Annotated in this window: 39 protein-coding genes (1 of these 39 running past the window's edge); 19 read left to right on the forward strand and 20 right to left on the reverse strand. The window is 65.8% G+C overall.

Features of this window, described 5'->3' with window-relative positions; genetic code table 11:
* The 4 genes from E1832_RS07710 to E1832_RS07725 form a co-directional block, all read left to right on the forward strand.
* On the forward strand, window positions 1–284 hold the 3' portion of the coding sequence (locus E1832_RS07710; RefSeq protein ID WP_133359159.1) for an ABC transporter ATP-binding protein. 817 nt of this gene lie to the left of the window's left edge; 284 of the gene's 1,101 nt are visible here — the last part of the coding sequence; its start codon lies beyond the left edge, outside the window; it ends in the stop codon at window positions 282–284.
* Window positions 285–379: 95 nt separating this feature from the next.
* Window positions 380–1,486: an extracellular solute-binding protein gene (locus E1832_RS07715; RefSeq protein ID WP_133359160.1), complete on the forward strand. Its 1,107-nt coding sequence runs from the start codon at window positions 380–382 to the stop codon at window positions 1,484–1,486.
* A gap of 186 nt (window positions 1,487–1,672) precedes the next feature.
* A complete protein-coding gene (locus E1832_RS07720) occupies window positions 1,673–3,325 on the forward strand; it encodes an ABC transporter permease (protein WP_133359161.1) in 1,653 nt (550 codons plus the stop codon).
* A gap of 76 nt (window positions 3,326–3,401) precedes the next feature.
* Window positions 3,402–4,580, forward strand: coding sequence for an ABC transporter permease (locus E1832_RS07725; protein ID WP_133359162.1), 1,179 nt, complete (start codon window positions 3,402–3,404; stop codon window positions 4,578–4,580).
* A 351-nt stretch (window positions 4,581–4,931) separates the two neighbouring features.
* Here E1832_RS07725 and E1832_RS07730 read toward each other — a convergent pair whose 3' ends face one another.
* From E1832_RS07730 to dapE, 4 genes are all read right to left on the reverse strand, one after another.
* Window positions 4,932–6,266 carry a lytic murein transglycosylase gene (locus E1832_RS07730; RefSeq protein WP_133359163.1) on the reverse strand — a complete coding sequence of 445 codons (1,335 nt, stop codon included), beginning with the start codon at window positions 6,264–6,266 and terminating at the stop codon, window positions 4,932–4,934.
* A 108-nt stretch (window positions 6,267–6,374) separates the two neighbouring features.
* On the reverse strand, window positions 6,375–8,630 hold the full coding sequence (gene rnr / locus E1832_RS07735; RefSeq protein WP_133359164.1) for a ribonuclease R: 2,256 nt from the start codon (window positions 8,628–8,630) through the stop codon (window positions 6,375–6,377).
* A 175-nt stretch (window positions 8,631–8,805) separates the two neighbouring features.
* Window positions 8,806–9,375, reverse strand: coding sequence for a TIGR04282 family arsenosugar biosynthesis glycosyltransferase (locus E1832_RS07740; protein WP_133359165.1), 570 nt, complete (start codon window positions 9,373–9,375; stop codon window positions 8,806–8,808).
* Window positions 9,376–9,385: 10 nt separating this feature from the next.
* Window positions 9,386–10,531, reverse strand: coding sequence for a succinyl-diaminopimelate desuccinylase (dapE, locus tag E1832_RS07745; RefSeq protein ID WP_133359166.1), 1,146 nt, complete (start codon window positions 10,529–10,531; stop codon window positions 9,386–9,388).
* A 143-nt stretch (window positions 10,532–10,674) separates the two neighbouring features.
* Here dapE and E1832_RS07750 point away from each other — a divergent pair, with 143 nt between their 5' ends.
* Window positions 10,675–11,730 carry a transporter substrate-binding domain-containing protein gene (locus E1832_RS07750; RefSeq protein ID WP_133359167.1) on the forward strand — a complete coding sequence of 352 codons (1,056 nt, stop codon included), beginning with the start codon at window positions 10,675–10,677 and terminating at the stop codon, window positions 11,728–11,730.
* A gap of 30 nt (window positions 11,731–11,760) precedes the next feature.
* On the opposite strand, the gene E1832_RS07755 is transcribed toward E1832_RS07750, so the two are convergent.
* Window positions 11,761–12,120, reverse strand: coding sequence for a hypothetical protein (locus tag E1832_RS07755; RefSeq protein ID WP_133359168.1), 360 nt, complete (start codon window positions 12,118–12,120; stop codon window positions 11,761–11,763).
* Window positions 12,121–12,299: 179 nt separating this feature from the next.
* Between E1832_RS07755 and E1832_RS07760 the strand changes: the two genes are divergently transcribed.
* Window positions 12,300–13,868 carry a choice-of-anchor L domain-containing protein gene (locus E1832_RS07760; RefSeq protein WP_133359169.1) on the forward strand — a complete coding sequence of 523 codons (1,569 nt, stop codon included), beginning with the start codon at window positions 12,300–12,302 and terminating at the stop codon, window positions 13,866–13,868.
* 120 nt (window positions 13,869–13,988) lie between these two features.
* Here the strand turns inward: E1832_RS07760 and dapD are convergent, their stop codons facing one another.
* The gene (dapD, locus tag E1832_RS07765; protein WP_133359170.1) at window positions 13,989–14,816 is read right to left on the reverse strand and encodes a 2,3,4,5-tetrahydropyridine-2,6-dicarboxylate N-succinyltransferase; all 828 of its coding nucleotides are present in this window, start codon (window positions 14,814–14,816) and stop codon (window positions 13,989–13,991) included.
* A gap of 91 nt (window positions 14,817–14,907) precedes the next feature.
* Here dapD and E1832_RS07770 point away from each other — a divergent pair, with 91 nt between their 5' ends.
* On the forward strand, window positions 14,908–15,303 hold the full coding sequence (locus E1832_RS07770) for a VOC family protein (protein WP_133359171.1): 396 nt from the start codon (window positions 14,908–14,910) through the stop codon (window positions 15,301–15,303).
* A gap of 47 nt (window positions 15,304–15,350) precedes the next feature.
* On the opposite strand, the gene E1832_RS07775 is transcribed toward E1832_RS07770, so the two are convergent.
* On the reverse strand, window positions 15,351–16,268 hold the full coding sequence (locus E1832_RS07775) for a threonine/serine dehydratase (RefSeq protein ID WP_133359172.1): 918 nt from the start codon (window positions 16,266–16,268) through the stop codon (window positions 15,351–15,353).
* A gap of 222 nt (window positions 16,269–16,490) precedes the next feature.
* On the opposite strand from E1832_RS07775, the gene E1832_RS23105 reads away from it, so the two are divergent.
* Both E1832_RS23105 and E1832_RS07785 read left to right on the forward strand, forming a co-directional pair.
* Window positions 16,491–17,462: a calcium-binding protein gene (locus E1832_RS23105; RefSeq protein ID WP_280960204.1), complete on the forward strand. Its 972-nt coding sequence runs from the start codon at window positions 16,491–16,493 to the stop codon at window positions 17,460–17,462.
* A 97-nt stretch (window positions 17,463–17,559) separates the two neighbouring features.
* A complete protein-coding gene (locus E1832_RS07785) occupies window positions 17,560–18,405 on the forward strand; it encodes an LOG family protein (protein ID WP_133359174.1) in 846 nt (281 codons plus the stop codon).
* Between the two features lie 78 nt (window positions 18,406–18,483).
* Here E1832_RS07785 and E1832_RS07790 read toward each other — a convergent pair whose 3' ends face one another.
* From E1832_RS07790 to E1832_RS07800, 3 genes are all read right to left on the reverse strand, one after another.
* Window positions 18,484–18,690, reverse strand: a complete 207-nt coding sequence (locus tag E1832_RS07790) for a hypothetical protein (protein ID WP_133359175.1) — start codon at window positions 18,688–18,690, stop codon at window positions 18,484–18,486.
* A 137-nt stretch (window positions 18,691–18,827) separates the two neighbouring features.
* On the reverse strand, window positions 18,828–20,027 hold the full coding sequence (rlmN, locus tag E1832_RS07795; RefSeq protein ID WP_133359176.1) for a dual-specificity RNA methyltransferase RlmN: 1,200 nt from the start codon (window positions 20,025–20,027) through the stop codon (window positions 18,828–18,830).
* A gap of 135 nt (window positions 20,028–20,162) precedes the next feature.
* Window positions 20,163–20,708 carry an invasion associated locus B family protein gene (locus tag E1832_RS07800; protein WP_133359177.1) on the reverse strand — a complete coding sequence of 182 codons (546 nt, stop codon included), beginning with the start codon at window positions 20,706–20,708 and terminating at the stop codon, window positions 20,163–20,165.
* A 173-nt stretch (window positions 20,709–20,881) separates the two neighbouring features.
* Between E1832_RS07800 and E1832_RS07805 the strand changes: the two genes are divergently transcribed.
* Window positions 20,882–21,883, forward strand: coding sequence for an asparaginase (locus tag E1832_RS07805; RefSeq protein ID WP_133359178.1), 1,002 nt, complete (start codon window positions 20,882–20,884; stop codon window positions 21,881–21,883).
* Here the strand turns inward: E1832_RS07805 and E1832_RS07810 are convergent.
* A complete protein-coding gene (locus E1832_RS07810; RefSeq protein WP_206021020.1) occupies window positions 21,873–22,760 on the reverse strand; it encodes a LysR family transcriptional regulator in 888 nt (295 codons plus the stop codon). The genes E1832_RS07805 and E1832_RS07810 overlap by 11 nt on opposite strands.
* 93 nt (window positions 22,761–22,853) lie before the next feature.
* Here E1832_RS07810 and E1832_RS07815 point away from each other — a divergent pair, with 93 nt between their 5' ends.
* Entirely contained in the window at window positions 22,854–23,480 is a 627-nt protein-coding gene (locus E1832_RS07815) for a class I SAM-dependent DNA methyltransferase (RefSeq protein WP_133359179.1), read from the forward strand.
* On the opposite strand, the gene serB is transcribed toward E1832_RS07815, so the two are convergent.
* Both serB and E1832_RS07825 read right to left on the reverse strand, forming a co-directional pair.
* Window positions 23,477–24,355, reverse strand: coding sequence for a phosphoserine phosphatase SerB (gene serB / locus E1832_RS07820; RefSeq protein ID WP_133359180.1), 879 nt, complete (start codon window positions 24,353–24,355; stop codon window positions 23,477–23,479). The two genes, E1832_RS07815 and serB, sit on opposite strands and share 4 nt — an antisense overlap.
* 85 nt (window positions 24,356–24,440) lie before the next feature.
* A complete protein-coding gene (locus E1832_RS07825) occupies window positions 24,441–25,496 on the reverse strand; it encodes an AI-2E family transporter (protein ID WP_133359181.1) in 1,056 nt (351 codons plus the stop codon).
* A gap of 261 nt (window positions 25,497–25,757) precedes the next feature.
* Here E1832_RS07825 and E1832_RS07830 point away from each other — a divergent pair, with 261 nt between their 5' ends.
* Window positions 25,758–26,903 (forward strand): phosphoserine transaminase, encoded by a 1,146-nt coding sequence (locus E1832_RS07830; RefSeq protein WP_133359182.1) that lies wholly within the window; start codon window positions 25,758–25,760, stop codon window positions 26,901–26,903.
* An 88-nt stretch (window positions 26,904–26,991) separates the two neighbouring features.
* Window positions 26,992–28,590: a phosphoglycerate dehydrogenase gene (gene serA / locus E1832_RS07835; RefSeq protein WP_133359183.1), complete on the forward strand. Its 1,599-nt coding sequence runs from the start codon at window positions 26,992–26,994 to the stop codon at window positions 28,588–28,590.
* An 87-nt stretch (window positions 28,591–28,677) separates the two neighbouring features.
* Here serA and E1832_RS07840 read toward each other — a convergent pair whose 3' ends face one another.
* Window positions 28,678–29,067: a heme-copper oxidase family protein gene (locus E1832_RS07840; protein ID WP_133359184.1), complete on the reverse strand. Its 390-nt coding sequence runs from the start codon at window positions 29,065–29,067 to the stop codon at window positions 28,678–28,680.
* 298 nt (window positions 29,068–29,365) lie between these two features.
* Here E1832_RS07840 and E1832_RS07845 point away from each other — a divergent pair, with 298 nt between their 5' ends.
* The gene (locus E1832_RS07845) at window positions 29,366–30,094 is read left to right on the forward strand and encodes a metallophosphoesterase family protein (RefSeq protein WP_133359185.1); all 729 of its coding nucleotides are present in this window, start codon (window positions 29,366–29,368) and stop codon (window positions 30,092–30,094) included.
* Here the strand turns inward: E1832_RS07845 and E1832_RS07850 are convergent.
* The 4 genes from E1832_RS07850 to E1832_RS07865 form a co-directional block, all read right to left on the reverse strand.
* Entirely contained in the window at window positions 30,091–31,047 is a 957-nt protein-coding gene (locus E1832_RS07850; RefSeq protein WP_133359186.1) for a PLP-dependent cysteine synthase family protein, read from the reverse strand. The two genes, E1832_RS07845 and E1832_RS07850, sit on opposite strands and share 4 nt — an antisense overlap.
* Window positions 31,048–31,069: 22 nt before the next feature.
* On the reverse strand, window positions 31,070–32,110 hold the full coding sequence (tdh, locus tag E1832_RS07855; protein ID WP_133359187.1) for an L-threonine 3-dehydrogenase: 1,041 nt from the start codon (window positions 32,108–32,110) through the stop codon (window positions 31,070–31,072).
* Window positions 32,107–33,294, reverse strand: a complete 1,188-nt coding sequence (locus tag E1832_RS07860) for a glycine C-acetyltransferase (protein ID WP_133359188.1) — start codon at window positions 33,292–33,294, stop codon at window positions 32,107–32,109. The genes tdh and E1832_RS07860 overlap by 4 nt, the downstream gene beginning before the upstream one ends.
* Window positions 33,295–33,404: 110 nt before the next feature.
* Window positions 33,405–33,971 (reverse strand): helix-turn-helix domain-containing protein, encoded by a 567-nt coding sequence (locus E1832_RS07865; RefSeq protein WP_133359189.1) that lies wholly within the window; start codon window positions 33,969–33,971, stop codon window positions 33,405–33,407.
* Between the two features lie 172 nt (window positions 33,972–34,143).
* On the opposite strand from E1832_RS07865, the gene E1832_RS07870 reads away from it, so the two are divergent.
* The gene (locus E1832_RS07870; RefSeq protein ID WP_133359190.1) at window positions 34,144–35,319 is read left to right on the forward strand and encodes an acetyl-CoA C-acyltransferase family protein; all 1,176 of its coding nucleotides are present in this window, start codon (window positions 34,144–34,146) and stop codon (window positions 35,317–35,319) included.
* 82 nt (window positions 35,320–35,401) lie between these two features.
* Here E1832_RS07870 and ubiB read toward each other — a convergent pair whose 3' ends face one another.
* Entirely contained in the window at window positions 35,402–36,937 is a 1,536-nt protein-coding gene (gene ubiB, locus E1832_RS07875) for a 2-polyprenylphenol 6-hydroxylase (protein WP_133359191.1), read from the reverse strand.
* Window positions 36,934–37,686: a bifunctional demethylmenaquinone methyltransferase/2-methoxy-6-polyprenyl-1,4-benzoquinol methylase UbiE gene (gene ubiE, locus E1832_RS07880; protein WP_133359192.1), complete on the reverse strand. Its 753-nt coding sequence runs from the start codon at window positions 37,684–37,686 to the stop codon at window positions 36,934–36,936. The genes ubiB and ubiE overlap by 4 nt, the downstream gene beginning before the upstream one ends.
* Window positions 37,687–37,773: 87 nt before the next feature.
* Between ubiE and mutM the strand changes: the two genes are divergently transcribed.
* The 4 genes from mutM to dnaA all read left to right on the forward strand — a co-directional run bounded on the left by mutM (window position 37,774) and on the right by dnaA (window position 41,946).
* A complete protein-coding gene (gene mutM / locus E1832_RS07885) occupies window positions 37,774–38,625 on the forward strand; it encodes a bifunctional DNA-formamidopyrimidine glycosylase/DNA-(apurinic or apyrimidinic site) lyase (protein WP_133359193.1) in 852 nt (283 codons plus the stop codon).
* A 65-nt stretch (window positions 38,626–38,690) separates the two neighbouring features.
* Window positions 38,691–39,467, forward strand: a complete 777-nt coding sequence (locus tag E1832_RS07890; protein WP_133359194.1) for an enoyl-CoA hydratase — start codon at window positions 38,691–38,693, stop codon at window positions 39,465–39,467.
* Between the two features lie 256 nt (window positions 39,468–39,723).
* Window positions 39,724–39,987: a 30S ribosomal protein S20 gene (gene rpsT / locus E1832_RS07895; protein WP_133359195.1), complete on the forward strand. Its 264-nt coding sequence runs from the start codon at window positions 39,724–39,726 to the stop codon at window positions 39,985–39,987.
* Between the two features lie 543 nt (window positions 39,988–40,530).
* The gene (gene dnaA / locus E1832_RS07900) at window positions 40,531–41,946 is read left to right on the forward strand and encodes a chromosomal replication initiator protein DnaA (RefSeq protein ID WP_133359196.1); all 1,416 of its coding nucleotides are present in this window, start codon (window positions 40,531–40,533) and stop codon (window positions 41,944–41,946) included.
* The last annotated feature ends 59 nt before the right edge of the window (window positions 41,947–42,005 follow it).

The following is a 42,005-nucleotide window of genomic DNA, read 5'->3' on the forward strand; positions in this document are numbered from 1 at the left end:
TGCCGGTCAACGTCAACAAGGTGGGTGACCGAACCAAGGTTTCGATCCGCCCCGAGCGCGTCGAATTCCAGAAGGACCGCCTGCAGGAAGGGGCGCATCTGCTCAAGGCGACGGTCAAGGAATTCATCTATATGGGCGACGTGTTCCGCACACGTCTGAGCGTTGCCGGCAATGATGATTTCATTATCAAGTCGCGCAATGCCCCGGACCAGGTCCGGCTGAAGCCGGGCGAACAGATCGAGATCGGCTGGCTTCCGCAGGATTGCCGGGCGCTCGACGCCTAGCGGCACGGATGTGCCGCAACCCCGGCAGACAGACCGGGGAGGAACAAGGAAACGCGAAAACCACAACGCGAAAACCACAAGGAGAGTCTTATATCATGAAAACCAAGTTTATTGCTGCGCTGGCTGCCAGCACGGCGCTGCTCGCCCCGATGGCGATGGCCGAGGAAATGGCCAATGACATGACCCTGGTCAGCTGGGGCGGTGCCTACCAGAAATCCCAGGTCAACGCCTATTCCGCGCCCTACATGGAAATGCACCCCGACGTTAAGGTCGTGTGGGACGAAAGCTCGAACGAGGCGGTGGCCAAGCTGCGCGCCATGAACGAGGCCGGCAACGTCACCTGGGATCTGGTCGATGTGGTCGCCGCCGATGCCATCCGCCTGTGCGACGAAGGCCTGGCGATGGAAATCGACCCCGACAAGGATCTGGCCGCGGCACCCGACGGCACCTCGGCCGCGGATGATTTCGGCGACCTGCTGGTGTCCGACTGCTTCATCCCGCAGATCGTCTATTCGACCACCTTCGGCTATCGCACCGACCTGGTCGGCGACACCCCGCCGGATGACATCTGCGACGTGTTCGACCTCGAGGCCTACCCGGGCAAGCGCGCCCTGGAAAAGCGTCCGATCAACAACATGGAGTGGGCACTGCTCTGCGATGGCGTCGCCAAGGACGAGGTCTATGACGTGCTGGCCACCCCCGAGGGGCAGGAAAAGGCCCTCGCCAAGCTCGGCACCATCAAGGACAACGTGATCTGGTGGTCCGCCGGCGCCGACACGCCGCAGCTGCTCGCCGATGGCGAAGTGGTGATGGGCTCGACCTACAACGGTCGTCTGTTCTCGGTCATCGAAGAGCAGAAGCAGCCGGTCGCCATGCTGTGGGACGCGCAGGTGTTCGACCTGGACGGCTGGATCATTCCCGCCGGTCTGCCGGCCGACCGTCTGGCCAGGGTCAAGGACTTCCTGATGTTCGCCACCGACACCCAGCGTCTGGCGGATCAGGCCAAGTATATCTCCTACGGCCCGGCCCGTGCCTCCTCGGCGCCGCTGGTTGGCCAACATGCCGATCTGGGCATCGAGATGGCGCCGCACATGCCGACCGACCCCAACAACGCCAAGAACACGTTCCTCTATAACTACGAGTTCTGGGCAGACTACCGCGACGACATCGACGCCAAGTTCCAGGCGTGGCTGGCCAAGTAAGGCCCTGTCGTAACGATTGACGGATGGGCCCGGACGCCGGGCCCATCCCCCCGCTCTGCCGGGGGGCTCTGCCCAGAGTGGCGGCACTGATCCCCGCAGGACAATCGCCCCGACCGAATACTCCGGGGCACGGAACTTGAACGCCGCGCGGCCGGCAGCGCCATCATCGTGGCGGAGGGCACAGACATGAGCGATCTCAAGAGCACCGGTCCCCAGACGGCCGACGCACCCACCCCCGAAGACGCGCTGCACGAGGCCGCCGCATACGCCGCGCGGGAGCAGGTGCACGCTCCCGGCGGTCCGGCCGACGGCCCGGTTCTGGCCGCCGACGGCACCCCGCTCAAACGCAGCCTGAACCGCGCCCTCAGGCGGCAGAAAATGCGCGCCCTGGCTCTGATCGCGCCGCTGCTGATCTTTGTGCTGCTGACCTTCATCGCGCCGATCGCCGACATGCTGTTCCGCTCGGTCGAGAACCAGATCGTGTCCGAAACGCTGCCCGAAACCGTCGTCGCACTGGCCGACTGGGATTCCGAGGCGGGCGCGCCGCCCGCCGAACCGGTGTTCGCGGCACTCTACGTCGATCTCTTCTTCGCCGAGGCGCAAAAACTGCACACCCGACTCGGCACTCGCCTGAACTACGAGAAAACCGGCGTGTCGTCGCTGTTCCGCAAGACCGGCCGCCGCGTCGGCCGCTTCGACACCGATACCTATACCGACCAGATCACCGCGCTCGACCCGGGCTGGGCGGAACCGGCGACTTGGGTGGCGATGATGCAAAACAACGGCAACCGCGCCGCGCTGCCGCTGACCGCCCGCGCCTGGGATCGCTGGACCGCCTACCTCGCGTCCGAGGGTGACGATCCCGCGAAAGAGGATATCGAGGATGTCCTCTTCACCACGCTCTACCTCGACCTGGTTGCAACCGGCGGCAGCGGCGCCGCCGACGCCCGCATCGCCCAGGCCGCCGCCGCGGTTGGCGGGTTTGAAACCGTCACCCTGTCGGAACAGTTCGCCGCTGCCGACAAGGACTGGCTGGACCCCGAGGTCTGGGGCACGATCAAGGCCTTTGCGCCGAATTATACCGCCGGCTATTTCCTGAACTCCGTGGACATGCAGAAAACCCCCCACGGCATCGAGGCGCGGCCCGAGAACCAGCAGATCTACATGATGCTGTTCAAGCGGACCATCTTCATGTCGATCATGATCACGCTGTCCTGCATCCTGCTGGGCTATCCCGTGGCCTGGATCCTGGCCAACCTGCCGACGCGCACGGCCAACCTGCTGATGATCCTGGTGCTGCTGCCGTTCTGGACCTCGCTGCTGGTGCGGACCTCGGCCTGGAAGGTGATGCTGCAACAACAGGGCGTGATCAACGACACGCTGGTCTGGCTCGGCATCGTGGCCGACGATTCGCGCCTGGTGATGATCAACAACCAGTTCGGCACCATCGTGGCGATGACGCATATCCTGCTGCCGTTCATGATCCTGCCGCTCTATTCGGTGATGCAGACGATCCAGCCGACCTATCTGCGGGCGGCAAAATCGCTGGGCGCGACCAACTGGACCGCCTTCTGGCGGGTCTATTTCCCGCAAAGCGTGCCGGGGATCGGCGCGGGCTCGATCCTCGTCTTCATCCTGTCGATCGGCTATTACATCACGCCCGAGATTGTCGGCGGCACCACCGGGACATTCATCTCGAACCGGATCGCCTATCACATCTCGTCCTCGCTCAACTGGGGGCTGGCCGCCGCGCTCGGCTCGATCCTGCTGGCGGTCGTGATGCTGCTCTACTGGGTCTACGACAAGATCGTCGGCATCGATAACGTGAAGCTGGGGTAGCGCGATGAATACCAAGATCGAAACCTGCCCCCGCCCCGCCGCCTCGGCCGGCGCCTTCGGAAAGGGAGACTGAGACGTGGCTGCACTGACCCCGATATACCGCACACCCGTCACCTTCTACGTGCCGGTGGTCGCCGCCGCCGGCGCCCTTGCCGGGCTCTTCGTCGGCACCGCCCAGGGCAGTGGCCTGCTGGGCATCGTTGCCGGCGCGGCGCTGATGGCGGCGCTGGCACTGGCCGTCACCCGTGTGATCGAAAGCGAAAAGGCGACGCGCTGGGGGATGGCCGCGCTGTTCGTGGCCGGCGGCTGGCTGATCGGCGGCGCGCCCGGGCTGATCCTGGGCGCGGGCTTCGGCTGGTTCTTCGGCTGGTTCACCTTCTGGCTCTACGAGGGGCGCTACCGGGCCAAGCTGCCGACCTATCTGACCCCGGGTCAGGTGCTGTGGCACTTCACGTTCCGGGTGATCTGCGGTGCGATCCTGGTGTTCCTCATCACCCCGATCCTGGTGGTGATGCCGCTCAGCTTCAACGCCGAGAACTTCTTCACCTTCACCCCCGAGATGCTGCGGCTCGACCCGGCCGGCTACTCGCTCAAGCACTACCGCGATTTCTTCACCAATGACGATTGGCAGCAGGCGCTGCGCAACTCGGTGATGATCGCGCCGGTGGCGACCCTGCTGTCGGTCAGCTTCGGAACCCTGGCCGCGATCGGGCTCAGCGCCGAACATGTGCCGTTCCGTCGTCCGATCATGGCGATCCTGATCTCGCCGATGATCGTGCCGCTGATCATCTCGGCGGCGGGGATGTATTTCTTCTATTCGCGCATCGGGCTTCAGGGCACCTATTTCGGCGTGGTGCTGGCCCATGCGGCGCTCGGAATTCCCTTTGTCATCATCACCGTGACCGCGACGCTGGTGGGCTTCGACCGTTCGCTGACCCGGGCGGCGGCCAACATGGGCGCGGATCCGGTCACCACCTTCTTCCGGGTGCAGATGCCGCTGATCCTGCCCGGCGTGATCTCCGGCGGGCTCTTCGCCTTCATCACCTCCTTCGACGAGGTGGTCGTGGTGCTCTTCGTCGGCTCGGCCGGGCAAAAGACGCTGCCCTGGCAGATGTTCACGGGCCTGCGCGAACAGATCAGCCCGACGATCCTCGCGGTGGCGACGATCCTGGTGGGCATCTCGATCTGCCTGCTCACCGTGGTCGAGATGCTGCGCCGCCGCTCCGAACGCCTGCGCGGGATGTCCCCGGGCTGACGCCGGATACACGGACAAAGAAGGGCGCGCGCTGGTCCGGCAGGGAGCGGCGCGCGCTTTTCCATTCACCGCAAATATCCTCGCCCGAGGCCGCACCCCGCAGAGGCCGGCAAGCGACCGGTGGGCGGGTCACGATCGCGTGTGGATTAACCCTTTGGTGCGGCGATCTCGGGGCGCATGGCCGGTTTCGTACATTCGGGCGGAAAAACCCCCCATTCCGCTGCGCCAAAGGCCGGGCGGGGGTGGGTAGAGTGTACACAATCGCCGCGAAACACCCCAACCCGGCGGCGCGAGTGGCGCAGATGCAGCCCCGACTCGGGCCGGATCCCGGGGTAAATGCCCCGCGCGCGCCTACCGCAACCGCTTCAGCAGGTCGAGCGAGGCATAGCCGTCCGGCAGCAACCCGCTCGCCGTCTGATAGGCGCGCACCGCCGCCATCGTCTTCGGTCCGATCCGCCCGTCGATCCCGGCGGTCTGATACCCCTTCGCGGTCAGCAGCCGCTGCATCTCCTTGCGCTCGGCAAGGGTCAGCACCCGGTCGCCGCGCGGCCACTCGGCCTGCACCGGCGCGCCACCCCTGATCCGGTCGGCCAGATGGCCCACCCCGATCACATAGGCATCCGCCGGGTTGTAGCGTTCGATCACCCGGAAATTGTCGAACACCATGAACGCCGCGCCATGCCCCCCGGCGGGCAGCAGGATCGCGGCCGCGCCATGGTCGGGGACCGACCGTCCCTCGACGTCCCGAACCCCCAGCCTCGCCCAGTCCGCGGCGGGCTTCTTGATCTGCCGCTGCGCCAGTTTGAAATCAAAATCTGGTGGCAGGCGCACCTCGATCCCCCAGGGCTGCCCCTTGATCCAGCCGAACCGCTTGAGATAGGCGGCGGTCGAGGCCAGTGCGTCGGTGGGGTCATCCGACCAGATGTCGCGCCGCCCGTCGCCGGTGAAATCCACCGCATACTCCAGATAAGAGGTCGGCATGAACTGGGTATGACCCATCGCGCCGGCCCAGCTTCCGGTCATGTTCTGCGGCGTGGTGTCGCCGCTTTGCAGGATGCGCAGCGCGGCGATGAGCTGGCTCTCGAAAAACCTGGCCCGCCGCCCGTCAAAGGACAGCGTCGCCAGCGAGCGCACCAGGTTGTCCTTGCCGCGATGACTGCCATAGGCGGACTCCAGCCCCCAGATCGCCAGCACGACCTCCTTGTCCACACCATAGCGTCGTTCGATCGCCTCCAGTGTCGCGCGGTTGTCCTCCAGGGCCTTGCGACCATTGGCAATTCTGCTGTCCGAGGCGGCGCTTTCCAGATACTCCCAGATCGGTTTGGTGAACTCCGACTGGTTGCGGTCGCGGCGGATCACCTCGGCGTCGTATTGCACCCCGGCAAAGGCCCGGTCGAGCACGTGGCGGCGGATGCCCTGCGCCGCCGCGCGATCCTTGAACGCGCCGATCCAGTTCTGAAAGCGGACGTTCGCGGCATGCTCGTTCACGGTGGGCATAACGGCCTCCCTGCGGACGGGGCGCGGGCTGGGCCGCAGCGATACCAGCACCGAGGAACTGGCCCGCTGCACGGTGTCCGATGCCACAGGGGGCCGGATCTCGGGGTGGGAGGATCGCATAACTGCCTCGGCCAAAACGGAATCCGCCCCAAACAGGGCCAGCCCCGCGGCACATAACCAAACACGCATTTTTATTGTCCTGTTCGACTGCTCGACGCCGATTCTAGCGCGAAAACGGGTTTCGCGAAAGCTGGCTGTGGCGGTGGGGGCGGCGACGGCAGGTTTGAGCCGGTCGCCTCAGCGCGGCCGCCGCAGCTTGCGTTTGAGCTTGTCGGATTTCTTCCGGGCCTGCCCCGCCTTGCGTTTCGGGGTGGTGCGGCCACGTCCGGCGGTCGGGCCACGCGGCAGCGCCTTGTCCTCGAGCGACAGAAGCTCCAGCTCAAGCCCGCCCGAGACCGGGGCGGCCTCGACCAGGCGGACGGTGACCCGCTGGCCGATGGCAATGGTCAGCCCGGTGTCCGAGCCCATCAGCGTGCCGGCCTCGCGGTCGAAATGGAAATACTCCCGCCCCAGCGTGCGGATCGGGATCAGCCCGTCGGCGCCGGTCTCGTCCAGTTTCACAAAGGCGCCAAAGCGGGCGATTCCGCTGATGCGCCCGGTGAACTCATTGCCCACCCGCTCGCTGAGATAGGCCGCCAGATAGCGGTCGGTGGTGTCGCGCTCGGCCATCATCGAACGGCGCTCGGTCTCGGAGATATGTTCGGCGGTCTGTTGCAGCCGCTCGATCTCGTCCGCGGTCAGCCCGTCGTCGCCCCAGCGATGCGCGGCGATCAGCGCCCGGTGCACGATCAGGTCGGCATAACGCCGGATCGGCGAGGTGAAATGCGCGTAATGCGCCAGCGCCAGCCCGAAATGGCCAAAGTTCTCGGGGCTGTAATAGGCCTGCGTCATCGACCGCAGGGTCGACAGGTTGATCAGTTCCGCGTCGTCGCTGCCGGCGGCCTGGTCCAGCAGCGCGTTCAGGTGCCGGGTTTGCAGCACCTGCCCCTTGGCCAGCGTATAGCCTGCCGCCTGCGCGGTCTCTCGCAGCGCCTCGAGCTTCTCGGGGCTGGGTTCCTCGTGCACCCGGAACAACAGCGGCGAGCGCTTGGCGTTGAGCGTTTCCGCAGCGGCCACGTTGGCGAGGATCATGAATTCCTCGATCAGCCGGTGTGCGTCCAGCCGGTCGCGGAAATTGACCGACTCCACCTTGCCGTCCTCGGACAGCACGATGCGCCGTTCGGGCAGGTCCAGGTCGAGCGGCTGGCGGTGCTCGCGCGCCTTCCGCAGCGCGTGATAGGCGGCGTAGAGCGGTTTCAGAACCGGCTCGACCAGCGCCTCGGTGCGCTCATTGGGGTTGCCGTCGACGGCCTCCTGCACCTCGGCATAGGTCAACGCGGCGGCGGAACGCATCAGCCCGCGCACGAACTTGTGGCCGATCTCGCGCCCCTCGGGGGTGATCTGCATCCGCACGGCGACGCAGGCGCGCGGCACGTTCTCGTGCAGCGAGCACAGATCGCCCGACAGCCGGTCGGGCAGCATCGGCACCACACGGTCGGGGAAATAGGAGGAGTTGCCGCGCTTGCGCGCCTCGCGGTCCAGCGCGCTGCCGGGGCGCACAAAGGCGGCCACATCGGCGATGGCGACCCAGATCACAAAGCCGCCGGGATTCTTGGGGTCGTCATCGGGCAGGGCAAGACAGGCATCGTCGCGGTCGCGCGCATCGACCGGGTCGATGGTGATCAGCGGCAGATCGCGCAGATCCTCGCGCCCGTTCAGCCCGACCGGCTTGCAGGCGTCGGCCTCGGCGATCACCTCGTCGGGAAAGGCATCGGGAATGCCGTGCTGGTGGATTGCGATCAGCGACACCGCCTTGGGCGCGCTGGGGTCGCCCAGCCGCTCGACGATGCGGGCGCGCGGCAGGCCCATGCGGCCCTTGGGCCCGGATTGCTCGGCCTCGACCAGCTCGCCGTCCTTCGCCCCATGGCGGGCGTCTTCGGGGACGTTCCATTCGGTGCTGGTGCCCTTGTCGATCGGCACGATCCGGCCGCCCTCGGCCCCCTTGCGGAAAATTCCCAGGACGCGCTTGGGATTGGTGCCGATGCGGCGGATCAGCCGCGCCTCGTAATTGTGATCCTCTTCATGCACCAGGGTCATGCGGGCCAGGATGCGGTCCCCCTCGCCCAGAGCCGGGTCAGAGGCGCGGGGCACGACCAGAACGATCGGCTCCACCCCCTCGCCGTGCCATTCCAGCGGGCGCGCGAAAAGGTCGCCATCGGCATTCGGTGCTTTGACCTGAAGCACGGTGACGGGCGGCAGGCTGTCCGCGTCGCGGTAGGTCTTCTTGCGCTTTTCCAGATGCCCCTCGGATTCGAGCTCTTTCAGAACCCGTTTCAGGTCGATCCGGTCGGCCCCCTTGATCCCGAACGCCTTGGCGATATCGCGTTTCGACGATTGGGTGGGGTGGGCGGAAATCCAGTCGAGGATTTCCTGTCTGGAGGGAATGCGCGTCATGGTTTTGCCCTAGCACGCCACGGGGGCGGCGTCATGGCGAAAAGCGACCGGATCCCGACGGGCCGCCGGCGGATCCCGGCACAAAATCGGACCGAAGCTCCAGACCGGAGTCCGGCGGTCCGGGCGGGCTGTTCCCGGTGCCCGGACATGCGCCATTTGCGGGCCGGAGAACGGCCTACCGGCGCAGATCGGCGGCGGTATCCACGTCATGAAGCGTATCGGCCAGCGCGATGCGGTATCCGGACAGGGTGGCGATACTGTCGCCAAGCGCGTGTTCGGTGGACCAGCGCGCGCCGTCAAAGAGCGTCCGGGGCAGGCGGCCGGGATGGGTGGCGCCGACCAGCCAGAAACCGCCGTCCGCGGCCGGGGCGAAAACCGCGTCGTGCGAGCCCAGAAGCGCGAAGGCGCGGGCGATATGGGCGGGGGTGACGCCGGGAATGTCGGAGCCGATCAGGCAAACCGGGCCGCCGGGCCGTTGCAGCAGCCGCAGCATCCGCCGGCCCAGATCGCCGCTGCCCTGCGAAACCCGCGGCAGGTCCGATGGCCACAGGGCCGAGCGCACCGCCCGGTCCGGCGCCACCGCCAGCAGAATTTGCCAGCGCGGGTCGTGCAAACGCCTGAGCAGCCGCGCGCATTGATGCCGGTACCACCAGGCGGCCGGAACCGCCCCGATCTCGCGCCCCAGCCGGGTTTTCACCCGTCCCGGGCGCGGTTCCTTGACCATCACGATCAGCGTGCGGCGCATGGGCCCGGCCTCAGGCGAAATAGTCCCTGAGGATGCGGGTATAGATCGCCTTGAGCTGGTGGATCTGATCGACCGGCACGTTCTCATCGACCTGGTGCATGGTCTTGCCGACCAACCCGAATTCCACCACCGGGCAGTGATCCTTGATGAACCGCGCGTCCGAGGTGCCCCCCGTTGTCGACAGCACCGGTGTCACGCCGGTCTCGGCCTGCACCGCCGCCGAGACCAGATCGGACAGCGGCCCCGGCGGGGTGAGGAAGCTTTCGCCGGAGATCTTCACCCGCATTTCCACCGCCACGCCAAAGTCTTCGGCCACCCGGTCGGCCTCGGCGCGCAGCCAGTCGGTCAGCGCGGCGCCGGTATGGGTATCGTTGAAGCGGATGTTCACCGCGCCGCTGCACTGGGCGGGGATCACGTTGGTCGCGGTGTTGCCGGTGTCGATGGTCACCACCGCCAGCGTCGAGGGATCGAAGTGCGCGGTGCCCCGGTCCAGCTCATGGCTGGCCAGCCGGTCCATCAGCCGCGCCATCGCCGGCAGTGGGTTGCGCGCCCGGTGCGGATAGGCCGAATGCCCCTGCACCCCCACCACCGTGAACCATGCGGTCATCGAGCCGCGCCGGCCGATCTTGATCATCTCGCCCATGGTCTCGGGGCAGGTGGGTTCGCCCACCAGACAGACCGACATCGCCTCGCCCGCCTGCGCCATGTAATCGAGCAGCGCCACGGTGCCGTCGACCGCATCGCCCTCCTCGTCGCCGGTGATGGCCAGGACCACCGCGCCGTCGGGCGGGGTGTCGGTGACCAGGTCGATGGCGGCGGCGGCAAAGGCGGCGACGCCGGATTTCATGTCGGTGGCGCCGCGTCCGTAGAGCACACCGTCCTTCTCGACCGCGCCGAAGGGCGGCACCGTCCAGGCGGCCGCGTCGCCCACCGGCACCACATCGGTATGACCGTTGAAGCCGAATGTCCGCACATGCCCCTTGTCGCCCCAGCGGGCAAAAAGGTTGGCCACCCCGCCGCGATCGGCGCGGGCACAGGTGAAACCGGCCGCGCTCAGCCGCTCCTCCAGCAGCACCAGCGCGCCGCCCTCCTCGGGCGTAACCGAGGGGCAGCGGATCAGGTCGGCGGTCAGGCGGGCGGGGTCGGTCTTGGGCATGGTTTTATCCTTTGCAGGTCTGTCGCGGGCGGCGTCAAATTGGGCTGAAACGCCGGCAAAGCCAACCCCGGGCGGATTCCGGGCCACCGACGGCTTGCCGCACCGCCGGTTTGTGCTTAAGCAACGGGAAAAACCGGGGACAGATGACAAGATTTATTGCTGCTTTCTTGGTGGGATTGGGGCTGTGGGCGCATTGTGCCGCGGCCCAGACCCTGACCGTGGCCACGGTCACCCGCCCGCCGTTCTCGATGGTCGAGGGCGGCAAGGAGAACGGTTTCTCGATGGATCTGCTGGCCGCCCTGTCCGAGGCGTTGCAGTGGGACCACCGCGTCGAGCGGGTGGACCAGTTCTCCGACATGCTGAGCGCTGTGACCGATGGCAGGGCCGATCTGGCGATGGCCAATATCTCGATCACCGCCGCGCGCGAAGGTATCATGGATTTCAGCCAGCCGATTTTCGAGGCCGGGTTGCAGATGATGGTGCATGCCGACTCGGCCCGGGGGGCGTCGATATGGCGCTCGGTGCTGTCGCGCGACCTGCTGCTCGCGATCGTCGCGGCGTTTGTGATGCTGCTGGGCGGCGGCATGCTGATGTGGCTGTTCGAACGCCGCGCGCAGCCCTATTTCGACCGCCCCGTGCACGAGGCCTGGTTCCCCTCGTTCTGGTGGGCGCTGAACCTGGTGGTCAACGGCGGCTTCGAGGAGAGGGTGCCGCGCACCATCCTGGGGCGTCTTTTCGGCGTGATCCTGGTGATTTCCTCGCTGTTCATAGTCTCTGTGTTTGTCGCCAAGATCACCTCGGTGATGACGGTTCAGGCGATCAGCGGGTCGGTCAACTCGGTCAATGACCTTTACGGCAAGCGGGTGGTGACCATCGCGGGATCCACGGCCGCCGGGTTCCTGGACCGGCGCGAGGTGGGGTATGACGCCTATGACGGGTTGCAGCCGATGCTGCGCGCGTTCGAGGAGGGGAGGGCCGATGTGGTCGTCTTCGACGCGCCGATCCTGTCCTACTATGCCAATCACGGCGGGCGCGAGGTGGCGCGCCTGGCCGGGCCGGTATTCCTGCGCGAGAATTACGGCATCGCCTTTCCCACCGGCAGCGCATTGGTCGAAGATGTCAATCAGGCGCTTCTGGCCCTGCGCGAGGACGGCACCTATGACCGGATCTACCGCAAGTGGTTCGGGGTTCGGAACTGAGGCGCGGCCGGCGGCACGGGTCGCCGCGCGTTAGTGCAGGATGTCCTCGGGCTCAGGGGCGTCACCGAAAAAGGGCGTCATCTGCGCCACGATCACGGCGTTCTCGTCCAGCGCCCGCTGCATCAGCCCGCGTTCCTCGCCGTCGATTTCATGGCCGGCCTCGAGCCGCTCTTCCAGCGTGCCGTAGCCGGTGACATCGAGCGGGGCGGTATCGGCCTGTTTCAGGATCGCCACGGTCTCACGCACCGCCTCGGCCTCGTCCACGCCGGAGGCAAAGCACATCAGCGCGGCACCGGTGGCGCCTTCGGGCAGGCCGTCGCCGGATTTGCGGCCGATCTGGACCAGCAGCGTATAGACCTGCTGACGGGAGGGTTTGTCCTTGCGTGTCATCCTTCGGGCCATATCCGCAATGTCCCGGCGTGGTCAAGCGTGGCCGTTCGGGTGCAACAATTTTGAAAAAAGCTGCAAATTCGGGAAAAACTGCACATTTTCGCCCAATTCTTTTTTCATGACTTCAGCATAAGAAAAGGCAGCGAAAAGTTGCCGCCAATAGATTTTGAGGCACAGTAATGGCTACAGCGTCCGAACTTTCTATCGACACGTCCGCCTCCGCGATGGACATGGCAGAGGCCATGTTCGGCAGCGGGATCAGCATCACCTCGGCCAGCTATACCGGCGATTCGGATGCCTCGGGTATCTACACGAACGGCGATACGGTCGCGCCGGACCTGACGCCCTCGGACTCCGGTGTCATCCTCTCCACCGGCGAGGCCCGGGATGTGACGAATTCGTCCGGTGATCCCAACACGTCGAACTCCACCTCGACCAACAACTACGATCCGGGCGATTCCGATCTCACCGATCTGGCCGGGTATCAGACCTATGACGCCGCGGTGTTCGAGGCGACCTTTGTGCCGGACGGCGATACGCTGACCATGCAGGTGACCTTTTCGTCCGAGGAATATCTGGAATATGTCGATTCCGGCTTCAACGACGCGGTCGGGATCTGGGTGAACGGGGTACAGGCCGAACTGACGGTCGGCTCCGGCGACATCACGATCGACAACATCAACGACGAGAGCAATTCGAACCTCTATATCGACAACCCGAAATCGCTCGACCTCTACAATACCGAGATGGACGGGCTGACGGTGACCCTGACGCTGAAGGCGCCGGTCAACGCGGGCGAAGAAAACACGATCAAGATCGGCATCGCCGACGCGGGCGATGCGATCTACGACAGCAACCTGCTGATTGCCGGCGACTCGATCCAGACCGCGCTGATCGCCGGCGATGACGAGCTCGAGGTGCTGGGCGAATCCGGCACGTTCGACCTGCTCGCAAACGATTCAAGCTCGGTCGGCGGGACGCTGACCATCACCAAGATCAACGGCCAGGATGTCGTGGCAGGCGAGACCATCATCCTGCCCTCGGGCGAGCAGGTGATGCTGAACGCGGATGGCACGGTCACCGTCTTTACCGACGACGATGCCGAGACCAACGTTTTCACCTATGAGGTCGAGGACGACGACGGGAACACCGACACCGCCTTTGTCGAGATGACCACGGTTCCCTGCCTGGTGGCCGGCACGCTGGTCGAGACGCCCGGCGGCATGGTCGCGGTCGAGGATCTGCAACCCGGTGACATGGTGATGACCCGCGACGACGGCCCGCAGCCGGTGCGGTGGAGCGGTCGGACGACACGGCAGGCCAGCGGGTGCGACGCGCCGGTGGTAATCGAAGCGGGCGCGCTGGGCGATCACGGAACCGCCGAGCTGTCGCAGAACCACCGGGTGCTGATGTGCTCGCCCCGGGCCGAGCTGCTGTTCGGCGAGGGCGAGGTTCTGGTCAAGGCCAAGGATCTGGTGAACGGCGCCTCGATCCGCCTGCGCGGCGACGGCGCCCCGGTCACCTACGTCCATGTGATGTTCGACCGGCACCAGATCATTCGCGGCAACGGGCTGGACAGCGAAAGCTATCATCCCGGTCAGGAGACCATCGGCAGTTTCGATGCCGAAACGCAGGACGAAATTCTGCGCCTGATGCCGGATGCGGGCATGGCCGCGGATTTCGGATATGGCCCGGCGGCCCGCCCCTCGCTGAAGGGCTTTGAAAGCCGCGCACTGCTGGAGGCCTGAGGTCCGGGCGTATCGGGTGGGGAAGCACCCGCGTGGCGGCGCCGCGCGCCTTGTTCCGGGCAGGAAAGAAAAGGGCGGCCTCATCGTCGAGGCCGCCCTTTTCTTTGGCTCCAAGCAGGATCAGTCGCGCAGCAACTCGTTGATGCCGGTCTTGGACCGGGTCTGCGCGTCCACCCGCTTCACGATCACCGCGCAATAGAGGTTGATGCCGTTCTTTGACGGCATCGAGCCGGCGACCACCACCGAATAGGGCGGCACCTCGCCATACATCACCTCGCCGGTGTCACGGTCGACGATCTTGGTCGATTTGCCGATGAAGACACCCATGCCCAGCACCGAGCCCTCGCGCACGATGCAGCCCTCGACCACCTCGGACCGCGCGCCGATGAAGCAGTTGTCCTCGATGATCGTCGGGCCGGCCTGCATCGGCTCCAGCACGCCGCCGATGCCGACGCCGCCCGACAGGTGCACGCCCTTGCCGATCTGCGCGCAGCTGCCGACGGTGGCCCAGGTATCCACCATGGTGCCCTCGTCGACATGGGCGCCGAGGTTGACGAAGGAGGGCATCAGCACCACGCCGGGCGCGATATAGGCCGATTTGCGCACCACGCAGTTCGGCACCGCGCGGAACCCGGCGGATTTCCATTCGGCCTCGCCCCAGCCCTTGAACTTGCTGTCGACCTTGTCCCACCAGCCCGAGCCCTGCGGGCCGTTGTCGTGCACTTCCATGTCCTTGATGCGAAAGCCCAGCAGCACGGCCTTTTTCGCCCACTGGTTCACGTGCCACGACCCGTCGGCCTGTTTCTCGGCCACGCGGAGCGTGCCGCTGTCGAGTGCGTTCAGCGTGTCTTCGATGGCTTCGCGGGTTTCGCCGCCGGTCGAGGGGGTGATGGTATCGCGGTTTTCCCACGCGGATTCGATGGCGGCTTCCAGTTGGGCGTTGGACATCTTTCTCTCCTCGTCCGATCGGGTTTCATGCCCTATAGCGGGCGCGCCGCCTGGCGACAATCCATCAGACCCCCGGCAAGGAGAGATACCCATGGCCAAAGCCATCCACAGCATGATCCGCGTATTGGACGAGGCGCGTTCGGTCGCCTTCTACGAGACCGCCTTTGGTCTCAAGATCACCGACCGCCTGGATTTTCCCGGCTTCACGCTGGTCTACCTCAGCAACGAGGAGACCGGGTTCGAGCTGGAGCTGACGGTAAACAAGGACCGGACCGAACCCTACGATCTGGGCGACGGATATGGCCATCTGGCGGTGTCGGTCGCGGATCTGGCGGCAGAGCACGCGCGGCTCAAATCCGCAGGGCTCGCGCCGCGCGACATCGTGGCCTTTGCCCCCGCGGGTGAGGTGATTGCCGAGTTTTTCTTTATCGCCGACCCCGACGGCTATCAGATCGAGGTTCTCAAGCGCGGCGGGCGGTATCTGTAACGGGCGGTCCGCCTGCTCCATTGCGCCCGGCCGCGAGGCCGGGCCAATCACCCCAGCGGATCGGGCGCGATATTGCCGCCGCAGACCAGCACGGCCACCCGTTCCCCCGGCGCCGGAACATAGGCGCCCGACATCAGCGCGGCCAGCGCCGCCGCGCCGGCCGGCTCCACCAGCTGCCGCCGTTCCTGCCACAGGGCGCGCTGGGCGGTGGCGATGGCGTCGTCGGTCACCAGAACCGATTGCACCTCGAACTCCCGCGCCAGGTCAAAGCAGATCCGGCCGATCCGCCGCGCCCCCAGCGCGTTTGCGGCGATGCCGGAAACCTCCACATCCACCGGCTCGCCGGCCATGAGCGCCGCGTTCAGCGCGCAGGAGGTTTCCGGCTCCACCGCCACCACCTTGCGCGCGCCGCGCAGCCAGGCCAGCGCACCGGCGATCAGTCCGCCTCCGCCCACCGCGATCAACACGGTATCGGCGGTCAGCCCCTGCTCCTCCCACTCGCGCAGGCAGGTGCCCTGACCGGCCACCGTGGCGGGCGAATCATAGGCATGGATCTGCATCGCCCCGGTCTCGGCCTCATAGGCCTGCGCGGCCTGGAGCGCGTTGGCGTATTCGCCGGCCACCACATGCAGGTCGGCGCCGGTGCGTTCGATCAGCGCGATCTTGGCCGGACCGGCGATCTCGGGAACGAAGATCGCCGCGCGATGTCCCAGCGCGCGGGCGGCATGGGCCACCGCCGCGCCGTGGTTGCCGCCCGAGGCCGCGACCAGCCCCGCGTCGGGCACCTTGCCGGAAAGCATCGTGTTGAACGCGCCGCGCGCCTTGAAGCTGCCGGTGTGCTGGATCTGCTCCAGTTTCATCTCGACAGGCCATGGCAGGCCAAAGCCCGCGACCTCCATCACCGGGGTGCGCACCACATGGGGGGCGATCCGCGCCGCCGCCGCGTCGATATCCTGACGATCCACCACTGCCTGTCCTTCCGAATTCAAGATGGCTCCAGATAACCGGCCTTGACCGGGAAGGGCAACGGCCGGGTCGGAAGGCCGCGACACCTACAGGAGATATCGTTTGATTTTTTCGCGCGGAGGGGGTTCATTTGCGGCATTCAAAGACCGTCATGCTTTTAGGAATCAGGGGGCTCCATGGCCAGGGCAAGACTTATTAACTTTAACGCCGGAGACGGCGGATTGCGGGAAAACCCGATTCATCAGGTCACGTCGAACCGGCTGCCGATCGACGCGACCACCTGGAGCGACGCGGATCCGGGCGGCAAGACGGCGACCACATTCACGCTGGAAACCATCTATACCGAGCCGGTCTTCGGTTCCGATGATTTCGAGATGTCAGTGGACATCACCTTTACCGGGACGTTCAGCAAGACCGCGAGCGGGTGGAAAGGCAAGATCGAGCAGACCGACATCTTCAAGGACGGCGAGCTGGCTGCGACCATCCTGTCCAAGGGCAAGGTCAACCTGTCCGATTTTTTCGGTCAGACCTATTCCGGCGTGATCTGGGACGAACTGGCCCTGAAGGGGCTGAAAGGGTCGCTGTCGAGCGATGACAACTATTTCGCGTCGTCGAGCGGCAATGACGTGATCAAGGCCGGCCGTGGCATCGACTATGTCGCCGGCTACGATGGCAACGACAAGTTGTTCGGGCAAGGCGGCGATGACACGCTGGTGGGCTTCAACGGCGATGACAAGCTGTTCGGCGGCAACGGCGATGACGACCTCAAGGGACTTGCGGGCGACGATGTTATTGTCGGGGGCCGCGGCCGCGACGTGTTTCGCGCCGAGGATACCCTGGGCACCGATACCTGGACCGGCGGCGCCGGCAAGGACAAGTTCGAGGTGGGCTATTTCGACGAGGGCCGCTATGGCGCCACGGTGACGGACTTCGACCGCAAGGGGGGCGACAAGGTCGATCTGACCTCGGATCAGGCGTTCTTCTTTTTCGAGTTCGACGAGATCCGCTATATCCGCGATGCCGCCTTCAGCGGTGAGGCGGGCGTTTACGAGGTGCGGATGGAAAACGGCATCGTCGAGGTCGACAACAACGGCGACGGCGTGGCCGATCTGGGCATCGCGCTGGAGGGTATGGACACCTTTGGCGGCAAGCCGACCTGGCTGATCCTGCCCGACGGGTTCGATTTCGCCTAGCCCGGAACGGCGTGCCCTGGCGATTGCGCCGGGGCGTCTGGCCACGACCGTGCGAACGCGATAAGGCTGGCCCGAAGAATTGTTCAGGGCCAGTTTCATGACAGACGAGCGTCTTAGCGTTTTCCGCGATGCCCAATTCGACCAGACCACCGCGCGGGGGGTTCCCGACACCCCGCAAAGCCGGTCGCCCTCGTACCGGCTGGCCTTTTCCGACGAAGAATTCATGTGCCGCGATGAGCTGCGCCCGGTGCGTCTGCAGCTCGAACTGCTGAAACCGCAGCTCTTGCTGGAAGATCGCCGGATCGAGAGCACCATCGTTCTGTTCGGCGGCGCGCGCATCCCCGATCCGGTGCACAAGCACAACGCGCGCACCGAAACCCTGGCGGAGCTGTCCTCTTTCTACGAGGTGGCGCGCGAGTTTTCGCGGCTGATGACCGTCAAGGCGCTGGCGTGCGGGAACCGCGAATATGTGATCGCCACCGGCGGCGGCCCGGGGGTGATGGAGGCGGGCAATCGCGGCGCGCATGAGGCGGGGGGCATCTCGCTCGGCCTCAGCATCGTGCTGCCGCATGAGCAGGCGCCGAACAAGTATGTGACGCCCGAACTCAGCTTCAACTTCCACTATTTTGCGATCCGCAAGATGCATTTCCTGATGCGCGCCCGCGCCATCGGGGTCTTCCCCGGCGGCTTCGGCACCATGGACGAGATGTTCGAATCGCTGACCCTGATCCAGACCGGGCGGATGAAGCGGGTGCCATTCCTGCTGTTCGGTCGGGCGTTCTGGGAGAAGGTGATCAACTGGCAGGCGCTGGCCGATGCCGGAACCATCTCGGACGAGGATCTGACGCTGTTTCGGTTCGTCGACAGCGCCGAAGAGGCGGTGGAGATCATCGAAAACTGGGAACCGGCACCGCCGCGCGACGTGGTCCCCGGACGGGAGTAGGTCCGGAACTGATCAACCAACTGTCTGCGGAAATGTCTACTGAACGCGACAACGCCCCCCTGCGGGGGGCGGTCTGTTTCAGTGGATCTGCACCGGAAGCACACCAAGTTCGGTGTTCTGCGGCAGTTTCGTCACCACCTGCGCGCCGGCCACATCCTTGATCGCGTAGCCATAACCGGCCAGCCGGAAATGCCATTCCCGGGCGCTGACCGCCATCGCACGCTCACGCATCAGCAAATTCAAAATCGGGGCCTCGACCGCGTTGCGGCAAATCACCTGTGCCATCGTTGTTTCCTTCTGCACTCGTTATGTTGTCTACAGATTGGAAACTGATTGTTGATGGCGGCTTATTTGCACCGGAATTGTGGAAATTTGGCGGCAGAGCGCGGAATTGTCGCCGTTGCGTCAACGATCGCCGTTGCTCAGCCCCCGAGCCCGGCCTCGGCCTGGATCTGTTTGCGCGACTTGCGGGCGCGCTCGGTCGCCGATTTCAACTGGCCGCAGGCGGCCATGATGTCCTCGCCGCGCGGGGTGCGGATCGGGCTGGCATAGCCGGCCTTGTAGATGATGTCGGCAAAGGCGCGGATGCGGTTGTTCGACGACCGCTTGTAGGGGGCGCCGGGCCATTCGTTGAACGGGATCAGGTTGATCTTGGCCGGAATGTTGTGGTCGCGGATCAGTTTGATCAGCCGATGGGCATCTGCGTCGCTGTCGTTCACCCCGTTCAGCATCACGTATTCAAAGGTGATGCGCTCGGAATTCGACACCTTGGGATAGCTGGCCAGTGCCGCCAGCAGCGCCTCGATGTTCCAGCGTTTGTTGATCGGCACCAGAACGTCGCGCACCTCATCGGTGGTGGCGTGAAAGGAAATTGCCAGCTGACAACCGATCTCTTCGGCGGTGCGGGCGATCTCGGGCACCACGCCGGAGGTGGACAGGGTGATCCGCCGGCGCGACAGCTGGATGCCCTCGGGGTCCATAGCGATCTTCATCGCGTCGCGCACGTTCTCGAAATTATACAGCGGTTCGCCCATGCCCATCAGCACGATGTTGGACAAGAGGCGGGTTTCGTCCTTTGGCGCGCCGGGCACCGGCCATTCGCCCAGATCGTCGCGCGCCATCATCACCTGGCCGATGATCTCGCCCGCAGTCAGGTTGCGCACCAGCTTCTGGGTGCCGGTGTGGCAGAACGAACAGGTCAACGTGCAGCCCACCTGCGACGAAACGCAGAGCGTGCCGCGATCCTCTTCGGGGATATAGACCACCTCGACCTCATGGCCGCCGGCGATGCGGACAAGGTATTTGCGGGTGCCGTCGCTGCTGACCTGGCGGCTCACCACCTCGGGGATCTCGATGATGAAATGATCCGCCAGCAGCGCGCGATAGGGTTTGGCCAGATTGGTCATCTGCGCGAAGTCGCGCACACCCCATTGATAGATCCACTGCCAGATCTGCCCGGCCCGCATCCTGGCCTGTTTCTCGGGCGTGCCCGCCGCGATCAGCGCCGCGCGCATCTGCTCGCGGGTCAGTCCGACAAGGTTCACCGGCCCCTCCGGCAGCTTGCGGGGGATCGTCATGACATCCTGGGTGATCGGTGCGGACGCGGGGTCGGGGGCGGACATGGGCGGCGGCTTTCGCGGTTTTCGGTGCAGAATGGCCCCTATATAGGCTTTTGCGCCGATTTCAAAAGGATTCAGCCGCACCCGGGTGGGGTGCGGCCTGTCTCGGAACCCGCATCGAAGGCCCGGCGCGCCGGATCAGTTGGCGCAGCGTTTCTCCGCATCCTCGAGCGCGGCGGTAAAGCCCAGCAGCGAGAAGGTATCCTTGGTCTGGGTGCCACGGGAGGACCGCGCGGACAGGATCGCCGAGGCGCCCCGTTTCATAGAGGTGATGATCTTGGCATCGTCGGCCTCTGTCGCCGGCCAGGCCCATTCGCCCTCGGTGAACAGCTCGAACTCGGTGTCGCCGATCGCGAGGTTCACGGTCGAGCCGTCGGCAAAGGGATAGCCGCCGGTAAAGGTGACCTGTCCCGCCACTCCGGCGCCCGGCCGGAAGAACACAAAGAGCAGGATGTCGCCACGCCGCACCGCCACAACGCGCCCGTCGCGGGTGTTCACCGTCTCCTTGGGGGCCGAGACGCTCCAGCACTCCTTGGGGTCGTTCTCGACAAAGACGCTCCAATCGGTCTCAGCGGCGACGCGATTGGTGCTTTCTTCCTGCGCGAATGCGGTGGGTGCTGCGGTGGTTACGGCCATCCCGGCCATGCACAGGCCCGCCAGCGCGCGGACGTGTTTCAATCCCATCTGTCCAGCCTCCTAGACTGTCCTCTACCTCAATTTCTCAGGGGCGCACGCGGCCTTGTCTGGCCGTCTGTCCCGTCGCGCACCCGTCGCTTGCCGACATAGCCACAGTAACGTAACTTGCGCCACAGACGAAAGGGCGATTGGCGGGAAATCGCCAAAATCCGGAGCATTTCATGACCCAACCTGTACCGATGGCCGAGCTGTGGCGCGCCGATCTGCTGGAAAGCCGGCATCTGGGCCATGCGGTGATCTGCGATGACAGCGGTCAGATCGTGCAGGCCTGGGGCGATCCCGAGGCGCTGATCTATCCGCGCAGTTCGTGCAAGATGATCCAGGCGCTGCCGCTGATCACATCGGGGGCGGCGGCGAAATACGGGCTGACTTCGGAACGGCTGGCGCTGGCCTGCGCCTCGCACAACGGGGCCGAGATCCACACCTCTCGCGTGCGGGCCTGGCTGCAGGATCTGGGCATGGGCGACAGCGATTTCCGCTGCGGTCCGCAGATGCCCGACGACCGCGATGCGCGCTATGCGCTGATCCGCGGGTACGAGGCGCCGTGCCAGTATCACAACAACTGTTCGGGCAAGCATTGCGGTTTTCTAACGCTGGCGCAGCATATGGGCGCGGGCCCCGAATATGTCGAGATCGACCACCCGGTGCAACGCGCCGTGCGCGAGGCCTTCGAGGAGGTCACCGGCGAGGCGAGCCCCGGCTATGGCATCGACGGCTGCTCGGCGCCGAATTTCCAGACCACGCTGCACGGGCTGGCTCGCGCCATGGCCTGGTTCGCCAGTGCCGGCGACCGCAGCGACCGCCAGAGCATGGCGGCGCAGCAACTGACCGCCGCGATGGTGGCGCATCCCGATCTGGTCGCCGGCGAGGGGCGGGCCTGCACCGAGCTGATGCGCGCGATGGAGGGCCGCGTCGCGGTCAAGACCGGCGCCGAGGCGGTGTTCGTGGCAATCATTCCGGAAAAGCGGATGGGCATTGCGGTCAAGATCGCCGACGGCGCGACGCGGGCCAGCGAGTGCGCCATCGCCACGATCCTGAGCGGGCTGGGCGTGCTCGACCCGGACCACCCCGCGACGGTCAGGCGGATTACCGCGCCGCAACTCAACCGCCGCGATGTCGAGGTCGGGCAGATCCGCCCGGCGGCGGCGCTGCTCAGCCGCTGAGTTCCCTGGCCAGAAGGTCAAAGACCAGCCGAATCCGCCGGTTGGTGCGCAGTTCGCGGTGGCTGACCAGCCAGGAGGGAACCGGGATCGGCGAAAAACCCGGCAGGATCGGCCGCGCATCGGGGATCAAGGCGGCGATCTCTCGGCCCAGCACCCCGATCGCCTCGCCGCGCCGGATCATCTCCATCAGCACCACGCCGTTGCCCGAGGACACGCGGACATTCTCGCGCCGCATCGCCAGTCCGCGCGCGCGAACCTCGGACAGGAACCAGTCCAGCGGCTCATAGGCGGCGAACACCGCGCCGCGCAAATCCCCGGGGCCGGCCGGTTCGCCATACCGCTCGAGATAGGCGCCGGTGGCATAGCAGCGCGCCTCGTCCTCGCCCAGCTTGCGCGCGATCAGGTCGGGCTGGTCGGGGCGCACGTGGCGGATGGCGATATCCGCCTCGCGCCGGCGCAGGTTCTGTACCGCGTTCGAGGCCACCACCTCGACCGTGATCCCCGGGGCCTCCCGCGCCAACCGGGTCAGCGCCGGCGGCAGCAGATAGGCGGCAAAGATGTCCCCGGCGGTGATCGTCACATGGCCCTCGACCGCCTCGCTCTGCCCGGTGGCGACCAGCGAGAACTCTCCGGCCGCGTCGCCCATGCGGCGCACCTGCTCGAGCAGTTCCAGACCCGCCCGGGTCAGTTGCAGCGCCCGCCCGGTGCGGTCGAACAACTGCACGCCGAGCGTCTCCTCCAGTGCCGCGACCTGGCGGCCGAGCGTCGGTTGGGTCAGGTCCAGCGCCCGCGCCGCGGCGGAGAGCGAGCCCTCTTCCGCGGTCACAAGAAAGGCGCGCGCCTGGTTCCAGTCGAAACGGATGCTGCTCCAATTCATGCAAATTCGTATACAACGAATACGGATTGGGGCAATTCCAAAAAATTCCTGTATCGTTATCTCGGGGCCATCAGCCAGTGACAGGATTTTCCGATGAGTACCGATGCCGCCTTCTGGAACCGGATTGCCGCGAAATACGCCCGCAGCCCCGTCCGCAACCCCACCGCCTATGCCGAGACCCTGGCCGAGGTCATCGGGCTGCTCAGCCCGCGCGACCGTGTGCTCGAACTGGGCTGTGGCACCGGCACCACCGCGTTGAAGCTGGCGCCGCATGTCCGGACGATAACTGCCACCGACATTTCGCCCGAGATGATCGAGATCGCCGAGCAGAAGCGGCAGGCCGGGGGAATCGTCAATGCCGGGTTCGCCACCGCCGGAATCGCCGCGCCCGACGCCGATGCGCTGCCCTATGACGCCGTGCTGGCCTTCAACCTGCTGCACCTGATCCGGGATCTGGACGCCGCGCTGGCGGCGATCCATGCCCAGATCAAACCGGGCGGCCTGTTCATTTCCAAATCCGGCTGCATTGCCGAGATGAACTGGCTGTTCCGGCCCCTGATCCGGGCGATGCAGATGGTCGGCAAGGCGCCCTATGTCAGCGTGCTGGCAAAACGGGATCTGGAGGCGGCGATCAGCCGCGCCGGATTCGTGCTGGAACAGTCGCGCACCTTTACCGGCGCGCCGGAATCGCTGTTCGTGGTGGCCCGCAAGCCGGGTTAGCCGGTCACGAAATCCGACCGCGCATATCCCTGCAGATAGAGCAGGGCGGTGAGGTCGCCGAAATTCACCCGCACATCGCATTGCGCCGCCACCGCCGGTTTGGCGTGCAGCGCCACGCCGGTTCCGGCAAGATCCAGCATGCCCAGATCGTTGGCGCCGTCGCCCACCGCGATCACCTCGGCCCTGGCAATGCCCAGCCGGGCGCTGACCTGTTCCAGCGCCTCGACCTTGGCAGCCCGGCCCAGGATCGGCTGCTGCACCTGTCCGGTCAGGGTGCCGTTCTCGATCAGCAGCGTGTTGGCGCGGTTCTCGTCAAAGCCCAGTTCGGCTGCGACCGCGGCGGTAAAGGCGGTGAACCCGCCCGAGACCAGCAGCGTATAGGCGCCGTTCGCCCGCATCGTCGCCAGCAGGTCGCGCGCGCCCGGCATCAGCGTGATCCGGTCCTTCAGAACCTGACCGATCACCGCCTCGGGCAGCCCGCGGAGCAGGCCGACGCGCTCGGTCAGGGCCCCCTCGAAATCCAATTCGCCGTTCATCGCGCGCGCGGTGATCTCCTTGACCCGGTCGCCGACACCGGCCATGTCGGCCAGCTCGTCGATGCATTCCTGCTGGATCATGGTGCTGTCCATGTCGGCGATCAGCATCCGCTTGCGGCGCCCCTCGGCGGGCTGGATCACCAGATCGACGCGCATCTTCTGCGCCTCGTCCCAGACCTGCCAGCGGTTGCCCGGGATCGCTGGCAGGGCGAACTCGGCCGCGCGGCCGGGCGCCAGCCAGACCACATCGCCGCCGCCCCAGGCGTTGCGCAGCGAGGACAGCAGCGCGGGGTCGATCTCGGGCCCGGTCGGGGCGGTCAGCAGGGTGGCGATATACATGGGACGCTCCGGTCGCGGGTGCAGATTCGCGCCGGTAATAACGCCAGCGGCCCGCATTGTGCCAGCCCCCGCCTGCCCGGGTCGCTCACGGGTCGCCGGTTTGCGACATCAGAACCGCGATGAACCGGGCGCTGGGTAATTCGGCAAGGATGATCATCACCATGGCGGTCAGCGGGATCGCCAGGATCGCCCCCATCATCCCCCAGAGCGCGGTCCAGATCGCCAGCGACAACAGCACGGTGAACGGACTGAGGTTCACCGACCGGCCAAGGAATTTCGGCTCGACGTAATAGGCGACCAGCATCTGCGGCACCATCAACGCCACCAGCGTCAGCGCCGCCTGCCCGAAGGAAGCGTATTGCACCAGCCCCGTGGTCACCGGGAAGGCCACCGCGATGACCGACCCGATGTAGGGGATGTAGTTCAACAGCGCGATCACGATGGCCCAGAACACCGGAAAATCGATGCCGAGCAGCCAAAGCACCCCCAGCGACACCAGCCCGAGAATCACGTTGACCAGCGTTTTCGCCGCCAGATAGCTGCCGATCCTCTCGTTGATCTGATGCACCACCTCGAGCATGCGCTCGGCCTGTTCACTGCGGTCCAGCGCGCGGCGGGTCTTTTCCGGCAGCCCGTCCAGCTCGGCGATGATGAAGGCGGCATAGAGCGCGGCGGCCACCACGACCGAACCGGCATTGGTGATCGTGCTCAGCGCGGCCGGCATCAGCGTGGTGATGTCCAGCAGATCGAGAATCCGTTCGGACAGCCGCGCCCAGTTTGGCAGCTCGTCCACCCCCAGCAGATGCAGGAACCGGGTTTGCAGCGCGTCGAAATTCTCGGCATAGCGCGGGATCGCGGCCGAGATCGCCGCGGCGTTCGAGGTGATGAAGGCGGCAAGGATCAGCACGCCCGCGACCATCCCCGCCAGCACCAGCAACCGCCGCCAGCGCCGCTGCAGCCGTCCGATCAGCGGCAGCCGCACCAGCGCATCCGCAGCGGTGGTCAGGATATAGACCACGATGACCGCCACCAGCACCGGGAGCAGGATCGCCTGCCCGGCCTGGAGCAGCCAGCCGATCATCAGCAGCAGCGCGACCGAGCAGGTTACCGCCAGCAATCTGTTGAGGCCCTGTGTCTGCATGCGCTTGTCCCTTCAAGAAGGCCGGAGTTTGGCAGTCTCAGAAAACCAGTCCGACGGCCCGGCGGCAATGTCGCAATTTCGGCAACCGCGGCGGACGGGGGTTTCCGATCGGAAGCAGGGCGGACCATGCCCCTTTTGAAAGCGACATTTTGACCGCCTGTTGCGACACGCGCCGTATTGCGCCGCCTCCGAATCGCCCGTATATCCGGCAGCGGGACACCCCTCCCCAACGAGGGGCGCTTATCTGGAAGGATAGCATTCATGGCTATGACCAAACCGGCATCGCGGCCGGCCAACCCGCGTTTCTCCTCTGGCCCCTGCGCCAAGATCCCCCATTACAATGCTGAGATGCTTGCCGACGCCGCGCTCGGCCGCTCGCACCGTGCCGCTGTCGGCAAGGAAAAGCTGAAGGCGGCGATCGAGGGCACGCGCGAGATTCTCGGCATTCCGGCCGAGTACAAGATCGGCATCGTGCCGGCCTCGGACACCGGGGCGGTCGAAATGGTGCTGTGGTCCATGCTGGGCGCGCGCAAGGCCGAGATGCTGGCCTGGGAAAGCTTTGGCGCCGGCTGGGTCACCGATGTGGTGAAACAGCTGAAAATCGACGCCGAGGTGAAAACCGCCGAGTATGGCCAGATCGTCGATCTCTCGACCGTCGATTTCGACAACGACGTGGTCTTCACCTGGAACGGCACCACCTCGGGTGTGCGGGTGCCGAATGGCGACGCGATCCCGGCGGACCGCGCCGGCCTGACCATCTGCGACGCCACCTCGGCCGCCTTTGCACAGGACCTGCCCTGGGACAAGCTGGATGTGACAACCTTCTCCTGGCAGAAGGTGATGGGCGGCGAAGCGGCCCATGGCATGCTGATCCTCTCTCCGCGCGCGGTGGAACGGCTGGAAAGCTATACCCCTGCCTGGCCACTGCCGAAGATCTTCCGCCTGACCAAGGGCGGCAAGCTGATCGAGGGCATCTTCAAGGGCGAGACGATCAACACCCCCTCGATGCTGGCGGTCGAGGATTACCTCGTCGCGCTGGACTGGGCCCGCAAGATCGGCGGGTTGCCCGAGTTGATGAAGCGCGCCGACACCAACGCCAAGGTGCTGTGGGATTTCTGCGACCGGCACGACTGGATCGACAACCTCGCCGAGGATCCGGCGACGCGGTCGAATACCAGCGTTTGCCTGAAGTTCACCGATGACCGGATCGCCGATCCGGCGGCCTTTGCCAAGGCGGTGGCCAAAAAGCTGGACGATTACAACGCCGCCTATGACATCGGCGCATATCGCGACGCGCCGGCCGGCCTGCGGATCTGGTGCGGTGCCACCATCGAGGCGGCGGATGTCGAAAAGCTGACGCTCTGGCTCAAATGGGCCTTCGAGGAAGTACTCGAAGCGCAGGCGTAACCGGCCCGCATCTCTCCCACATATCCAGCCGCTCCGGAGCCGCTCCGGGGCGCGCCTTTCCGATACTCATATCCAAAGGACCAGACAGATGGCCCCCAAAGTACTCGTCAGCGACAAGCTTTCCGAAACCGCCGTCCAGATCTTCCGCGATCGCGGCATCGACGTGGATTTCCTGCCCGACGTGGGCAAGGACAAGGAGAAACTGGCCGAGATCATCGGTCAGTATGACGGCCTTGCCATCCGCTCGGCCACCAAAGTGACCGAAAAGATCCTGGAAAATGCCGACAACCTCAAGGTCGTCGGACGCGCGGGCATCGGCACCGACAACGTCGACAAGGAAGCCGCGAGCAAGAAGGGTGTGATCGTCATGAACACCCCCTTCGGCAACATGATCACCACCGCTGAACACGCCATCGCGATGATGTTCGCCGTCGCCCGCCAGATCCCCGAGGCCAGCGCCAGCACCCAGGCCGGCAAGTGGGAAAAGTCCAAGTTCATGGGCGTCGAGCTGACCGGCAAGACCCTGGGCGTGATCGGCGCCGGCAACATCGGCGGCATCGTCTGCGACCGCGCCCGCGGCCTGAAGATGAAGGTGATCGCCTATGATCCCTTCCTCAGCGAGGAAAAGGCCGACAAGATGGGCGTTGAAAAGATCGAGGATCTCGATGACCTGCTGAAACGCGCCGATTTCATCACCCTGCACGTGCCGCTGACCGACCAGACCCGCAACATCCTTGGCAAGGAGAACCTGGCCAAGACCAAGAAGGGCGTGCGCATCATCAACTGCGCCCGCGGCGGCCTGGTCGACGAAGAGGCGCTGGCGGAGCTGCTGAAATCCGGCCATGTCGCCGGCGCAGGCTTCGACGTGTTCTCGGTCGAGCCGGCCACCGAGAACCCGCTGTTCGGTCTGCCCAACGTGGTCTGCACCCCGCATCTGGGCGCCGCCACCACCGAGGCGCAGGAAAACGTCGCCCTGCAGGTGGCCGAGCAGATGTCCGACTATCTTCTGACCGGTGCGGTTCAGAACGCGCTCAACATGCCCTCGGTCACCGCCGAAGAGGCCAAGGTGATGGGCCCCTGGATCCACCTGGCCGGCCATCTGGGTGCCTTTATCGGCCAGATGACCGACGAGCCGATCAAGGCGATCAACATCCTTTATGACGGTGTCGCCGCCGAGATGAACCTCGAGGCGCTGAACTGCGCGACCGTGGCCGGGATCATGAAAAGCGTGAACCCCGAGGTGAACATGGTCAGCGCGCCGGTGATCGCCAAGGAGCGCGGGATCAAGATCAGCACCACCAATCAGGACAAGTCGGGCGCCTTCGAAGGCTATATCAAGCTGACGATCGCCACGGACACCCGCGAACGTTCGATCGCGGGCACAGTGTTCAGCGACGGCAAGCCGCGCTTCATCCAGATCAAGGGCATCAACATCGACGCCGAGATCGGTGCGCATATGGTCTATACCACCAACGAGGACGTGCCGGGCATCATCGGCACCCTGGGCCAGACCCTGGGCGAGAGCGGGGTTAACATCGCCAACTTCACCCTCGGCCGCAAACAGGCCGGCGGCGAGGCGATCGCGCTGCTTTACGTCGATGCGGAGCTGCCCGACGAGGTTGCCGCCAAGCTGAAAGCGACCGGGCTGTTCCGGCAGGTGCGCCCGCTGACCTTCGACGTGGCCTGAGCCGCGCCGCGCAGGACAACTCCCTATCCGGGCGCCGCATCCTTGGATGCGGCGCCCGTTTTCGTTTCCGCCCCGTCCTTGGCCGCGTCAGGCCGCGCCGCGTAGAGCCGGTTTACCCGGTCCGCGCAGGACCGCCGCCGCAAAGATCAGCGTCGAGATCAGGGTCAGCAGCGACCCGATCTTGGCCAGCGCCTCGCCCTGCCGGGTGACGGCCATGGCGATCCCCGGGATCATCAGCACCACGCCGGCAACGGCAACCGCCAGATGCAGTTTCGCCAGCCGCCCCTGTGCGGCGCCGGGCACGAGATGATAGTAAAAGGCGAAGATCGCAAACGTGACCCACCCCACGAGATTGAGATGCGCATGCGCCGGCGCCAGCGTGTGATCGTTCATGGCCGCCATTTGAATTCCCCAAGTCATGCCAATGACGATCCAGAGCAGCGCCAGCAACATGAAATAGCGTGCAATTCCGTTCATTTTCGTCCCTTCCCTGATAGTTGGCCGCTTTTCTACGGCCCTTTTGAATTCTGATATTATCGCGCGGCGATTCGGCAATGCGCTTGATGCCCTGCGCGATCGCCCCGCACGGCCGATCCGGTGTGCGATTCGGCGCATTTTGCGGCCTTGTCCGGGGGGGGGGCGGTGCGGGTCTGACGGCGCGGCGCCTGTACGGCCAGACCGCCGCGATTCGCTTGCCGCCGGGCAGGGATGCGGCCGATCGCCCCTTTTCCTCCGAGGATGCATCGGGCATGAACCTGGCGAAAGGACAACGCCGATGACCGACCCGATCTATGCCGTGGGCGACATCCACGGCCATCTCGACCAGCTCGACCGCGCGCTCGCCCTCATCGAGGCCGATGGCGGCCCGGAGGCCCGGATCGTCTTTCTCGGCGATCTGGTGGATCGCGGACCCGACAGCCGCGGTGTGATTGACCGGCTGATGCAGGGGCAGGCCGCAGGGCGGCCCTGGCAGGTGCTGCGGGGCAACCACGATGACATGTTCCGTCGCTTTCTGACCGACGGGGCGGTGCACAATGCCCAGATCAAGTCCGGCGTGACCTGGACCCATCCGCGCGTCGGCGGGCTGGCGACGCTGGGCTCCTATGGCATCGTGGCCGGCGAAGGGGTGCCCGAGCAGGCGCTTTTCGCCGAAACGCAAGGGGCGGTTCCGGCGGCGCATATGACATTCCTGGGCGGGTTGCCGCGCTGGATCGAACAGGGCGGGCTGCTTTTCGTCCATGCCGGCATTCGGCCCGGCGTGACGCTCGAGACGCAGGATCCGGAGGATCTGATCTGGATCCGCGGCCCATTTCTCGACGACCCGCGCCCGCATCCCTGGCTGGTGGTGCACGGTCACACGGCGCTGGAGTATCCCGAGCATTTTGGCAACCGCGTCGACCTGGATGGGGGTGCGGGCTATGGCCGTCCGGTCCATCCGGCGGTGTTCGAGGGGCAAGATTGCTGGCTGCTCACGGACAAGGGGCGGGCACCGCTGCGGCCCTAGGGCCAGAGGTCGGTCGAGAGGTATTTCAGCCCGCTGTCACAGATGATCACCGCGATCACGCCGCCGCGCTCCGGCCCGGCCAGCAGCTCCAGCGCGGCGGCCACATTGGCGCCGCCGGAAAATCCGCCAAAGATCCCCTCTTCGCGCGCCAGCGCACGGGCGGTGTCCCGCGCCACGTCGCCGGAGAGCGCGAGATAGCCGTCCACCGGCGCGCCGGCGAGCTGTGCCAGATCCTCCATCGCGTATCCGCCGCCCTGGATCGGATGGCCCGGCCGGCTTGCCGGGCGGTCCGCCAGCACCGCCGCCCCCTCCGGCTCCAGGAGGTATCCGCGCAGATCGGGATTGCGCGCCTTCAGCGCCCGGATGGTGCCGCCATAGGTGCCGCCCGATCCGGCGAAATCGGCGAATGCCGTCAGCGTCCCCTCCGAATCGGTCCAAAGCTCCGGTCCCGTGGTCGCCTCATGCGCGGCGGCGTTGCCCGGATGGCCGAACTGATCGGCGCGGAAGGCGCCGCGCACCTCGGTAATCCGCTGCGCCTCGTCCTCGACCCGCGCCAGATCGGTGCCGGACACCTCCCCCGGGACCGATCCCGGCGCCTGATCGACCAGCACCACCTCGGCCCCCAGCGCGGCCATCATCCGCGCGCGTTCGGGTGAATTGCCCCGGCTCATCACCGCCACGAAGGGGTAACCCTTGATCGCGCAGACGATGGCAAGCCCGGTTCCCATATTGCCGCTGGTCAGCTCCACCACCACCTGCCCCGGCGCCAGCGCGCCGGCGGCTTCGGCGGCCTCGATGATGCCCTTTGCCGCGCGGTCCTTCTTGGAGAATCCGGGGTTCAGGTATTCGAGCTTGGCGAGGATCCGCCCCTCCAGCCCGCGCGCCGCGACCATCCGGTCGAGCCAGACCGCCGGCGTGTTGCCAATCGCCCCGAGGATCGAATTGAATGCCATCGTTTGCCTCTCTGCCCGCCGTTCAGGTCCAGTCCAGCACCACCTTGCCGCTCTGGCCCGAGCGCATCGCGTCGAACCCCTTCACGAACTCTTCCGCGCCGTAACGATGGGTGACGATGCGCGAAATATCCAGCCCGTCCTCCAGCATGGCGATCATCTTGTACCAGGTCTCGAAAATCTCGCGCCCGTAGACCCCCTTGATGGTCAGCGCCTTGAACACGATGCGGCGCCAATCCACCTGCGACTTGCCCGGCGGCAGTCCCAGCATGGCGATGCGCCCGCCCATCACCATCGCCTCGACCATCTGTTCCAGCGCGGCCTGACTGCCCGACATCTCTAGGCCCACGTCGAACCCCTGTTTCATGCCCAGACCGGACATCACGTCGCGCAAATCCGCCTCTGCCGCGTTCACCGCGATGACATCGGTGACCTTTTCCGCCAGCGCCAGCCGATAGGGGTTCACATCGGTGATCACCACATGGCGGGCGCCGACATGCTGGGCCACCGCGGCGGCCATGATGCCGATCGGCCCCGCGCCGGTGATCAGCACATCCTCGCCCACCAGATCGAAGCTCAGCGCGGTATGCACCGCATTGCCCAGCGGATCGAGGATCGCGCCGATCTCGTCCGGGATCGCATCGGGCAGCGGCACCACGTTGAAGCCGGGCAGCCGCAGGTATTCGGCGAAACAGCCCTGTTCGTTGACCCCGATTCCCCGCGTCTCCGGGTCCAGATGGAACCGCCCCGCGCGCACCTGCCGCGAATGATGGCCAATCAGATGGCCCTCGCCGCTGCACCTCTGGCCGATCTCCAGATCCTCCACGTTGCGCCCGATCTCGACGATCTCGCCCGCGAACTCATGCCCGGTGATCAGCGGTACCGGCACCGTGCGCTGCGCCCAGTCGTCCCAGTTCCAGATATGCACGTCGGTGCCGCAAATGCCGGTCTTGTGCACCTTGATCAGCACATCGTCGGTGCCGATCTCGGGCACTGGCGCCTCGATCATCCACAGCCCCTCGGCGGCGTGGGATTTCTCCAGCGCTTTCATGGTCTTCGGTCTCATCGGATCACCCCGCAGGCCTTGCCCGCCACCGCGAACGCGGCCAGCGCCCGATCCAGCTCCGCGCGCGTCAGCGCGGCGTTCATCTGGGTGCGGATGCGGGCCTGTCCCTGCGGCACCACCGGATAGAAGAAGCCGGAGACATAGACGCCCTCGTCGAACAGCCGCGCTGCCATCTGCTGCGCCAGCTTTGCCTCGCCCAGCATCACCGGCACGATGGGATGCTCGCCGGGCAGCAGGTCGAAACCCAGATCGCTTAGCCCCGCGCGCCAATAGGCGGCATTGTCGTGCAGCCGCTTGCGCAGCGCCCCGCCGGATTCGATCAGCCCGATCGCCTCGATCCCGGCGGCAACCACCGCGGGCGGCAGCGAATTGGAGAACAGATAGGGCCGTGAGCGCTGCCGCAGCAGGTCGATCACCGGCTGCGGCCCGGCGGTATAGCCACCGATGGCGCCGCCCAGCGCCTTGCCCAGGGTGCCGGTCAGGATATCGACGCTGGTACCGAAGTGATCCGGTGTGCCGGCCCCGTTCGGCCCCATGAAGCCGGTGGCGTGGCAATCGTCCACCATCATCAGGGCGCCGTACTGGTCGGCCAGCGCGCGGATCTCGGGCAGCTTTGCCAGATAGCCGTCCATGCTGAACACCCCGTCGGTGGCGATCATGATATGGCGCACCCCGTCCGCCCGGGCGGCCTGCAATTGCCGTTCCAGATCCGCCATATCGGAATTTGCATAGCGATAGCGCTTCGCCTTGCACAGCCGGATGCCGTCGATGATCGAGGCGTGGTTGAGCGCGTCGGAGATCACGGCGTCCTCCGGGCCCAGCAGCGGCTCGAAGAGCCCGCCGTTGGCGTCGAAGCAGGCGGCGTAGAGGATGGCGTCGTCCATCCCGAGGAACTCGGCCAGGCGCTCCTCCAGCGCGCGGTGAATGTCCTGCGTGCCGCAGATGAACCGCACGCTGGCCATGCCGAACCCCTTGTCATCCAGCGCCTGTTTCGCCGCCGCGATCAGCGCCGGGTGGTCGGCCAGCCCGAGGTAATTGTTGGCGCAGAGGTTGATCACGTGATGCGCGCCCACATCGATCTCGCCCCCCTGGGGCGAGGTGATCAGCCGCTCGCGTTTATACAGCCCCTCGGCCTCGATCTCGGCCAGGGTTTCGGTGATCTGGGTGAGGAATCGTTCCGACATGGCGCCCTCCTTGGCTGGCCGGGAGGCTAGCATAGGGGCGCGGCGATCCAAAACGGAAAATTCGTTATAACGGAAATATGTTCGATTTTACGGAATAAATCGTCGACCCGTCAGGCGTCCTTGACGATCAGGAACACCCGCGCCGCGCCGCCTTCGGACGCGATGGCGTGGGCGGTATCGGCGGCATAGCGGGCGGTATCTCCGGCGCTCAGGGTTTCCTCCACCGCGCCGGAGGTGACCCGCACAGACCCCTCCAGCACTGTCAGCGCCTCCTGGGCGCCGCGCTGGTGCGGCTGGCTCGCCAGCCTGCCGCCGGGGGCGAGAGAGATGTCATAAACCTCGTGCTTGCCGGCCTCTTCCGGCGGCGACAGGATGCGGATGCGGCAACCCTCGCCCATGTTGTCGATCTGCGGCACCTCGGTTCGGCGCAGCACAGCGATCCGGTCGGCGGTCTCCTCCTGATCCAGCAGCCCGGCGAAATCCACTTGCAGCGCGCGGGTGAGGTTCCACAGGGTGGCGATGGTCGGGCTCGATTCACCCCGTTCGATCTGGCTGACCATCGAGCGCGACACGCCCGAAAGCCGCGCCACCGCCTCAAGCGACAGCCCCTTGTCGCGCCGCGCCTGTTTCAGGCGGGCGGGCAGGCGGGACAGGATATCGTCACGGGTTTCCGTCATGCTGGAATTTGTGACCGGAGCGGGCGCGCCTGTCAATCGTTCCCGCGCCGGCACGTGACGCCGATTCCCTGACGCGACGGTGCCCCGGGATTTCGTTACGGAACGTTGTGGTTGGCGGGCGGATTCTGCATCTGCATAATGCGCCGAACTCTGGGAATCGGGAGAAAGCACCATGAGCGACATCGTAATTCTGGATGGCGCGCGGACCGCCATCGGCACCTTTGGCGGCGCGCTGGCCGGCACCCCGCCGATCGATCTGGGCACCGTCGCCGCCAAGGCCGCGCTGGAGCGCTCCGGCGTCGAGGGGCCGCAGATCGGTCACGTGGTGTTCGGCCATGTCATCAACACCGAGCCGCGCGACATGTACCTGTCGCGGGTGGCCGCGATGCAGGCGGGCGTTCCCAGCGGAACGCCGGCGATGAACGTCAACCGCCTGTGCGGATCGGGCGCGCAGGCCATCGTTTCCGCGGTGCAGGCCCTGATGCTGGGCGATACGGAGTTTGCCTTGGCCGGCGGCGCCGAATGCATGTCGCGCAGCCCCTTCATCATGCCGCAGGCGCGTTGGGGCGCCAAGATGGGTGACGTGAAATCGCTCGACATGATGCTGGGCGCGCTGAGCTGCCCGTTCGGCACCGGCCATATGGGTGTCACCGCCGAGAACGTGGCCGAAGAGCATGACGTCAGCCGCGAAGCGCAGGACGCCTTCGCGCTGGAAAGCCAGATCCGCGCCGCCCGCGCGATCGAGGCCGGCTATTTCGAGCGCGAGATCGTGCCGGTCGAGGTCCGCGTCAAACGCGACATCGTCGAGTTCAAGGTGGACGAGCACCCCAAACAGACCACCGCAGAGGCGCTGGCCGGTCTGCGCCCGGTGTTCAAGAAGGACGGAACCGTCACCGCCGGCAACGCTTCGGGCATCAATGACGGCGGCGCGGCGGTGGTGCTGGCCACCGCCTCGGCGGCAGAGCATGCCGGGCTGAAGCCCAAGGCGCGCGTGCTGGGCTATGCCCATGCCGGGGTGCGGCCTGAGGTGATGGGCATCGGCCCGATCCCGGCAGTGCGGAACCTGTTGAAAAAGACCGGGCTTTCGGCTGGCGATTTCGACGTGATCGAGAGCAACGAGGCCTTTGCCGCCCAAGCGCTGGCGGTCAGCGACGAGCTGGGGTTCGATCCGGCCCGGGTGAACCCCAATGGCGGCGCCATCGCGCTGGGCCACCCTGTCGGCGCCACCGGCGCCCTGCTCACCGTCAAGGCGCTGTACGAGCTGGAGCGGACCGGCGGCTCCCGTGCGCTGATCACAATGTGCATCGGCGGCGGTCAGGGCATCGCGCTGGCGATCGAGCGGATCTGATCCGCTCGCGGCCCTTTGGGGCCAGAAACGGAACCGGGCGCGGCGCTGAACAGGCGCCGCGTCCTTTGCTTCGGGCGCGGACTCAGCCCAGCAGAAGCATCGCCGCCACCGCGGCCGCGGCGCCGAGGGCCAGGCCGAGCAGGCCGGCGGCGATCACCGGGGCGGGGCTGCGTTTTGGCCGTTGTGTGCCCTCATGCGTCTGGGCGATCAGCGCCGATTCCACCAGCCCGGGCAGGCGCGGGCCAAAGCGGCCCATCACCCGCGCGGTCTTGACCAGGTCGGACAGCATCGCGCGCGGCCCGATGGACTGCTTGATGTAGTCGCCGACAACGGGCTTGGCGACCTCCCATATGTTCATATGCGGATTGAGCGAGCGCGCGACCCCCTCGACCACGACCATGGTGCGCTGCAGCAGGATCAGCTCGGTCCGCGTCTCCATGCCGAAGCGTTCGGTCACCTCGAAGAGATAGGACAGCAGCCGCCCCATGGAGATATGCGAGGCGTCCATGCCGAAGATCGGCTCACCCACCGCGCGCAGCGCGCGCGCGAATTCATCCACGTCGCGGTCGGCGGGCACATAGCCAGCCTCGAAATGCACCTCGGCGACGCGTTTGTAGTCGCGCTGGATGAAGCCAAAGAGGATCTCGGCATAGACCCGGCGGGTGTATTCGTCGATATGGCCCATGATGCCGAAGTCATAGGCGATGATATCGCCATTGGCCGCGACCTTGAGATTGCCCTGATGCATGTCGGCGTGAAAAAAGCCGTCGCGCAGCGCGTGTTTCAGGAACAGTTGCAGCACCCGCTCGGCCAGTTCCGCCCGGTCGATGCCGGCGGCGTCGATGGCGTCGTTGTCACCCAGCGACACGCCGTCGGCCCAGCCCAGCGTCATCACCCGCCGCGCCGAGAGGTTCCACAGGATCGGCGGCAGACGAAAGCCCTCGTCATCGCCGGTATTGGCGGCGAATTCCGAGGCGGCGGAACTTTCCAGCCGCAAATCCAGCTCGCCGCGCACGACGCCGTCGAAATGGGTGATCACATCCATCGGCCGCAACCGCCGCGCGCCGGGCGCGAACAGCTCGACGATTCGGGCAGCGAAATAAAAGGCATCGATGTCGCGGCGGAAGGCGCGTTCGATGCCGGGGCGCAGCACCTTGACCGCGACATCCTGCCCGGTGTCGGCCAGCCGTGCCCGGTGCACCTGCGCGATCGATGCGGCCGCGATCGGTTCTGAGAATTCCGAGAACAGCTCCTCCACCGACAGACCCAGCTCGCGCTGGATCTCGGCCCTGGCCTCGTCGCGGGAAAACGGCGGCAGTTTGTCCTGCAGCACACGCAGCTGTTGCGCCAGATCGCCGCCCACCACGTCGGGCCGGGTCGAGAGCACCTGACCGAACTTGATATAGGCCGGGCCGAGCGCGGTCAGCGCCCGGGTCGCCGGCGGCATCGACGGATCGCCGCGATAGCCAAGCCACATGAAGGGTTTGCCCAGGCCATGGGCCAGCAGGCGCAGCGCACGCGGCGCCTCGAAGGCATCGAGCACCACGCCCATCGCGCCGGTCCGCTCCAGCGTGGCGCCGGTGCGGATCAGCCGCCAGATGTTATGCGGACCCCTCACAGTTTCCAGCCCGAATGCAGCGCCGCGATGCCCATCGACAGGTTGCGGTATTTCGCATTGTCGAAACCGGCGGCGCGGATCATCGCCAGAAAGGTTTCCTGATCGGGAAACTTGCGGATCGATTCGACCAGGTACTGGTAACTGTCGTGATCCCCCGCGATCAGTTTGCCCATGCGCGGGATCACGTTGAAGCTGTAGAGGTCATAAAGCTTCTGCATCCCCGGATTGGGCAGCTGGCTGAACTCCAGCACCATCAGACGGCCGCCGGGTTTCAGCACGCGGTAGGCCTCAGCCAGCGCATCGGCCGGGCGGGTCACGTTGCGGATGCCGAAGCTGATCGTATAGACATCAAAGGTGTTGTCGTCGAAGGGCAGCGCCATGGCGTCGCCCACCACCCAGTCGAGGCTGCCCTCCATCTGCGCCGCTTCGGCCCGCTTGCGCCCTTCGACCAGCATCGGTTCGGTCAGGTCCAGCACGGTGGCGTGGCCGTGACCCGCGCGCTTGAGGAACCGGAACGAAATATCGCCGGTGCCGCCGGCCACGTCCAGCAGGCTCTGCCCCGGGCGCGGCGCCAGCCAGTCCATCATCGCGTCTTTCCAGACCCGGTGGATGCCCATGCTCATGACATCGTTCATGATGTCGTATTTCGACGCCACCGAATTGAACACGCCCTGCACCCGCCCGGCCTTCTCTGCCTCGGGCACCGTCTGAAATCCGAAATGGGTGGTCTTGTCCGTCTGGTCTGCCATGGGGTCTTGCCGTTCCTTGCGATCCGCCCTTGTTATAGGGCCCTATGGGGCAGGCACAATGCGGCCCGGCGATCGAGGAGGGGCAAGATGCCCGAATTGCCCGAGGTTGAGACAGTGCGTCGCGGCCTGGCCCCGGTGATGGAGGGGCAGGTGATGGAGCGGGTCGAGGTGAACCGCCCCGATCTGCGCTGGCCGTTCCCGGACCGGATGGCCGCGCGGCTGACCGGGCGCCGCGTGCTTCAGCTGCGCCGGCGGTCGAAATACCTGCTCGCCGATCTCGATTCGGGCGAGACGCTGCTGGTGCACCTCGGCATGTCGGGGCGGATGACCGTTTCCGGCGATCCGCTGGGGCGGTTCGTGCACGACCATCCGGCGCGCGAGAAACACGATCACGTGGTCTTTCACATGGACAGCGGCGCGCGGGTGACGTTCAACGACCCGCGCCGTTTTGGCGCGATGGACCTGATGGAGACGGCGGCGGCGGATCGGCACAGGCTGCTCGCTGTTCTCGGGCCGGAGCCGCTGGGCAACGATTTCAACGAGGCCTATCTGATCGCGGCGCTGGCGGGGAAGAACACGCCGGTAAAATCGGCGCTGCTGGATCAGGGAATCGTCGCCGGACTTGGCAACATCTATGTCTGCGAGGCGCTTTTTCGCAGCGGCATCTCGCCCCTGCGCAAGGCGGGGCAGATCGCCGCGCCCCGGATCGCGGCCCTGGTGCCCGCGATTCGCGACGTGTTGCAGCGCGCCATCGCGGCGGGCGGATCCTCGCTCAGGGATTTTCGCCAAGCCGATGGAGAGCTTGGATATTTTCAGCATTCCTTCGACGTCTACGGGCGCGAGGGCGAGCCCTGCCGCACCCCCGGCTGCACCCGGTCCATCCAGCGCAAGGTGCAGTCCGGCCGCTCGACCTTCTATTGCCCGGCCTGCCAAAGATAGCTTGAACCGCTGCGCGCGCGTGGTAAGGAATCGCACCTGACCGAAACAATCGAAAGCGAATGCCCATGGCCTTCGAGACGATCAACGTCGAAGTGGACGACCACGTCGCCCTAATCAAGCTGAACCGCCCCGAGGCCCTGAACGCGCTGAACACCCAGCTTCTGGGCGAGCTGTGTGAGGCGCTGGAGGAGGCGGACGCCAACGACAAGGTGCGCTGCGTCGTCATCACCGGGTCGGAAAAGGCATTCGCCGCCGGCGCCGACATCAAGGAGATGTCGGAGAAAAGCTTTGTCGATGTGTTCACCGAGAACCTGTTCGCCAATGCGATCGACTGCATCGCCGGCATCCGCAAGCCGATCATCGCCGCGGTGGCGGGCTATGCGCTGGGCGGCGGTTGCGAGGTGGCGATGGCCTGCGATTTCATCATCGCCGCCGACACCGCCAAGTTCGGCCAGCCCGAGATCAACCTGGGTGTCATCGCCGGCATGGGCGGAACCCAGCGCCTGACCCGCGCTGTGGGCAAGTCCAAGGCGATGGACATGAACCTGACCGGGCGCTTCATGGATGCCGAAGAGGCCGAGCGCGCCGGGCTGGTCAGCCGCGTGGTCCCGGCCAAGAAGCTGCTGGAAGAGGCGATGGGCGCGGCCCAGAAGATCGCCGAGAAATCCATGCCCTCAACCCTCGCCGCGAAAGAGGCGGTGAACCGCAGCTATGAGGTGACCCTCGCCGAGGGTCTGCTGTTCGAACGCCGCGTGTTCCACTCGATGTTCGCCACCGAGGACCAGAAGGAGGGCATGGGCGCCTTTCTTGAAAAGCGACAGCCGCAGTTCCGCGACAAGTGACGGCGGCGCCATTGGCATAGCCGTCTTTGCACCGAAGGGCGTCTCGCAGCGGGGCGCCCTTCGCTCTTTCCGGCGGGGTGCACATTTTCCGGTTGGCAAATCCTGTCAATTTGGGTAGTCAGCGCCGCTATACATGCGCGTGCGGCCCGCTCAGGCCAGAATCACATCCCCGACCAGGAATTGGGGGGATGTCGGGGCTGGGTCCGGCTGTGCGCATTTCAAGACGTAAACCGAACCCGAAAGAGGTCAGACCGACATGGCAAATTCGCCCCAGGCCAAGAAGCGCGCCCGCCACAACGAAAGCCGCTTTGCCATCAACAAAGCGCGCCGGTCGCGCATCCGCACCTATCTGCGCAAAGTCGAAGAGGCCATCGCCTCCGGCGACAAGGACACCGCTCAGGCCGCCCTGCGCGCTGCTCAGCCCGAACTGATGCGCGGCGTCACCAAGGGCGTGTTCCACAAGAACACCGCTGCCCGGAAAATGTCCCGTCTGTCGTCCCGCGTCAAAGCGCTGGGCTAAGGCGAGAGCGCGACAACCTAAAATTGTTTCGTGAGAAGGCGTTGCGCATCGCAGCGCCTTTTTTCGTGTCAATTGGGCCTGTGACATATTCCGCAGGTGCGAGAGATTCTTTGTCGTGAAAGCCCGAGTCAACATCATAGTTTCGTTGCCGCTCTGCTCCGGCTCTTGCTATCCCTAGTCTTGCGATTCACTCGCTTGGGGGGACAGGCGGCTTTCGGATCGGACCGACGGGCATCGGGACGAAACCGGGGGCAAATCCGGACGGAATGGTTATGCCATTCCCTTTGGTCTGCTGTGTGCCAGCTGCTCTGCTGCACGGCCCTGTCATGACAATGAGTGCATAGCGGCGCTGAGGCGTGCTCCGTCTCATTTTACGGTTGTTTGGTTCCCGTTCTGCGCGCTGCGATGTCACCCCGTCAGGGGGGACGCCTGTCGGATGGGCGGCAGGCGCACGACGGTCCTGTGACGTGAATTCCACCGGGATAACCCGGTCAATGATAGAAACAGGCTGCAAGGCCGTGGATACGGGATGTGAGGCGCCGGATGACGCAAGAGAAATGGGGACAGCTCAGACAACGGCTTCTGAAGACGGTGGGTCAGAATAACTACAGAACCTGGATCGAACCGCTGGAATTCGCGGATCTTCAGGATGGGGTCGCGGTCTTTCATGTGCCGACCATCTTCATGGGCAACTATGTGAATCAGAATTTTTCGGATCTGATTCTGTACGAGCTGGCCTCGTCCGGAGAATCGGTGCAGCGGCTGTCTTTCCAGGTCGCCGCGAATTCACCCGCACGGCCGGTGCGCGAGCTTGCCGCCGCCTCCGTCACGACCGGCAAGAAAGCCGGCGCGACGAAAGCGCCGCAAAACCCGGTTTCGGTTGCCGCCACCGATGATTCCAACGGTCTGGCCGAGGCGCTTCAGGCGGCGCCGCTCGACCCGCGTTTCACCTTTGAGACCTTCGTCGTCGGCAAGCCCAACGAACTGGCGCACGCCGCCGCCCGCCGAGTCAGCGACGGCGGCCCGGTCACCTTCAATCCGCTGGTGCTCTATGGCGGCGTCGGCCTCGGCAAGACTCACCTGATGCACGCCATCGCCTGGGAGCTGCGCGCCAAGCACCCCGAGCTGAACGTGCTCTACCTGTCGGCGGAACAGTTCATGTACCGCTTTGTGCAGGCGCTGCGCGAGCGCAAGATGATGGATTTCAAGCATCTGTTCCGCTCGGTCGACGTGCTGATGGTGGATGACGTCCAGTTCATTGCCGGCAAGGATTCCACCCAAGAGGAGTTTTTCCACACCTTCAACGCGCTGGTGGATCAGAACAAGCAGATCATCATCTCGGCCGATCGCGCCCCGGGCGAGATCAAGGATCTGGAGGACCGGGTCCGGTCGCGCCTGCAATGCGGACTGGTGGTCGACCTTCACCCGACCGATTACGAACTGCGTCTGGGCATCCTGCAAAGCAAGCTGCAGCAATACCGCGGCGCCTATCCGGATCTGCAGATCGCCGACGGGGTGCTGGAATTCCTCGCCCATCGGATCAGCACCAATGTCCGCGTCCTCGAGGGGGCGCTGACCCGGCTGTTTGCCTTCGCCTCGCTGGTCGGGCGCGAGATCGACATGGAGCTGACCCAGGATTGTCTGGCCGACGTGCTGCGCGCCTCCGAGCGCAAGATTTCCATCGAGGAGATCCAGCGCAAGGTGTCGGATTACTACAACATCCGCCTTTCGGACATCATCGGGCCCAAGCGGCTGCGCTCCTATGCCCGGCCGCGGCAGGTGGCGATGTACCTGTGCAAGCAGCTGACCAGCCGCTCTCTGCCCGAGATCGGCCGCCGCTTTGGCGGGCGCGATCACACCACAGTGATGCATGGCGTGCGCCGCATTCAGGAGTTGAAGGTGACCGACGGGCAGATCGCCGAGGATGTGGAAATGCTGCGCCGCGCGCTCGAGGCGTGAGGCCGCCGGGCGGCGGCGGGCCAGCCCGCGGCCGCCGCGGCGCGGCCCGTCCGCGCCGG

The sequence above is a fragment of the Antarcticimicrobium luteum genome, assembly GCF_004358185.1.
Classification (GTDB): Bacteria; Pseudomonadota; Alphaproteobacteria; order Rhodobacterales; family Rhodobacteraceae; genus Antarcticimicrobium; species Antarcticimicrobium luteum.

Bases quoted from the DNA above. Each gene is read 5' to 3' on its own strand.
- E1832_RS07755 (WP_133359168.1), bottom strand. From the start codon at position 12,120: ATGACACGCAAGGACAAACCCTCCCGTCAGCAGGTCTATACGCTGCTG.
- E1832_RS07800 (WP_133359177.1), bottom strand. From the start codon at position 20,708: ATGGGATTGAAACACGTCCGCGCGCTGGCGGGCCTGTGCATGGCCGGG.
- rnr (WP_133359164.1), bottom strand. From the start codon at position 8,630: ATGACGCGCATTCCCTCCAGACAGGAAATCCTCGACTGGATTTCCGCC.
- serA (WP_133359183.1), top strand. From the start codon at position 26,992: ATGGCCCCCAAAGTACTCGTCAGCGACAAGCTTTCCGAAACCGCCGTC.
- rlmN (WP_133359176.1), bottom strand. From the start codon at position 20,027: ATGTCCGCCCCCGACCCCGCGTCCGCACCGATCACCCAGGATGTCATG.
- ubiE (WP_133359192.1), bottom strand. From the start codon at position 37,686: ATGGCAGACCAGACGGACAAGACCACCCATTTCGGATTTCAGACGGTG.
- E1832_RS07790 (WP_133359175.1), bottom strand. From the start codon at position 18,690: ATGGCACAGGTGATTTGCCGCAACGCGGTCGAGGCCCCGATTTTGAAT.
- E1832_RS07810 (WP_206021020.1), bottom strand. From the start codon at position 22,760: ATGAATTGGAGCAGCATCCGTTTCGACTGGAACCAGGCGCGCGCCTTT.
- E1832_RS07715 (WP_133359160.1), top strand. From the start codon at position 380: ATGAAAACCAAGTTTATTGCTGCGCTGGCTGCCAGCACGGCGCTGCTC.
- dapE (WP_133359166.1), bottom strand. From the start codon at position 10,531: ATGCCCAAGACCGACCCCGCCCGCCTGACCGCCGACCTGATCCGCTGC.
- mutM (WP_133359193.1), top strand. From the start codon at position 37,774: ATGCCCGAATTGCCCGAGGTTGAGACAGTGCGTCGCGGCCTGGCCCCG.
- E1832_RS07890 (WP_133359194.1), top strand. From the start codon at position 38,691: ATGGCCTTCGAGACGATCAACGTCGAAGTGGACGACCACGTCGCCCTA.
- E1832_RS07845 (WP_133359185.1), top strand. From the start codon at position 29,366: ATGACCGACCCGATCTATGCCGTGGGCGACATCCACGGCCATCTCGAC.
- E1832_RS07730 (WP_133359163.1), bottom strand. From the start codon at position 6,266: ATGCGTGTTTGGTTATGTGCCGCGGGGCTGGCCCTGTTTGGGGCGGAT.
- E1832_RS07805 (WP_133359178.1), top strand. From the start codon at position 20,882: ATGACCCAACCTGTACCGATGGCCGAGCTGTGGCGCGCCGATCTGCTG.
- E1832_RS07785 (WP_133359174.1), top strand. From the start codon at position 17,560: ATGACAGACGAGCGTCTTAGCGTTTTCCGCGATGCCCAATTCGACCAG.
- E1832_RS07865 (WP_133359189.1), bottom strand. From the start codon at position 33,971: ATGACGGAAACCCGTGACGATATCCTGTCCCGCCTGCCCGCCCGCCTG.
- E1832_RS07840 (WP_133359184.1), bottom strand. From the start codon at position 29,067: ATGAACGGAATTGCACGCTATTTCATGTTGCTGGCGCTGCTCTGGATC.
- E1832_RS07830 (WP_133359182.1), top strand. From the start codon at position 25,758: ATGGCTATGACCAAACCGGCATCGCGGCCGGCCAACCCGCGTTTCTCC.
- rpsT (WP_133359195.1), top strand. From the start codon at position 39,724: ATGGCAAATTCGCCCCAGGCCAAGAAGCGCGCCCGCCACAACGAAAGC.
- E1832_RS07860 (WP_133359188.1), bottom strand. From the start codon at position 33,294: ATGTCGGAACGATTCCTCACCCAGATCACCGAAACCCTGGCCGAGATC.
- E1832_RS07850 (WP_133359186.1), bottom strand. From the start codon at position 31,047: ATGGCATTCAATTCGATCCTCGGGGCGATTGGCAACACGCCGGCGGTC.
- E1832_RS07760 (WP_133359169.1), top strand. From the start codon at position 12,300: ATGGCTACAGCGTCCGAACTTTCTATCGACACGTCCGCCTCCGCGATG.
- dapD (WP_133359170.1), bottom strand. From the start codon at position 14,816: ATGTCCAACGCCCAACTGGAAGCCGCCATCGAATCCGCGTGGGAAAAC.
- tdh (WP_133359187.1), bottom strand. From the start codon at position 32,110: ATGAGACCGAAGACCATGAAAGCGCTGGAGAAATCCCACGCCGCCGAG.
- E1832_RS07750 (WP_133359167.1), top strand. From the start codon at position 10,675: ATGACAAGATTTATTGCTGCTTTCTTGGTGGGATTGGGGCTGTGGGCG.
- dnaA (WP_133359196.1), top strand. From the start codon at position 40,531: ATGACGCAAGAGAAATGGGGACAGCTCAGACAACGGCTTCTGAAGACG.
- E1832_RS07720 (WP_133359161.1), top strand. From the start codon at position 1,673: ATGAGCGATCTCAAGAGCACCGGTCCCCAGACGGCCGACGCACCCACC.
- E1832_RS07770 (WP_133359171.1), top strand. From the start codon at position 14,908: ATGGCCAAAGCCATCCACAGCATGATCCGCGTATTGGACGAGGCGCGT.
- E1832_RS07815 (WP_133359179.1), top strand. From the start codon at position 22,854: ATGAGTACCGATGCCGCCTTCTGGAACCGGATTGCCGCGAAATACGCC.
- E1832_RS07825 (WP_133359181.1), bottom strand. From the start codon at position 25,496: ATGCAGACACAGGGCCTCAACAGATTGCTGGCGGTAACCTGCTCGGTC.
- serB (WP_133359180.1), bottom strand. From the start codon at position 24,355: ATGTATATCGCCACCCTGCTGACCGCCCCGACCGGGCCCGAGATCGAC.
- E1832_RS07740 (WP_133359165.1), bottom strand. From the start codon at position 9,375: ATGCGCCGCACGCTGATCGTGATGGTCAAGGAACCGCGCCCGGGACGG.
- E1832_RS07870 (WP_133359190.1), top strand. From the start codon at position 34,144: ATGAGCGACATCGTAATTCTGGATGGCGCGCGGACCGCCATCGGCACC.